Raw genomic sequence first — 57,671 nt, 5'->3', positions numbered from 1 at the left:
CCGCCGTTTACAGAAAGAGCTGCCGATCAGCGTGCGCAGCACCTGCCTCGCGGCCCACGCGTTGCCGCCGGAATACAAGGATCGCGCCGACGATTACATCGATCTGATCTGCACGGAGATGCTTCCGGCGCTGGCTGCCGAAGGGCTGGTCGACGCCGTGGACGCTTTCTGCGAATACCTGGCGTTCTCGCCAGAGCAGGTCGAGCGTGTGTTCATCGCCGCACAAAAACTCGGTTTGCCGGTGAAGCTCCACGCTGAACAACTGTCGTCGCTGCACGGCTCCAGCCTCGCCGCGCGCTATAAGGCGTTGTCCGCTGATCACCTGGAGTTCATGGACGAAGCCGACGCCATCGCCATGGCCGAGTCCGACACCGTCGCAGTGCTGCTGCCGGGCGCGTTCTACTTCCTGCGCGAGACCCAGTTGCCGCCGATGGACGCTCTGCGCAAGCACAAGGTGAAGATCGCCATCGCCAGCGATCTCAACCCCGGCACCTCGCCGGCGCTGTCGTTGCGGCTGATGTTGAACATGGCTTGCACCTGTTTTCGCATGACCCCGGAAGAAGCCCTGGCCGGCGCGACGATTCATGCCGCGCAAGCGCTGGGCATGGCCGCCACCCACGGTTCGCTGGAAGTCGGCAAGGTCGCGGATTTCGTTGCCTGGCACATTGATCGTCCGGCGGATCTGGCTTATTGGCTGGGTGGCGATCTGGACAAACGCGTCGTCCGTCACGGCGTCGAATCAAGTCTGTAGGAGAGCGGTTGTGGATAAGGTTCTGAATTTCAAACAAGGTCGCGTGCCGTTGCTGATCAGCATGCCGCATGCCGGGGTGCGCTTGACGCCTGCGGTGGAAGCCGGGTTGATCGCGGCCGCGAAAAGCCTGCCGGACACCGACTGGCATATTCCGCAGCTTTACGATTTTGCCGAAGAACTGGGCGCGAGTACGTTGGCGGCTGAGTACTCGCGTTTCGTCATCGATCTGAATCGTCCGTCCGACGACAAGCCGCTGTACGTCGGGGCGACCACCGGGCTGTACCCGGCGACGTTGTTCGATGGCATTGCGTTGTTCCGCGAAGGGCAGGAGCCATCGAAAGAAGAGCGCGCAAACTATCTGGAGCAGATCTGGACGCCGTATCACCGCACGCTGCAGGAAGAGCTGGCGCGGTTGAAAGCCGAATTCGGATACGCGCTGCTGTTCGATGCGCACTCGATCCGCTCGATCATCCCGCACCTGTTCGACGGCAAACTGCCGGACTTCAACCTCGGCACCTTCAACGGCGCCAGTTGCGATCCACAACTGGCCACGCAGCTGGAAGCGATCTGCGCACGCCACGGCGATTACAGCCATGTGCTGAATGGTCGTTTCAAGGGCGGCCATATCACCCGTCATTACGGCAACCCGGCGCAGAACATCCACGCGGTGCAACTGGAACTGGGCCAGTGCACCTACATGGAAGAGTTCGAACCGTTCCGCTATCGCGCCGGTCTGGCCGAGCCGACGCGGGTAGTGCTCAAGGAGTTGCTGCAAGGCTATCTGGCGTGGGGCCAAAAACACTACAGCGAGTAATCACGCGGTTCCACAGGTTTGTTGCTAGGCCAGACAGCTTTGGTTTATTGATCGTTCCCACGCTCCGCGTGGGAAAGCAGCCCGTGACGCTCCGCGTCACTGGACGCGGAGCGTCCCAAGAGGCATTCCCACGCAGAGCGTGGGAACGATCAGGCTCTGGAGCATGCTCATTGACGTAAATCGGGTTTATGATGCCCAACGGCAGAATAATAGAAGTCCCCCCAGGGATGACCTCGACCCCTTACGGAGCGCGCAATGCAGACTTTGTTTCCGCAGATCAAACCTCACGCCCGGCACGATCTGGCTGTCGATGACACCCATACGCTGTATGTCGACGAAAGCGGTTCACCGGAGGGTTTGCCGGTTGTGTTCATTCACGGTGGCCCCGGCGCCGGTTGCGACGCGCAGAGCCGTCGCTATTTCGATCCGAACCTCTATCGCATTGTCACCTTCGACCAGCGCGGTTGCGGACGCTCCACGCCGCACGCCAGCCTGGAAAACAACACCACCTGGGATCTGGTCGCCGACCTTGAGCGCATTCGCAAACACCTGGGCATCGACAAATGGGTGCTGTTCGGCGGCTCGTGGGGCTCGACTCTGGCGTTGGCTTACGCGCAAACCCATCCTGAGCGTGTTCACGGTCTGATTCTGCGCGGGATCTTTCTCTGCCGTCCGCAGGAAATCGAGTGGTTCTATCAGGCCGGTGCCAGTCGTCTGTTCCCCGATTACTGGCAGGACTACATTGCGCCGATCCCGTTGGACGAACGCGGTGACCTGCTCAGCGCATTCCATAAACGCCTGACCGGCAACGACCAGATCGCGCAGATGCATGCGGCCAAAGCCTGGTCGACCTGGGAAGGGCGCACCGCAACCCTGCGGCCGAACCCGCTGGTGGTCGATCGCTTTTCCGAGCCGCAGCGCGCACTGTCGATCGCGCGGATCGAATGCCACTACTTCACTAACAACGCTTTCCTTGAGCCGAACCAGTTGATTCGCGACATGGGCAAGATCGCCCATCTGCCGGGCGTGATCATTCACGGTCGCTACGACGTGATTTGCCCGCTCGACAATGCCTGGGAATTGCACCAGGCCTGGCCGAACAGCGAACTGCAGGTGATTCGCGATGCTGGCCATGCGGCTTCCGAGCCCGGCATCACCGATGCACTGGTGCGCGCAGCGAGCAACATGGCCCAGCGCCTGCTCGATCTGCCGCCCGAAGAAGCATGAAAGGGCTTTTACAGCGCGTACGCGGTGCGCGGGTTGAAGTGGCAGGCGAAGTCGTCGGCGCGGTAGATCACGGTTTGTTGGTGCTGGTGGCGGTCGAACCCGACGACACGCGTGTCAGCGCCGACAAACTTCTGCATAAGCTGCTTAACTATCGGGTATTCAGCGATGCGGAGGGCAAGATGAACTTGTCCCTCGCCGACGTTGGCGGTGGGTTGCTGCTGGTCTCTCAGTTCACCCTGGCTGCCGACACCAAAAGCGGGTTGCGCCCGAGCTTTTCGACGGCAGCGCCTCCAGCCTTGGGCGAGGAATTGTTCGACTATCTATTAAGCAGTGCGAAACAGGTGCATGGCACTGTGGCATCAGGTAGATTCGGCGCCGATATGCAGGTGCATTTGGTCAACGATGGCCCGGTTACCTTTTTGTTACAGACCTGAAAGCGCTTGAAACACCTTTTTGGGAAATTTCGACTGTTTTTAGGGTGTTTTCGCGATAAATACTTTGTTACCCCTGATGCGTTGTCATGCGGGCTACTAGATAATCGCGCGCACTGGGATCAGCGTTCGCTGATTCATTTTTCACTTAGGTAGAGACTTGTCCGGATCCGATTGGGGAATCATTTTGCCCCAGCGGAGTCGGAACAATGCTCGCCAACCTGGTATGAGCGGTCTGTACGGCCATTTTTGCCAGCATTATTTCGAGGGCCAGGGAGTCAGAGACAAGGCGCTGCGACGACTCATAGCTTGCTATGGGGAGGAGCAGCAACGCAGTATCTGATTTCCTGGAACCGAAATAAGCTGACAAAAATGGCCACACAGACGGCTTGCTGGCCGTTGGTTTATTGATCTGTTTTCGGCGAGGGTTGCTCGTGATTGTTAGTCCCTGTAATGCAGCAAAAATGTCTGCCAAACGCATGCGAAGTGCCCTGGTAGCGGGTTCGGCGCTCCTGTGCCTGCTCAGCGCCGGTCAGCTTTGGGCGTTCAATCTTGACGATGTATCGGCCAAGGCCAAAGAGCTGGCCGGGCAGAAATTCGAAGCCCCGCGCAGCAACCTGCCGAACGAATTCCGCGACATGAAGTTCGCGGACTATCAGAAAATCCGCTTCCTCACCGAAAAGGCTGAGTGGGCTGATCAGAAGACCCCGTTCAAACTGTCCTTCTATCACCAGGGTATGCACTTCGATACGCCGGTGAAAATTAACGAAATCACAGCGAACACCGTCGAAGAGATCAAATACGATCCGACTCGCTTCGATTTCGGCGACCTGAAATTCGATCCGAAAGCCACCGAACAACTGGGTTATGCCGGTTTCCGTGTGCTGTACCCGATCAACAAGGCCGACAAGCAAGACGAAATCATGACCATGCTCGGCGCGAGTTACTTCCGCGTTGTCGGCAAGGGCCACACCTACGGCCTCTCGGCACGTGGTCTGGCGATTGATACCGCGCTGCCGTCGGGCGAAGAATTCCCGCGTTTCCGCGAGTTCTGGATTCAACAGCCGAAGCCGGGCGACAAGCACCTGGTGATCTTCGCGCTGCTGGATTCGCCGCGCGCCACCGGTGCCTACCGTTTGATCCTGCGTCCGGGCAGCGACACCATCGTCGACGTCAAAGCGCAGATGTTCCTGCGTGACAAGGTCGGCAAACTGGGCATCGCGCCGCTGACCAGCATGTTCCTGTTCGGCGCCAACCAGCCGTCGAAAGTCCTCAACTACCGTCGTGAACTGCACGACTCCAGCGGTCTGTCGATCCATGCCGGCAACGGCGAGTGGATCTGGCGCCCGTTGAACAACCCGAAACACCTGGCAGTGAGCAACTTCAGCGTCGAAAACCCGCGTGGTTTCGGTCTGCTGCAACGTGGCCGCGACTTCAGCCACTACGAAGACCTCGACGATCGCTACGACAAGCGCCCAAGCGCCTGGATCGAGCCGAAGGGCGAGTGGGGCAAAGGCACTGTTGATCTGGTAGAGATTCCGACTGCCGACGAAACCAACGACAACATCGTTGCGTTCTGGAGCCCGGAAAAAATGCCGGAGCCGGGCCAGCCACTGGACTTCGCTTACCGCATGCACTGGACCATGGACGAAGCGGCGATTCACGCGCCGGACAGCGCCTGGGTATCGCAGACTCTGCGTTCGACCGGTGACGTCAAGCAATCGAACCTGATCCGTCAGCCGGATGGCAGCGTTGCCTATCTGGTCGACTTCGAAGGTCCATCGCTGGCGGCACTGACTCCGGATGCCGACGTTCGCAGTCAAGTCAGTGTCGGCGACAACGCCGAACTGGTTGAGAACAGCGTGCGCTACAACCCGGAAACCAAGGGCTGGCGTTTGACCTTGCGCATGAAGATCAAGGACGCAAGCAAGTCGACCGAAATGCGTGCCGCTCTGGTGCAGCCAGTCGTGACCGCTGATCTGGCGAAATCGGTGCCGGCGTCCAACTCGTCTGTTGCCAAGGCCGACAAGGTTGCCGCCAAGCAACAAGAGAAACTCGACAAGGAAGCCAAGGCAGCCGAAGCCAAACAGGCCGACGCCAAGCCAGCCGCAGATGCCAAGGACAAGGCTAATAAAGACGCCAAGCAGCCAGTGGCTGCGGACGCGGCCCCAGCCACACCGGAATCGGCACCGACTGAAGAAGTCCTGACCGAGACCTGGAGCTATCAGTTGCCTGCCGATGAGTAACTCTCAAGTACAGCCAGAGACTCTGTCCGAGTATCTGGCGCATCTGCCGATGACCGACGAGCAGCGCGCGGAACTCGCGGGCTGCCAGTCGTTCAGCGAGCTGCATCAACGCCTGTCGTCTTCAACCTTCGACGCACCTGCCGAGGCCGCCCAGGCTTCGGTGGGCAAGCGCCTGATTCTGAGCACTGCCGAACAGCTGGAAGATGCGGAAATGCTGGTGCTCGACGCCAGCGGCCGCGTCAGCCTGAAGGCGACACCGCCGATCCGTCGGACCAAAGTCGTTCCGGAGCCATGGCGCACCAATATTCTGGTGCGTGGCTGGCGCCGTATGACCGGTCGCACCAACCCGCCGCAGCCGCCGAAGGACGAGAATGTCCTGCCGGCCGCGCGCTGGCGCACCGTCGGTTCGATCCGGCGCTACATTCTGTTGCTGCTGATGCTCGGCCAGACCATCGTCGCCGGCTGGTACATGAAAGGCATCATGCCGTACCAGGGCTGGTCGTTCGTCGATCTCGAAGAAGTCCTGCACCAGCCGCTGATGCAAACCGCCACGCAAGTGCTGCCGTATGCGCTGCAAACCAGCATCCTGATTCTGTTCGGGATTCTGTTCTGCTGGGTCTCGGCCGGTTTCTGGACCGCGCTGATGGGCTTCCTCGAGTTGCTCACCGGTCACGATAAATACCGTATCTCCGGCAAAAGCGCCGGCAACGAGCCGATTGCCAAAGATGCGCGTACCGCGCTGGTGATGCCGATCTGCAACGAAGACGTGCCGCGCGTATTCGCCGGTTTGCGGGCAACGTTCGAATCGGTAGCCGCCACCGGTGATCTGGATCGCTTCGACTTCTTCGTCCTCAGCGACAGTAACGACACCGACATCTGCGTCGCCGAGCAACAGGCCTGGCTGGACGTCTGCCGTGAAGCCAAAGGTTTCGGCAAGATCTTCTATCGCCGCCGTCGCCGTCGTGTGAAACGCAAGAGCGGCAACCTCGACGACTTCTGCCGTCGTTGGGGTGGTGACTATAAGTACATGGTCGTGCTCGACGCCGACTCGGTCATGAGCGGTGAGTGCCTGACCAGTCTGGTGCGCTTGATGGAAGCCACGCCGGACGCCGGGATCATCCAGACCGCGCCGCGTGCGTCGGGCATGGACACCCTGTATGCGCGCATGCAGCAGTTTGCGACCCGCGTTTATGGCCCGCTGTTTACCGCCGGTCTGCACTTCTGGCAGTTGGGTGAATCCCACTACTGGGGGCACAACGCGATCATCCGCATGAAGCCGTTTATCGACCACTGCGCCTTGGCGCCGTTGCCGGGTAAGGGTGCGTTCTCCGGTGCGATCCTGTCTCATGACTTCGTTGAAGCCGCGCTGATGCGTCGTGCCGGTTGGGGCGTGTGGATTGCCTACGACTTGCCGGGCAGCTACGAAGAACTGCCGCCGAACCTGCTCGACGAACTCAAGCGTGACCGTCGCTGGTGCCACGGTAACCTGATGAACTTCCGTCTGTTCCTGGTCAAAGGCATGCACCCGGTGCATCGCGCGGTGTTCCTCACCGGCGTGATGTCGTACCTGTCGGCGCCGTTGTGGTTCTTCTTTCTGGTGCTGTCGACCGCGCTGCTGGCGGTGAATACGCTGATGGAGCCGCAGTACTTCCTTGAGCCGCGTCAGCTCTATCCGCTGTGGCCACAATGGCACCCGGACAAGGCGATCGCGCTGTTCTCGACGACCATCGTGCTGCTGTTCCTGCCGAAACTGTTGAGCATCATCCTGATCTGGGCCAAGGGCGCGAAAGAGTTCGGCGGCAAGTTCAAGGTGACCCTGTCGATGCTGCTGGAGATGCTGTTCTCCATGCTGCTGGCGCCGGTGCGGATGATTTTCCACACCCGTTTCGTCCTGGCTGCGTTCCTTGGCTGGGCCGCGACCTGGAATTCGCCGCAACGTGACGACGACTCGACGCCATGGAGCGAGGCGGTCAAACGCCACGGTCCGCAGACCCTGCTGGGCTTTTGCTGGGCGCTGCTGGTGATCTGGCTCAACCCGAGCTTCCTCTGGTGGCTGGTGCCGATCGTCGGTTCGCTGATGCTGTCGATCCCGGTGTCGGTGATTTCCAGCCGTGTTGGCCTGGGCCTGAAGTCCCGTGACGAGAGCCTGTTCCTCATCCCTGAGGAATACAATCCGCCGCAGGCGCTGCTGGCGACTGATCAGTACACCCACGAAAACCGTTACCACGCCCTGAACGACGGTTTCGTCCGCGCAGTGGTTGATCCGCAGCAGAACGCTTTGGCGTGCTCGCTGGCGACCTCGCGTCACGGTCAGGCCGAGCCGATTGAATGGCTGCGTCAGGAACGTGTGCGTCACGCGCTCAAGGTTGGCCCGGCCGGGCTGAACAACCATGATCGTCTGCAATTGCTGAGCGACCCGGTTGCATTGGCGCGTCTGCATGAGCAGGTTTGGGCAGAAGGTCATGCCGAGTGGCTGGATGCGTGGCGCGCTTCGGTGAAGGCCGATCCGCATGCGCCGTTGCTGCCGTTGCAGCCGGTGAGTAGGCAGGCGCAACCGGCCTGATAGAGAAACCCCGCGATATTGCGGGGTTTTTTTTGCCTGCTGAAAAGCCCCTCACCCTAGCCCTCTCCCAGAGGGCGAGGGGACTGATTGGGGGATGCTTCAAAGGTACGCCGACCTGATCCTGCTGTATTGAATCCATAATCGACTGGATCTTTCAGGTCGATGTAGAGCGCAAGACAACCCGGTCGGCCCCCTCTCCCTCCGGGAGAGGGCTGGGGTGAGGGTCAGCCCTTGATTGTTAAACAAATCCCCGATTAAACCTTGTGCAAAAAAACGAGTGCGTTAGCATCCGTCCCCGAATTGGCGCGCCCGGGCTTTTTGGCCCATTTCTGTTGGTTTTCGCGCCGCATACGCAATGGTTTTGGGGACTTGAAGATGAAGAAGTATCTGTCGATGCTGCTGGTCGGCGTCACGGCACTGGTTGCAGTCAATGCGGCGCAGGCCGGCGCGATCGATGACGCGGTCAAGCGTGGCACCTTGAAAGTCGGTATGGATCCGACCTACATGCCGTTCGAAATGACCAACAAGCGCGGCGAAATCATCGGCTTTGAAGTCGACATCCTCAAAGCCATGTCCAAGGCCATGGGCGTCAAGCTGGAACTGGTTTCGACCGGTTACGACGGCATCATCCCGGCGCTGATGACTGACAAGTTCGACATGATCGGCAGCGGCATGACCCTGACCCAGGAACGCAACCTGCGCCTGAACTTCAGCGAACCGTTCATCGTGGTCGGCCAGACCCTGCTGATCCGCAAGGAACTGGAAGGCACCATCAAGTCCTACAAAGACCTGAACACCGCCGACTACCGCATCACCTCCAAGCTCGGCACCACCGGCGAAATGGTCGCCAAGAAGCTCATCTCCAAAGCCAAGTACCACGGCTACGACAACGAGCAGGAAGCCGTGCTCGACGTGGTCAACGGCAAGGCTGACGCCTTCATCTACGACGCCCCGTACAACGTCGTTGCGGTGACCAAGGTCGGCGCCGGCAAACTGGTGTTCCTCGACAAGCCGTTCACCTACGAGCCGTTGGCATTCGGTTTGAAGAAGGGTGATTACGACAGCCTCAACTTCATCAACAACTTCCTGCACCAGATCCACGAAGACGGCACCTACGATCGCATCCATGACAAGTGGTTCAAGAGCACCGAGTGGCTCAAGGACATGGAATAACGCGCATCCGCTGATCGTTCCCATGCTCCGCGTGGGAACGCATCCTGTGACGCTCCGCGTCACGAACAGGCAGGGACGCAGAGCGTCCCGAGCGGCATTCCCACGCAGAGCGTGGGAACGATCATCCGAGAACCTGCAATGAACCAGAAAAAAGCCCAATGGCCCTGGCACGTCCTCACCGTGCTGGTGCTGGTCGGCCTGGCGGGCGCGTTGTATTACGCGACGTCGCTGATGTCCTACGAATGGCGCTGGAACCGCGTGCCGCAGTACTTCGCCTATCAGGCGGAAGAATCCCAGCGCGCCACGGACATTTCCACCGTCACCGAGTTGGTGCGCAAGGGCGGCAGCGCTGTTGTCACCCTGCGCAACGACGCCGGTGACGAGCAGCACCTGACTGTTGACGAGAACAGCCTGCAATTCGCTCAGGGCGACGATGTCGCCGAAGGTGACGTCGTGGGTGTGACTCGGCATTGGGCGGCAGGGCCGCTGTTGTGGGGGCTGTGGACAACGCTTTGGCTGTCGGTGGTGTCCGGGATTCTCGGTTTGCTCATTGGTCTGGTCACCGGCCTCTGCCGGCTGTCGAGCAACCCGACCCTGCGCGATCTGTCGACCATTTACGTCGAACTGGTGCGCGGCACGCCATTGCTGGTACAGATCTTCATTTTCTACTTCTTCATCGGCACGGTGATGAACCTGTCGCGCGAGTTCGCCGGGATCGCTGCGCTGTCGCTGTTCACCGGCGCTTACGTAGCCGAGATCATCCGTTCCGGCGTGCAATCGATTGCCCGTGGCCAGAACGAAGCGGCGCGCTCGCTTGGTCTGAGTGCCGGCCAGTCGATGCGCCATGTGGTGCTGCCGCAAGCGCTGAAACGCGTGCTGCCGCCGCTGGCCGGGCAGTTCATCAGTCTGGTCAAGGACACCTCGCTGGTGTCGGTGATCGCCATCACCGAACTGCTGAAAAGCGGCCGTGAAGTCATCACTACCTCGTTCTCGCCGTTCGAGATTCTGTTCTGCGTTGCCGGCCTGTACCTGTTGATCAACCTGCCGCTGTCGAAAATCGCCAGCCGGCTAGAGCGGAGGCTCGCGCAAAGTGATTGAAGTCCGCGATCTGGTAAAAGTCTTCGACACCCGTGGGCAAGTGGTGCGCGCGGTGGATAACGTCAGCACCACGGTAGCCAAGGGCGAAGTGCTGGTGGTGATCGGCCCGTCGGGCTCCGGTAAGTCGACCTTCCTGCGTTGCCTCAATGGCCTGGAGGAGTTCGATTCCGGCTCGGTGAGCATCGACGGTCTGCAACTGGCCGACCCGAAAACCGACGTCAACGCCTACCGCCGCGAAGTCGGCATGGTCTTCCAGCATTTCAACCTGTTCCCGCACATGACCGTGCTGGAAAACCTCTGTCTGGCGCAGAAAGTCGTGCGCAAGCGCGGCAAGAAAGAGCGCGAGGCCAAGGCGATGGAATTGCTGCACAAGGTTGGTATCGCGCAAAAGGCCAACGAGTTTCCGTCACGCCTGTCCGGCGGTCAGCAACAGCGCGTGGCGATTGCGCGGGCGCTGGCGATGGAACCGAAGGTGATGTTGTTTGACGAGCCGACCTCGGCGCTCGACCCGGAAATGGTCGGCGAAGTGCTGGACGTGATGAAGAACCTGGCCGTGGAAGGCATGACCATGGTCTGCGTGACCCACGAAATGGGCTTTGCCCGGGAAGTGGCGGATCGGGTGTTGTTTTTCGATCACGGCAAGCTGCTGGAGGATGCGGCACCGGCGGAGTTCTTTGATACGCCGAAGGATCCGCGCGCTCAGGCTTTTTTGCGTCAGGTTCTGTAACTGCGGCGTCCTCTCGGACGCCATCGCTGGCAAGCCAGCTCCCACAGGGTTTGCAGTCGATCACAAAATTTGTGTTCAACATCTTCACTGTGGGAGCTGGCTTGCCAGCGATAGCATCACCTCGGTCCACAGCGAACCGAGGCAAATCAATCACCTCAAACCTTGAAGCGCCCCACCAGCATCTGCAAGTGAGTACCCAACCGCGCCAGCTCAACGCTGGACGCCGCCGTCTCTTCACTCGCCGCCGATGTCTGATCGGACACATCCCGCACATTCAGCACGCTACGGTTGATCTCTTCAGCCACCGCGCTCTGCTGCTCGGCTGCTGCCGCAATCTGCTGGTTCATCGCTTGAATGGCCGACACGGTGCGGGTGATGCTCTCCAGCGAGCCACCGGCGCGACGCGTCAGTTCAACACTGCTGTCGGTGAGGGTGCGGCTGTTGTCCATGATCGTCGCGACTTGCTGGGTGCCGCTTTGCAGGCCGACGATCAGTTGTTCGATCTCTTCGGTGGACTTCTGTGTGCGCTGGGCGAGGCTGCGCACCTCGTCGGCAACTACTGCGAAACCACGCCCGGCTTCACCGGCACGCGCGGCTTCGATGGCGGCGTTGAGGGCCAGCAGGTTGGTTTGTTGGGCCACGGATTTGATCACGTCGAGGACGCTGCCGATCTTGTCGCTTTCGCGCTTGAGCTCGCCCATGGCTTCGGTGGAGTGCCCCACCTCAACGGCCAGACGCTCGATCTGCGCGATCGCTTCGCCAACGACTTTGTCGCCTTCGCGCGCTTGTTGGTCGGCAGCCACGGCGGCTTCGGAAGCTTCCTCGGCGTTACGCGCGACTTCCTGCACGGTGGCGGCCATTTCGTTCATGGCGGTGGCGACCTGGTCGGTCTCGATTTTCTGATTGTTGACCCCGGCGCTGGTCTGCTCGGTGACGGCCGACAATTCCTCAGCCGCGCTGGCGATCTGGGTGACGCCGTCGCTGATACCGCCGATCAACTCGCGCAGGCCCTGGGTCATGCTCTGCATCGAGCGCTGCAACTGACCGAGTTCGTCGCGACGCTGCGAAACCAGATTGTGGGTCAGGTCGCCGGCGGCGACGCGTTCGGCGACTTTCAGGGTCTGGTTCAGCGGGATGATGATCTGACGAGTAATCGCCCAAGCGGCCAGCAGACCGAACGCGACGGCGAGCAGGGTGGCGATGATCAACATGTTTTTGGCGTGGGCTGCATCGGTGTCACGCACCACGGTTTGCGACTCGGTGAGCTTCTTGCTGACGTCGATGAGGATGTCACCCTGAGTCGACATGCGCGCGGCGGCCTTGGCGTTGTTGACCTGCGAGTCGCGGAACTGCGCCACTGCGGCGCGATAGGCTTTGATCGAATCGGTGGCTTGTTGCAGGTTGGCGATGTGCTGCTCCGGCAGTTTGGCCGGCAGGCTGTCGAGGTTTTTCAGGGCGTTGTCGATGGCGTCCAGCGCCGGTTGCTCGGCATCGGCCTTGCCGCTGTAGGTGTAGCCGCGCACCTGATAACGCGCCTGTTGCAGCAGTTTGCTCAGCTCGATGACGCTGTTGAATTGCGCGACGCTGTCACCGGCCAGCATGGATTTTTCCACTTCGGCGACTTTCGCCACGGCATTGTCGGCACTGGCGCCAAGTTTGCTGCGGGCGTCTTCGCGCTGCACGGTGGCTTGGGTCATGTCGGCAAAAGCGCGTTTGTATTCGGCAACGGCGGCCAGTTGTTGATCGACCATCGCCGCGTCGGACGGCTGTTCAATCAGGCTGCGTGCGGTTTGCAGGCCGCTGTCGAGTTTGTTCAGCAGATCGGTGACCGCGCCCGGGCCTTGTTCGCCACGGCGCGCTTCGTAGTCCAGACGCGCCAGGCGCAGGTCCTTGGTCAGCTCGTTAAGGCTGGAGATAAAACCGAGTTTGTCACCGCGGCTGATGATGCCGCTCATGCCGGTCCAGCCGGTGAAGGTGATCAACAGTGTCAGCAACAGCACCAGGCCGAAACCGATTCCCAGCTTGCGTTTGACGCTGACGTTTCCAAGATTCTCGGCTAACCAACGGTACATGCGACGACTCCCCGACCACTAATTGGACTTATGGGGAGGGTATCGGCCGAATGATGGCAATCTGTAACACCATTTATCTGGTGCGGAGAATCAGAACAGGCGGGCGAGCAGGGCGGTGACGGCGGTTTCGACGCGCAGGATGCGTTCGCCGAGTTGCACCGGTTGCAGGCCTGATTTGGCCAGCAGGTCGATTTCGTAAGGAATCCAGCCACCTTCGGGACCGATGGCCAGCGTTACCGGTTCGCTCAAGGCGCGCGGGCACGGCGGGTAGTTGCCGGGATGACCGACCAGGCCCAGGGTGCCCTCGGTAATCGCCGGCAGGCGATCTTCAACGAACGGCTTGAAGCGCTTCTCGATGATGATCTCTGGCAGCACCGTGTCGCGGGCCTGTTCGAGGCCGAGGATCAGTTGCTCACGAATGGCTGCTGGCTCAAGAAACGGCGTCTGCCAGAAACTCTTCTCGACCCGATAGCTGTTGACCAGAATCACTTTGGACACGCCCATGGTCGCCACGGTCTGGAACACCCGGCGGAGCATCTTCGGGCGCGGTAGGGCCAGCACCAGCGTCAGTGGCAGCTTGGCCGGTGGCTGCTGATCGAGGCTGACGCGCAGCTCCGCTTCATCCGCTTCGAGGCGTAGCAATTCAGCCGAACCCATCAGTCCGTTGATGCGCCCGACGCGCAGGCTGTCACCGACTTCCGAGCGGTGGACTTCCTGCATGTGGGTCAGGCGGCGATCACGCAGCACTACGCGGTCGGCCGCAATGAAATCGGCCTCTTCGAGCAACAGCAGGTTCATGCCTGGGTCGCTGGCGGCTGGTCGTTGTGGTCGTCGGCCGGGCTCTCGTCCGGACGTTCGCGCTTGCTGATCAAGCCACCGAACAGAATGCCGATTTCAAACAGCATCCACATCGGTACGGCCAGCAGGGTCTGCGAGAAAATGTCCGGCGGTGTGAGGATCATGCCGACCACAAAGCAGCCGATGATCACGTACGGGCGGATCTTCTTCAGGTATTTGACGTCGACCACGCCGATCCACACCAGCAGCACCACAGCCACCGGGATTTCGAACGCCACGCCGAAGGCGAAGAACAGCGTCATCACGAAATCGAGGTAACTGGCGATGTCGGTCATCATTTCCACGCCGGCCGGGGTGGCTGCGGCGAAGAACTTGAAGATCAGCGGGAACACGAAGTAATAGGCGAACGCCATGCCGGTGTAGAACAGCAGAATGCTCGACACCAGCAACGGCACGGCGATGCGTTTCTCATGTTTGTACAGACCTGGCGCGATGAAGCCCCAGATCTGATGCAGGATCACCGGGATCGCGAGGAACAGCGAAACCATCATCGTCAACTTCAGTGGCGTCAGGAACGGCGACGACACGTCGGTGGCGATCATTGTCGCGCCGACCGGCAGGTACTGGCGCAGCGGCGTCGAGACGAAGGTGTAGATCTGCTGGGTGAACGCAAACAGCCCGGCGAAGATGATGAAGATCGCCGCCACACAACGCAGCAGGCGGGTGCGCAACTCGGTGAGGTGCGAAACCAGCGGCATGTGCTGGTCGTTTTCGGGGAGATCGCTCATGGGGCTCGCGGCGGCAGAGTAGGGTCGTGAGGCGCTGGTGTGATCGGCGCGGCGGTTGGCGCAACGTGTTCAACAGATTGTTCCACAGCGGCTGGCGCCGGCTCTGTCGGTGCTACAACGGCAGCGGGTGCGGCTACAGCGGGCGCAGTTGGCGCATGAATCGTCTGCTGCCCTACATGTTCAACTTCAACCGGCGTCGGCTCTTGCTGGACCGGATTGAAAATCTTCCGCGCCTCTTGTTCCAGCGACAGAATGTGCTCGTTGTGCAGTTGCCGACGAATCTCGTCGGCACCGATTTCACGTTCAACTTCCTGTTTGATCGCGTTGAAGCTGCGCTTCAGCCGTCCGACCCACAGGCCAGCGGTGCGCGCAGCGCCCGGCAGACGCTCGGGACCCAGCACCAGCAGGGCGACGAGGCCGACGAGCAGCAGTTCAGAGAAGCTGATACCAAACATTAGTCAGTGCTCACACGTCTTTGCGGATCGGCTCTTCGACTTTTTGCGCCTGCACGTCGATGGTGTGCGGCGGGTTGGCCTGAGCGGTGGCTTGCGGCTGTACCGGTGGCACTGGCTGCGCAGGCGTCACGGTTGGATCAGCGGCCGGTTTTTCCTCGTCGTTCATGGCTTTACGAAAGCCCTTGATCGATTCGCCAACGTCGGTGCCGAGGTTTTTCAGTTTTTTGGTGCCGAACACCAGCACCACGACAACCAGAATGACGATCCAGTGTTTCCAGTCAAAAATGCCCATGTTGCTGTTCCTCTCTCAAAATTGTTCAGGCGGACGGACGCGAGGCTTTCTCGACGTGTCCGGACAGGCCGAAGCGGCGATCCAGCTCATCCAGCACGGCCTGCGGATGCTGCCCCAGTTGGGCGAGCATGACCATGCTGTGGAACCACAGGTCGGCGGTCTCGTAGATCACGTCGCTGCAGTCACCGCTGATGGCGGCGTCCTTGGCGGCAATAATGGTTTCGACCGACTCTTCGCCGACTTTCTCCAGAATCTTGTTCAAACCCTTGTGATACAGACTAGCTACATAGGAGCTGTCGGCGGCTGCGCCTTTGCGCTCTTCGAGCACTTCGGCCAGGCGGGTCAGGGTGTCACTCATGTTTGTGTCCTGCGGAATAGATGGCGTGCGGGTCTTTCAGGACCGGGTCGACTGTCTTCCAGTCGCCGTTTTCGAAGACCCGGTAAAAGCAGCTTTGACGGCCGGTATGGCAAGCGATGTCGCCGATCTGTTCCACCATCAGGATGATCACGTCGGCGTCACAGTCCAGACGCATCTCATGCAAGGTCTGCACATGGCCGGACTCTTCGCCCTTGCGCCACAGCTTGCCACGGGAACGTGACCAGTAGATGGCACGGTTTTCCGCAGCGGTCAGTTCCAGCGCTTCGCGGTTCATCCAGGCCATCATCAGCACGCGTCCGGTCTTGTGATCCTGGGCAATCGCCGGCACCAGGCCATCAGCGTCCCACTTGATCTCGTCCAGCCAGTTTTTCATCTTCGACTCCGACAGCGAACCCCACACTTCAATAGTCGGGTTCAGGCATTGAAACAGTGTGCCAGCCGATCACGAAACTGGCTATCGGCGAACGACCAGATACAAGCCGACTGCCACCATGATTCCCGCCGGCCAATGCCCCAATTCGTGCAGCGGGCCACCGAGGGCGAGGATCACCCCGCCGGCCAGATGCGCGCAACCGAGCAGGCGCAGGAACCAGTCGTCCTTGCGTTTATGCCACGGTGGCGGCGGGTCGTAGGCGTGCGGCTGGGACATGCGTTCGAGCAGATCGCGGGCCATATTCGCCAGATGCGGCAACTGTTCAAACTGGCTCTGCACGTTGCCGAGCAAGGCTTTCGGGCTGACGCGCTCGCGCATCCAGCGTTCGAGGAACGGCTGCGCGGTGTTCCACAGATCCAGATCCGGGTACAGCTGACGGCCGAGGCCTTCGATGTTCAGCAGGGTCTTTTGCAGCAGCACCAGTTGCGGCTGTACTTCCATGTTGAAGCGCCGCGCAGTCTGGAACAGGCGCATCAGCACCTGGCCAAATGAAATATCTTTTAACGGTTTTTCGAAGATCGGTTCGCACACGGTACGGATCGCCGCTTCGAATTCGTTGAGCTTGGTTTCCGCCGGCACCCAGCCCGAATCGATGTGCAATTGCGCCACGCGGCGGTAATCACGCTTGAAGAAGGCGAACAGGTTGCGCGCCAGATAGTCCTGATCTTCCGGAGTCAGGCTGCCGACGATGCCGCAGTCGATCGCGATGTACTGCGGGCTCCACGGATTGACGGTACTGACGAAGATGTTGCCCGGGTGCATGTCGGCGTGGAAAAAGCTGTCGCGGAACACTTGGGTGAAGAAAATCTCCACGCCGCGTTCGGCGAGCATTTTCATGTCGGTGCGTTGATCGGCGAGGGTCGCCAGATCGGTGACCTGAATGCCGTAGATACGCTCCATCACCAGCACTTTCGGCCGGCACCAGTCCCAATAGACTTGCGGCACGTAGAGCAGCGGCGAACCTTCGAAGTTGCGCTTCAATTGGCTGGCGTTGGCCGCTTCGCGTAGCAGATCGAGTTCGTCGTAGATGGTTTTTTCGTAGTCCTGGACCACGTCGACCGGGTGCAGCAGACGCGCGTCGGCCGAGAGCTTTTCAGCGGCGCGGGCGAGGATGAACAGCCACGCCAGATCCTGCGCAATGATCGGCTTCAGGCCCGGCCGGATCACTTTGACCACCACTTCCTCGCCGGTTTTCAGTTGCGCGGCATGCACTTGCGCCACCGAGGCCGAGGCCAGCGGTTCGACGTCGAAACGGCTGAACACGTCGCTGATCTTCTTGCCGAGCTGTTCTTCGATCAGCTTGATCGACAGCTGCGAATCGAACGGCGGCACGCGGTCCTGCAGGTGCATCAGCTCATCGGCGATGTCTTCCGGCAACAGGTCGCGGCGGGTCGAGAGAATCTGCCCGAACTTGATGAAAATCGGCCCGAGATCCTGCAACGCCAGACGCAAACGCGCACCGCGGCTCAGGTCCAGCGGCTTGCGCGGGAACCAGCGCCACGGCAGCACATAGCGCAGCGCCAGAAGGAACCACGGCAACGGCAGATCGAACAGCAGGTCATCGAGGCGGTAGCGGATCACGACGCGCTGGATGCGCAACAGACGGCGGACGGCAAGCAGCTTCATGCGTTATCGCTTGGGTCGAGGGATCGGGAAAGGCGCTCGAAACGCGCCTCGAGACGTTCCAGATCAATTTTGATCCGGTCCAGTTCGCTGAACCGCGCTTCGGCTTCGCGCTGCCCGACGAGGGTGCGCGATTCTTCGGCGAGGTATTCGGCGAGATTCTGGTTGAGGCTGGCAAATCCTTGTTGATACCAGCGTGCGCGGCTGCGCAGGTGACCGCCAATCAATTGCGTGGCGACCGGGCCGAGCCAGCGCGAGAGTTCGTACTCCCAGTCCAGCTCAAGGTCTTGTAGCACACCGGCCAGTTCCAGCAGCACGCCGCTGTCGCCATCGAGTTCGACTTCCGGGGCGTGCAGCACCGCGGTCTTGTCTTTGCTCACGGCCAGTTTGATCAGGCTCGAGGCCGGCGCACGTAAAGTGCAGTCGACAGCGGTGTCCCAATGCGAGGCCAGCATCAAACCTTCGTCGCTCGGCAAAATGAACAGTTGCAGCGCCGGGCTGCGGCAATCGACGGCAATCACCTTGCCGGTCAAATGCGCCAGCCGTGGCAGCGCCGTGCTGTCGAGACGCAGCACCCGGTTGAGGCCGAGTTCAACGCTGGCGAGCAGCCCGGTGAGCAACATCAGGGCTTGATGCCACGGTGCAGGGCAACGATGCCGGCGGTCATGTTGTGATAGGTCACGCGGTCAAAACCGGCGTCGACCATCATCGACTTCAGGGTTTCCTGATTCGGGTGCATGCGGATCGATTCGGCCAGGTAGCGATAGCTTTCCGAGTCGTTGGTGATCAGCTTGCCCATCAGCGGCATGAAGGCGAACGAGTAGGCGTCGTAGGCTTTCGACATCAGCGCGTTGGTTGGCTTGGAGAATTCCAGCACCAACAGACGACCGCCAGGCTTGAGTACGCGCAGCATTGAGCGCAGGGCTTCTTCTTTATGCGTGACGTTGCGCAGGCCGAAGGCGATGGTCACGCAGTCGAAATGATTGTCCGGGAACGGCAGTTTTTCGGCGTCCGCCTGCACGAATTCGACGTTGCCGGCGACACCCAGATCCAGCAGGCGGTCACGACCGACCTTGAGCATCGATTCGTTGATGTCGGCCAACACCACCTGACCGGTCGGGCCGACCAGGTGCGAGAATTTTTTGGTCAGGTCACCGGTACCGCCGGCGATGTCCAGCACGCGGTTACCGCTGCGCACGCCCGACAATTCGATCGCGAAACGCTTCCACAGACGGTGCATGCCGCCCGACAGAAGGTCGTTCATCAGGTCGTACTTGGCGGCTACCGAGTGGAAAACCTCAGCGACTTTTTCCGCTTTCTGGCTTTCCGGAACGTTTTTGAAGCCGAAGTGAGTGGTGGGTTCGGCATCGCTGCCTTTGCGCTGATCAGTCATATCGCTGTCACCAAAAGAGAATGCGCGACATTCTAATCCCCAAGCCAGGCTTTGTCTTGGAATGGCTAAAGGTAAGATGGGCAACCTTCGGGACGATTTGCCGCAGCGGCGGTCAAGATTTACCGACACATCTTTTTAAATCAGGAGTCATGCAATGGCCAAAATCACTGTTGAGCGTGCTCACAACCTGGGCAAGGAAGCGGCCCGCGAGAAGGCCGACAAACTGGCGCAGAAACTCTCCGAGCAATATGGCCTGGAGCCGCAATGGTCCGGCGACACGCTGAACCTCAAGCGCTCGGGCGTGAAAGGCGCGGTGCATGTGGCGGACGATTCGATCAAGGTCGATGTGGAACTGGGCATCATGATGTCGGCCATGAGCGGCATGATCAAAGCCGAGATCGAGAAAGCTCTCGATAAAGCGTTGGTCTGATGCCTTTTTTCTGAATCCCGAATCCCTGTGGGAGCGGGCTTGCCCGCGATGGCGGTGGGTCAGATAACGAAAATTCTGGATGTGCCGGCCTCATCGCGGGCAAGCCCGCTCCCACAGGGTTGGTGTTTTCCTGTCGACTGTTCATGTCAGTTGTTAGGGTGCCGTTTCTAATTTTTCTGCCTACTTTGTGCCTGAGCCCGACACTTTCGCGGGCAGTTCCTCAAACCTTCTGCGCGTGAGGTGCACCATGGCCAAAGTAATTTTGAAGAAAAAAATCGACGCTTCGACTTCTGCTCTGAGCGACGTTAAATCCTATGCCCGCAAGATCTGGCTGGCAGGCCTGGGTGCCTACGCCAAGGTCGGCCAAGAGGGCGGCGAGTACTTTCAAGAGTTGATCAAGGCTGGTCAAACTGTTGAAAAGAAAGGCAAAAAAGCCGTCACCGAAAAACTCGAAGCGGCCAACGCCGAGATCGATGAAGCCAAGGGTGAAGTGAGTTCATTCAAAGGTCGTGTCGAAGTTCAGCTCGACAAGGTCGAGAAGGCGTTCGACTCCCGTGTAGCAAGCGCCTTGAATCGTATCGGCATTCCGTCTAAACATGACGTTGAGACACTCTCTGCTAAGCTCGATGAGCTGACGGCATTGCTCGAACGCGTCGCGCGTAAATCTTAAGGAGAACGGGATGGCTGGCAAAAAGACTACTGATAAAAAAGATAGCAGCTCGTGGGTCGGGAAGGTCGAATCCTACTCCCGCAAAATCTGGCTGGCTGGTTTAGGCGTGTACTCGAAGATCGACACTGACGGCAGCAAGCTCTTCGACACATTGGTCAAAGACGGCGAGAAAGCCGAGAAGCTCACCAAGTCGGCAGTCGGCAAAACAGTCGATGCCGCCAAGGACTCCGCTTCCTCGGCCAAGTCGCGCATCAGCGGCGTGAAAGACCGCGCACTGGGCAAATGGGACGAGCTGGAAGGGGCTTTTGACAAGCGCCTGAACAGCGCGATTTCGCGCCTCGGTGTACCGAGCCGCAATGAGGTCAAGGCACTCAACAGCAAGGTCGACACACTGACCAGACAGATCGAAAAACTCACCGGTCTGAAGGCTCAGCCTGTTGCGGCGAAAACCGCAGCAGCAAAACCGGCGGCGAAAACCGCAGCGGCCAAACCAGCGGCGAAATCCGCTGCCAAGCCACTGGCCAAAGCGGCGGCTAAACCCGCAGCAAAAGCGGCGGCCAAGCCGGCAGCGAAAACCGCTGCCGCCAAACCAGCCGCAAAAGCAGCAGCCAAACCGGTTGCCGCCAAAGCCGCTGCCAAACCGGCCGCTAAACCTGCGGCCAAAACTGCAGCGAAACCTGCCGCCAAGTCAGCCGCGAAAACCGCTGCCGCGAAACCGGCTGCCAAGCCTGCAGCGAAACCCGCTGCGGCGAAGAAGCCAGCAGTGAAAAAACCGGCCGCACCGAAAGCCGCTGCGCCGAAGCCGGCCGCCCCGGCTGCAGCCAAACCTGCCACGTCGGCAGCACCGGTGAGCGCGTCGAACTCCGCCGCGGCACCGACTCCGGTGGCTACCCCGACTGTTGCATCGACACCGTCGACGCCAACCAGTCAGTCCTGATTTATCAGGGCAAAACAAAACGCCCGGCCTGTGAAGGTCGGGCGTTTTTGTTTGTGCGTTTTTAAAGCTTGCCCTCACCCCAGCCCTCTCCCGGAGGGAGAGGGGCCGACCGAGGTGTCTTTCGCTATACATCGACCTGAAAGACCTTATCGATTATGGATTCGGAAACGCACTATCAGGTCGGCGTAAATCTCAAGCATTCCCCGATCAGTCCCCTCTCCCTCCGGGCGGTCCGACGTTTCGGGAGGGCTAGGGTGAGGGGCTCTTGATTTCAGTCATGGTCTTCAAGGTATTGCAGGGCCATCCTTTCGGTCGCAACCTTCACCGGCGGCAACAAATGCGGCGCCACCAGCATCATGATCTGGTACACGACCAACCTGACCTCACCCTCACGATCCAGAATCCGCTGATAATCCAGCGAAAACAGCAACGTCATGGTGATCTGCTCAACCAACTGCCCCAACGCCTGGGTATCGCTGACCAACTGACCCCCCGCCTTCAACCGCGCCAGCAACGACGCCAGCGTGCGCTTCAACGCATTGAGCAGATTGCGAATGCCCTTGGCCAGTTTCGGCAACCGTCCGGCAAGGTTCGACAGGTCCTGAAACAGGAACCGATATTGCGCCAACCGCTCGACGATCAAATGCAAAAACAGCCAATAATCTTCCGGCGCCAGTTCCACATCCGCCGGCGGATCGAGCAGTGGTGCCAGTTCATTCTGAAAGTGTTCGAACAAACCAAGAATCAGCGGCTCCTTGCCGTGAAAGTGGTAGTAAAGGTTGCCCGGGCTGATCCCCATTTCGTTCGCCACCTCCATGGTGGAGACGTTCGGCTCGCCCTTTTCGTTGAACAGTTGCAAAGCACATTCGAGAATCCGGTCGCGGGTTTTCATCCAGTCTTCTTAGAAAAGTTCGGTTAAGCGTCAGCGCACACGCACGTAAGTCCCGGGCGCGGCCTCCATCGGTGGATAGTTCGGGTTGCCGAGGGTGAACGAGGTTTCGTGCTGCGCGCCGGAGCGCTGTTGAATCCATTCCAGCCACTGCGGCCACCAGCTGCCGTCGACGTGTTTGGCGTCGTAGTACCAGGCGCGCGGGTCACTGCTCATCTTGCCGTTGTCGACGTACGCGGCTTTCGGGTTGCTCGGCGGGTTGAGAATGCTCTGCACGTGGCCGCTGTTGGACAGCACGAAACGTCGTTCGCCACCCAGCAGCAAGGTCGAGCGATACACCGCGTCCCACGGCGTAATGTGGTCGTTCATGCCGGCGACACTGAAACTGTCGACGGTGACTTTCTGCAGGTCGATCGGCGTGCCGCACACTTCCAGCCCACCCGGATGGGTCAGCGGGTTGTGCTTGAAGAAGTCCAGCAGGTCGCCGTGAAAGGCCGCCGGCAGACGGGTGTTGTCGTTGTTCCAGTAGAGGATGTCGAAGGCTGGCGGCTCTTTGCCCAACAGGTAATTGTTGACGAAGTAGCTCCAGATCAAATCGTTGGGGCGCATCCACGCGAAGACCTTGGCCATGTCGCGACCATCGAGCACGCCCTTTTGATACGAACGGCGCTTGGCCGCTTCGAGAGTTTGCTCATCGGCAAACAGCGTGGCCGAGGTTTCGATTTCACTGTCGAGCAGGCTGACCAGATACGTTGCGCTGGAGACGCGGCGCAGTTGTCGCTTGGCCTGTAAATGCCCTTGCAGGGCAGCAATGGTCAGCCCGCCAGCGCAAGCGCCCATCAGATTGACCTCGCGGGCGCCGGTGATCGCCCGGCAGATGTTCATCGCTTCTTCCACCGCTTCTACGTAGGTCGACAGGCCCCATTCGCGATGGCGCACATCCGGGTTGCGCCAACTGATCATGAAGGTCTGCAAACCATTTTTCAGCGCGTACTGGACGAAGCTGTTGTGTGGGCTCAGGTCGAAAATGTAGTACTTGTTGATTTGCGGCGGCACCACCAGCAATGGCTTGGCGTACTGCTTTTCGCTCATCGGTTTGTACTGGATCAGCTCAAGCAAATCGTTGCGAAACACCACCGAGCCGGTGGTGGTGGCCACGGTCTTGCCGACCTCGAAAGCCTGTTTGGTCACCTGACGGGGCAAACCGTCGTTGTGCAGCAGATCATCGAACAAATGACTGAGGCCGCGCACCAGGCTGTGCCCGCCGGAGTTGAACAGCTCCTTCACCGCCAGCGGGTTGAGCAGAGTATTGGACGGCGCCACGGCGTCGTTGAGCAGGGTGAAGGCGAAGTGCGCGCGGGCACGATCGTCATCGTTCATGTTGCTTTCATCGATCCAGCTTTTGACCTGTTTCTGCCAGGCCAGATAGGCCTGCAGGCTGCGCCGGTAAAACGGGTTGAGGCTCCACGCCGGATCGGCAAAGCGGCTGTCGTTCGGATTGGTCGGGTGCAGGGTTTCACCCAGCAACACGCGGCCCAGTTGGCCGCCGAGTTTCAAGGCGTGCTTCGCACTGTGGATCGGGTTGCGCAAACCGTGAGCCGCCACGCTGCGCAAGGTCGAGATCAAATCCCGCCCACGCAGGCCGGTGATCGCACTTTGTGCGTTGATAAACACGGCGGGGCTGGGCACCACGCCCGTCGCTGGTTTGTCGCGCATGACTCAACACTCCTTCGTCTTCAGGCCAAAAACACACTCACCGAACCAGAACACCATAGACGCTGTTGCGGGTTGCTGCCTGCGCGGCGTCCTGCCGCGCACTCTTTGCCAAAGGCCTGCATAAAGCCTGCCGCCGGGGTTAACCGCCGAGCGGTGTCGGATGCGGGTGCATCACCGCGCGCTGACGTTCCTCCTGGAGAAACTTCATGATGATCGGCGCCACCGCTTCGGCGCGGGTAATCAGGAACAGATGACCGTCGTCGATGATGTGCAGTTGGGCGTTGGGAATGCGCCAGGCGAGCATGCGCATGTTGATCAGCGGGATCAGCGGATCGTCGTCACCGGCCAGTACCAGGGTTGGCTGATGGATCTTGTGCAGCCAGTGAATGCTGGTCCAGCCGAGACCGGCGAACAGTTGCCAGTAATAACCGAGCTTGCCGGCCGAACGTACTTTCGCCGCGTGGCTGGCGGCCAGGGTCGGGTCGCGACGGAACGAGCCGCCATAGATCAGCGGCGCGATGCGAATCACATGGGACGGCTGAATGTAGCGCCGTGGACTGGCCATCATCCACAGCACTTTCGGCTTGCCCGGCACCATCACCGCACCGGCAGCGGTCGCCGCCAGCACCAGTTTCTTGCAGCGCTCCGGATAGTCGTAGGCGAACTGCTGCGCCAGTGCGCCGCCCCACGACACGCCGATGACGTTGACCTGCCCGTAGTCGAGGTAATCGAGCATGCGTGAGGTCAGCTTGGCTAGCCCGGGAAAGCGATACGGCCGGTTCGGCGTCGACGAGCCGCCGACACCGGGCACGTCGAAAGCAATCACTTCCAGATCCGGGTCCAGCGCCGCGACAAACGGAAACACCAGCTCCAGGTTGGCGCCGATGCCGTTGAAAATCAGCAAGGGCGTCAAGTGAGGCTTGCCGGGGCGTACCGCGGTGCGGATGGTTTGACCATCCAGATCGACGGTACGGAATATGAACGGTTGCGGCATGCGTCAGGCCCTGTGGATGGAGTCTGTTTCTCAAATTTATAACTGTGGGAGCGAGCTTGCTCGCGAATGCGGTCAATCATTCAACATTTATGGTGACTGACACGACGCTTTCGCGAGCAAGCTCGCTCCCACAGGTTTTACCGCTCGTGAACGTAAGTGCCCGGCGAAGCTTCACCCGCCGGATACGCCTTGTTGCCCAGTTTCAGCGGGGCCTTTTTCAGGTTGCCCGAACGCTCGGCCTGCCACGCCTGCCAGTACAGCCACCAGGAATCAGTGTGCTTGGTCGAGTTTTCCTGCCACTCATCGGCATTGGCGGCCATCTCTTCGCCGGTCATGTAACGCGATTTCGGGTTGCCCGGCGGGTTCAGGATGCTCTGGATATGCCCGCTGCTCGACAACACGAACTCGACCTTGCCACCGAACAATTGCGCCGACTTGTAGCAGGACTTCCACGGCGTGATGTGGTCGTTGGTGCCGGCCAGCGAGAAGATATCGGCCGTGACCTGCTTGAGGTCGATCGGCGTGCCGCACACTTCCAGTGCATTCGGGCGGATCAGTGGGTTGTTTTTGAACATCTCGATCAGGTCGCCGTGGAACGCCGCCGGCAAGCGTGTGGTGTCGTTGTTCCAGAACAGGATGTCGAACACCGGCGGCTCGTTGCCGAGCAGGTAGTTGTTGACCCAGTAGTTCCAGATCAGGTCGTTGGGGCGCATCCAGGCGAAGACCTTGGCCATGTCTTTGCCTTCGAGCACGCCAGCCTGGTACGAGTGGCGCTTGGCGGTCTCCAGGGTCTGCTCGTCGACGAACAGTGCGACGTCGCTGTCCAGCGTCGTGTCGAGCACGCTGACCAGCAACGTCAGGGCATTCACCTTCTTCTCGCCGATCGCCGCGTAGTGGCCGAGCAGGGCGGTGCAGGTGATGCCGCCGGAGCAGGCGCCGAGCATGTTCACGTCTTTGCTGCCGGTGATCGCGGTGACCACGTCGACGGCTTCTTTCAGCGCGTCGATGTAGGTCGACAGACCCCACTCACGCTGCGCCTTGGTCGGGTTGCGCCAACTGATGATGAACGTCTGCACGTTATTGCGCAGGCAGAAGCGCGCCAGACTCTTGTCCGGGCTCAAATCGAATACATAGAACTTGTTGATCTGCGGCGGCACCACCAGCAAGGGGCGCTCGTGGACTTGCTCGGTGATCGGTTTGTACTGGATCAGCTCCAGCACGTCGTTGCGAAACACCACCGCGCCTTCGGTGACGCCGAGGCTCTTGCCGACTTCGAACGCGCCCATGTTGACCTGGCTCGGCATGCCGCCGTTGTGGACCAGATCCTTGGCCAGATGCGAGAGGCCATCGAGCAGGCTTTTGCCGCCGGTTTCGAAAAAGCGTTTGACCGCAGCCGGGTTGGCGGCGGTGTTGGTCGGGGCCATGGCTTCGGTCATCAGGTTGATGACGAAGTGGCCGCGGGCGATATCTTTGGGTGACAGACTACTGTCATCAATCCAGGAATGGAGTTCCTTGCGCCATGCCAGGTAAGTTTGCAGATAACGTTTGTAGAGCGGGTTCTGGCTCCACGCAGGATCGGCGAAGCGACGGTCATCGCCAGCCGGTTGCAGTTCGGATTTGCCGAACAACACGTTCTTCAGTTCGAGGCCGAAATGGGTGACGTGTTTGACACTATGGATCGGTTGTTTGATGGCCTGTTTCAGCACCATACGAGCAGAGGCCAGCAGATCCTTTCCGCGTAGCCCAACGACGGGATTAAGCCCCAGGGTGTTTTCCGAGGCTTGGTACTTCAGGTCATCGTTATTCTTGTTACTCATCTACGACGCTCCATTGTCCTGAGACGAGTACCCGGTTTTCTGCTGTGCAGTTCCACAGCCAATGCCAGGTACTACTGCTCGGGTGACCGTTAATTCTGCATAGCTGCTTTACAGTCGTAGAGCACTGCAGGGAACTTGCCAGCTCCATTGGTTACCCGAGTTTAATTTTTTTCGCAAGCAGGCCGATCCTCGGCCACACAGCAGAGCATTCAAACAGATGAATTTAGAAAATGCCCTCTAATGAGCGCAAGGCTCGGGCTAGAGCATCAGCTTGACGATGGACTCGTTCGGGTCGCGGGTTTTTCCGGCTGCTTTGAGCTCGGCCAGATAATCGGCCCAGAGTGCGTCATAACGTCGCCCCAGCTCATAAAGATAATCCCAGGTGAACAGGCCGCTGTCGTGACCGTCGTCGAAGGTCAGTTTCAGTGCGTAGTGACCGGCCGGTTCCAGCTTGCTCAGACCGACGTTGATCTTGCCGAATTGCAAAATCGGTTTGCCATGGCCCTGGACCTCGGCGGAGGGGGAATGCACGCGCAGGAATTCGGCGGGCAGGGTGTATTCCTCGCCGGACGCGTAAGTGAGCGTCAGGGTTTTCGAGGCTTTGTGCAGTTTGATGTCGGTGGGAATTTGAGTCATGGGCTGGCGTCCGAAGTGTGGGCGACCCTTGAGCAAATGTGGGAGCGAGCTTGCTCGCGAAAGCGGTGTGTCAGACAACATTGATGTCGACTGACACGGCCTCTTCGCGAGCAAGCTCGCTCCCACAGGGTCCGCTACCGCTGTAAGTATGGCTTACAGGATATAACGGGACAGGTCTTCGTTCTGCGCCAATTCGCCGAGGTGGCTGTTGACGTATTCGGCGTCGATCAGAATCGGCTTCTCATCGTGGGTGCTGGCCAGATCACCGGCGCTGAACGACACCTCTTCGAGCAGACGCTCAAGCAGTGTGTGCAAGCGACGGGCACCGATGTTCTCGGTTTTCTCGTTGACCTGCCAGGCGATCTCCGCCAGACGCTTGATGCCTTCCGGCTGGAACTGAATGTTCAGGCCTTCGGTTTTCAGCAGCGCGCAATATTGCTCGGTGAGCGAGGCATGCGGTTCGCTGAGGATGCGTTCGAAGTCCGACGGGCTCAGGGCCTTGAGTTCAACGCGGATCGGAAGACGACCTTGCAACTCAGGCACCAGATCGCTCGGCTTGCTCAGGTGGAACGCGCCGGAGGCGATGAACAGGATGTGGTCAGTCTTGACCATGCCCAGTTTGGTGTTGACGGTGCAGCCTTCGATCAGCGGCAGCAGGTCGCGTTGTACGCCTTCACGGGAAACATCAGCGCCACCGACATTGCCACGCTTGGCGACCTTGTCGATTTCGTCGATGAACACGATGCCGTGCTGCTCAACCGCTTCCAGCGCTTTGGCCTTCAGCTCTTCTTCATTGACCAGACGCCCGGCTTCTTCGTCGCGCACCAGTTTCAGTGCTTCCTTGACCTTGAGCTTGCGCGCCTTCTTCTTGCCCTTGCCCATGTTGGCGAACAAGGACTGCAACTGGTTGGTCATCTCTTCCATGCCAGGCGGCGTGGCGATCTCGATGCCGGCCACTTCGGCGACTTCGATTTCGATTTCCTTGTCATCCAGCTGACCTTCGCGCAGACGCTTGCGGAACAGCTGACGGGTGTTGGAATCGGAGCTCGGCGCTTCTTCATTGCTGAAGCCCATGCGTGCCGGCGGCAGCAGTGCGTCGAGGATACGATCCTCGGCAGCGTCTTCGGCGCGATGGCGCACGCGGGTCATTTCCTGCTCGCGGAGCATCTTGATCGCAGCGTCAGCCAGATCACGGATGATCGATTCGACGTCACGGCCGACGTAGCCGACTTCGGTGAACTTGGTCGCTTCGACCTTGATGAACGGCGCGTTGGCCAGTTTCGCCAGACGACGGGCGATCTCGGTTTTACCGACACCGGTCGGGCCGATCATCAGGATGTTTTTCGGGGTCACTTCAACGCGCAGCTCTTCAGGCAGCTGCATGCGGCGCCAGCGGTTGCGCAGGGCAATCGCGACGGCGCGCTTGGCATCGTCCTGGCCGATGATGTGGCGGTTGAGTTCGTGGACGATTTCGCGGGGAGTCATGGACATAATAATTGACGGTCCTCAAGCAGAAACAAGCCGTGGCACAGGGCCGCGTCAGGCTTATTCAGCGAGATCCTGCTCCTCAATGGTCTGAGTGTGGTTGGTGAATACACAGATGTCGCCGGCGATGCCGAGGGCGGTTTCGACGATTTCACGGGCCGACAGATCGGTCTTTTTCAGCAGGGCGCTGGCGGCGGCCTGCGCATAGGCGCCGCCGGAACCCATGGCGATCAGGCCGTCTTCGGGTTCGACCACGTCACCGTTGCCGGTGATGATCAGCGAGGCGTCTTTGTTGGCGACCGCGAGCATCGCTTCGAGGCGGCTCAGGGAGCGGTCGGTGCGCCATTCTTTGGCGAGTTCGACAGCGGCGCGCACCAGGTGGCCCTGATGTTTCTCAAGCTGGCCTTCGAAACGTTCGAAGAGGGTAAAGGCGTCGGCGGTGGCACCGGCAAAACCGGCGATGACCTGACCGTGGTACAGGCGACGAACTTTTTTCGCGTTGCCTTTCATCACGGTATTGCCGAGAGAAACCTGGCCGTCGCCGCCCATGACGACTTTGCCGTGACGGCGGACTGAAACGATGGTGGTCAAGGGAAGAGTCTCCACACAGCGGGGCGAAAGTGCCTTATGCCCATTCATATGGGGGTGCTGGAGAGGATTTCAACCGTAGCGCGGGAGAGGAGACGAGCGGCGTGTTGCACCTGATCGTTCCCACGCTCTGCGTGGGAATGCAGCCCGGGACGCTCCGCGTCCCTTAACCGCTGGGACGCAGAGCGTCCCTTGAGGCGTTCCCACGCAGAGCGTGGGAACGATCGTCGGTGGATCAGCGGCTCTGGCGTTGTTGTAACAACAGGTTGCTGAAACCGGCGCCGGCCAGTTGTTTTTGCGCAGTTGTCAGCTGTTCACGGTTACTGAACGGCCCAACCAAGACGCGATACCAGGTTTCATCCTTCACCGTGCCGGACTCAACCGCCACCGCCTGACCGAGCAGAATGATCTGCGCGCGGACCTTGTCGGCATCGGTTTCCTTGCGGAACGAACCGGCCTGCAGGAAGAACTTGGTCACCGGCGCCGCTTTGCTCACTGGTGGCGCTGGCGGCGGGGTAATCCCGGCCAAGGCTGCCTGCGCGCGTGCGGTGTCGATCTTCGCCGCTTCTGCCGGTGTCACTGGCGTGGTCGGAATGGCCGGCACTTGTGGCGTCGGCAGGGTCTTCTCCGGCACGGCGTCCGGCGGCACGATCACTTCCGATTCCGGCAGCAGGGTGTAGAAGTCGTACTTCGGCTTCACCGGCTGGGTCGGGCTCGGCGGGGTCTTGTTGGCCTCGGCGATTTTCGACGCTTTCTGCTGTTGCGCCTGTTCGACCTTCTCACGCTTGACCGTGTCGCTGCCCTTGCCCGGCTCCAGCTTCATCAGGAACACGATGAACGCGCCGACCGTCAGGCCGATGGCCATCCACAGCCAACCCGGAATCGGTTGCTTCGCAGGAGCTTGGTAACGGCTGGCGCCACGCTTGGGTGCAGGTTTTTTCTTGGCAGCCAACTTACATACGCTCCAGAGTTTCCAGACCCAACAGCTCCAGGCCTTGCTTGAGGGTGCGACCGGTCAGCGCGGCCAGACGCAGACGGCTCTGCATCCGGGCCGGGGTGTCGGCGGCGAGGATCGGGCAGTTCTCGTAGAAGCTGGAGAACAGGCCGGCAACGTCGTACAGATAAGTGCAGAGGATGTGCGGCGTGCCTTTGTCGGACACGTTGTTCAGCACTTCGCCGAACTGCGCCAGTTTCGCCGCCAGCTCGAGTTCGTGCTCGGCTTCGAGAACGATCTGACCGTCGACTTCGCTGAAATCCTTGCCCAGCTTGCGGAACACACCGGCCACGCGGGTGTAGGCGTAAAGCAGGTACGGCGCGGTGTTGCCTTCGAAATTCAGCATCAGGTCGAAGTTGAAGCTGTAGTCGCTGGTGCGGTGCTTCGACAGGTCGGCGTATTTCACCGCGCCGATGCCGACGACTTTGGCGATGTTGCGCAACTCGTCTTCGGCCAGCGTCGGGTTCTTCTCTTTGACCAGGTTGTAGGCACGTTCCTGCGCTTCGGTCAGCAGGTCGATCAGCTTCACGGTGCCGCCGTCACGGGTCTTGAACGGACGGCCGTCAGCGCCGTTCATGGTGCCGAAGCCCATGTGTTCCATTTCCATCGGATGGGTCACGAAACCGGCCTTGCGTGCCACGGCGAACACTTGCTGGAAGTGCAGGGCCTGACGCTGGTCGACGAAGTACAGCGCGCGATCGGCTTTCAGCTTGCCGCTGCGGTAGCGCACGGCCGCCAGGTCAGTGGTGGCGTACAGGTAGCCGCCGTCAGCCTTGACGATGATCACCGGCAACGGGTCGCCGTCGGCGTTCTTGAACTCGTCGAGGAACACGCACTGCGCGCCGTTGCTCTCGACCAGCATGCCAGCGGCTTTCAGGTCGTTGACCACATTGATCAGGTCATCGTTATAGGCGCTCTCGCCCATCACGTCGGCCATGGTCAGTTTGACGTTGAGCAGTTCGTAGATCTTCTGGCAGTGCGACAGCGAGATGTCCTTGAACTTGGTCCACAGTGCCAGGCACTCGGCGTCGCCGGCCTGCAACTTGACCACCAGGCCACGGGCGCGGTCGGCAAATTCTGCGGACTCGTCGAAACGTTGTTTGGCGGCGCGGTAGAAGTTTTCCAGATCCGACAGCTCGTCGCTGGTGATCGGGTTTTCCTGCAGATAGGCCATCAGCATGCCGAACTGGGTGCCCCAGTCGCCGACGTGGTTCTGACGGATCACTTCGTCGCCGAGCAATTCCAGTACGCGGGCCACGCCGTCGCCGATGATGGTCGAGCGCAAGTGGCCGACGTGCATCTCTTTGGCCAGGTTCGGTGCCGACAGATCGACCACGGTGCGTTGTGCAGGACCTGCCTTGCGTACGCCAACATGGGCATCAGCCAGTGCAGCGTCGAGGCGCGAAGCCAGTGCCTGGGTGTTCTGGAAGAAATTGATGAAGCCCGGGCCGGCGATTTCGGCCTTGGTGACGTTCTCGTCGGCCGGCAGTGCGGCGATGATTTTTTCCGCCAGATCACGCGGCTTCATGCCCGCAGGCTTGGCCAGCATCATGGCGATGTTGCTGGCGAAGTCGCCGTGGGTCTTGTCACGGGCGTTCTCCACCTGGATCGCCGGCGTCAGGCCTTCAGGCAACACACCTTCGTTGACGAGTTGGGTGATGGCTTGTTGGATCAGCTGGCGAATGGTGTCTTTCATGGTCTTCTCTTTCGACCGCAAGCGCGGCGGGCGCATCGATGCGCGGGTGGAAAAACTGGGCATTATCCGTTGCGAAGGCGGGCTTGCCAACCTTAGCAGGCAGGATGTGGATGTGTGGTGACAAATAGATCACTTTCGCGAACGAGGGCGGCGCAATCCCTGTTGGAGCAAGCCTGCTCGCGAAGGCGATCGCTCTATCAATACAAATCTACAGGGTCGACATCCAGGGACCAGCGCACCGCGCGCCCACTCGGCATCTGCTCCAGCACCAGCAACCAACTGGTCAGCAACCGATGCAGCGGCGCCCGCGCGGTCGCCTGCAACAGAAGCTGCGCGCGGTAGCGCCCGGCGCGGCGTTCCATCGGCGCCGGCACCGGCCCAAGCAGTTCGATACCGGTCAAATTTTGCTCAGCCAACAACCGTTCAGCCTCACTGCACGCCTCATCGAGAAAACTTTCCGCCTGCCCCGGCTTGTGCGCTTCGGCACGCAACAACGCCAGATGCGCAAACGGCGGCAATCCGGCGGCCCGGCGCTCGCTCAAGGCCTGCTCGGCAAAGGCGAAATAACCCTGCTCGGTCAGTTGCACCAATAAAGGATGGTCAGCCAGGTGCGTCTGAATGATCACCTTGCCCGGCTCTTCCGCTCGTCCGGCGCGACCTGCGACCTGCACGATCAACTGCGCCATGCGCTCGCTGGCGCGGAAGTCGCCGGAGAACAATCCGCCGTCGGCATCCAGGATCGACACCAGCGTCACCCGTGGGAAGTGGTGCCCTTTGGCCAACATTTGCGTGCCGACAAGAATGCACGGCTGACCTTTCTGAATCGTCGCGAACAGCTGATTCATCGCGTCCTTGCGCGACGTGCTGTCGCGGTCGACGCGCAGCACCGGGTAATCAGGGAACAAAATCGCCAGACGTTCTTCTGCGCGCTCGGTGCCAGCACCGACAGGCCGCAAATCAACCTTGTTGCACTTCGGGCATTGGCGCGGCGTGCGCTCGACGTAACCACAGTGATGGCAGCGCAATTCGCCATAGCGTTGGTGCACGGTCATCCGCGCGTCGCAGCGCGAACACTCGGACATCCAGCCGCAATCGTGGCAGAGCAACGTCGGGGCAAACCCGCGTCGGTTGAGGAACACCAGCACCTGTTGGCCATTGGCGAGGGTCTGGCCGATGGCTTGCTGCATCGGCCCGGAAATCCCGCTGTCCAGCGGACGGCTTTTCACATCCAGCCGCAGGAAACGTGGCTGCTTGGCGCCGCCAGCGCGCTCGTTCAGGCGCAGCAGGCCATAACGACCGGTGTAGGCGTTGTGCAGGCTTTCCAGCGAAGGCGTGGCGGAGCCGAGGACGATCGGGATATTTTCCTGGCGCGCGCGCACCAGCGCCAGATCGCGGGCGTGGTAACGCAGGCCTTCCTGCTGTTTATAAGAGCCGTCGTGCTCTTCATCGATAATGATCAGCCCCGGGTTTTTCATCGGCGTGAACAGCGCCGAGCGGGTGCCGATAATAATGTCGGCCTCGCCATCGCGGGCGGCGAGCCAGGCGTCGAGGCGCTCGCGGTCATTGACCGCCGAGTGCAGCAGGGCAATGCGCGCATTGAAGCGCTGTTCGAAGCGCGCCAGCGTTTGCGGGCCCAGATTGATCTCCGGGATCAGCACCAGCGCCTGCTTGCCGGCCTCAAGGGTTTCGCGGATCAGTTGAAGATAAACTTCGGTCTTGCCACTGCCGGTGACCCCGGCCAGCAGGAACGCGTGATAACTGTCGAAGCCGGCGCGGATGGCCTCATAGGCGGCGCGCTGTTCGGTGTTCAGCGGCAGTTCCGGTTGCGCAAGCCAATGTTCGTGGCGCGCGCCGGGAGCATGCCGGCGGATTTCCACTTGCACGAGGTTCTTTGCCAGCAGCAGATCGAGGCTGTCCTTGCTCAGCATCAGTTTGCTCAGCAACTGATGGGCGACGCCGTGCGGGTGCTGGGCCAGTGTCGCCAAGGCCTCACGCTGGCGCGGGGCGCGGGTGATACGCGGATCATCAAGGCTGGCGCCGGGAGTGATCGACCAGAAGCGTTCCTGTCGCGCCTCGGCCAGTTCACCCTGGCGCAGCAGCACCGGCAACGCCCAGCTCAAGGTGTCGCCGAGGCTGTGCTGATAATACTGCGACGTCCACAGGCACAGCTTGAACAGGGCTGGCGGCAGCGGCGGCGTGGCATCGAGCAGGGCCAGCGCCGGTTTCAGCTTCTCCACCGGCACTTCGCTGGTATCGGTGACTTCGACCAGAATCCCGATCATCTCGCGGCGGCCGAACGGCACCCGCAGGCGCATGCCCGGCTGCAGTTGCTCGCGCAGCACGCCGGCCGGCGCCCGATAGTCGAACAGGCGGCGCAAGGGCGAAGGCAGGGCGAGGCGCAGAATGGCGTCGGGCACGCGGGGGGATCTCTATAAACGCAAAAGAAGGGCTGAGCGCAGATCAATTGTGGCAGCGAGCTTGCACGCGAAGGCGGTGTATCAGGCGCTTGAACATTGACTGACACAACGCATTCGCGAGCAAGCTCGCTCCCACAGGGGAATGCATTCAAGGCCGGGAGCCTAGCAGACGGTCGGTCTCGGTGACAGCTTGCGTGATTGAAAAGGTCTGGTAGAATCCGCGGCCTAATTACGTGCGGTATTCAACAATAGTGTTGGATGGCGGCACGCTAGCTGAGGAAGACACCATGAAAGCTGATATCCACCCGAATTACCCAGTCATCGCTGTTACCTGCAGCTGTGGCAACAAGTTCGAAACCCGTTCGACTTTCGGCAAAGCTCTGCCAATCGACGTGTGCAACGAATGCCACCCGTTCTACACCGGTAAGCAGAAGACTCTGGACACCGGTGGTCGCGTTCAGAAGTTCGCAGACCGTTTCGGTGCTTTCGGCAAGAAACCTGCTGCTGCAGAGTAAGGTTGAAGGGCCCGGTGGGCTTTTCCTCGTTGCTGAAAAAGGCGTCCCTCGCGGGCGCCTTTTTTGTGTCTGCGATTTGGCTGTCCGGCGCGCACGCGTTCTGTCCGACGCCTGCGCAGCTGACCAGCGTCACGGTGCAGCGCGTGGTCGATGGCGACACGCTGCGCCTGAACGACGGTCGTAGCGTACGGATGATCGGCCTCAACACGCCTGAACTGGGCAAGCAGGGCCGCAGCGATGAACCCTTCGCGGTGGCGGCACGCAAACGCCTGCAAGCGCTGGTCGATGCCAGCGGCGGACGTGTCGGTTTGCGCCCCGGCAAGCAAGCCAAAGACCATTACGAACGTACGCTCGCGCATATTTACAGTGCCAATGGCGTCAATCTCGAAGCGCAAATGCTCGCCGATGGTCTTGGTTTTCAAGTCGCTGTGGCGCCGAATGTCGATCTCGTCGCCTGCCAGCAGGCGGCTGAAAACGCCGCACGGCTGGCCGGGCGAGGCATCTGGCGGCAGTCTCCTGTATTGAAAGCGGAGCAGATCCAGCGCTCCGGTTTCGCCGTGATCAGTGGGCGTGTGAGCAAGGTTCAGCGCAATCGCGGCGGAATCTGGATCGAGTTGCAGGACTCGCTTGTATTGCGCGTTGCACCCAATCTGGTCGGACAATTCGACAATGCCCGATTGCAGGCGCTGAAGGGCAGGCAGATCGAGGCGCGCGGCTGGATCGTTGATCGATCCCGGCGCGGCGGATTGCAATCCGGACAGTCGCGTTGGCTACTTCCGTTGACCGATCCATCGATGTTGCAAACACCGCGCTGAAGAAAAATTGTAGACATTTTTTCTGTCGATTGTGAACAGTCAAGCCCTTGTGCGCCGTGGCTCTTGGCCCAAAGTCGTAGGACAGGGCGCTTGACAGGGGTGACCGCTCAGTCTTGTGGGGACTTTGCGAGGCGCGTATCCTCGCTGACCAGTCTGTCCAACAGTAAAAAGCGGAATGCCAAAATGTCTGATCTGAAAACTGCCGCTCTCGAATATCATGCCAATCCTCGTCCAGGGAAGCTGAGTGTCGAGCTCACCAAGGCCACTGCTACCGCTCGCGACTTGTCGCTGGCCTACAGCCCCGGCGTAGCTGAACCAGTGCGTGAGATCGCTCGCGATCCTGAACTGGCCTACAAATACACCGGCAAGGGCAACCTGGTGGCAGTCATTTCCGATGGCACCGCGATTCTCGGCCTGGGTAACCTCGGCCCATTGGCGTCCAAGCCAGTGATGGAAGGTAAGGGCGTACTGTTCAAGCGCTTCGCCGGTATCGACGTGTTCGACATCGAAGTCGACTCGGAAAGCCCGCAAGCCTTCATCGACACGGTAAAACGCATCTCCATCACTTTCGGTGGTATCAACCTGGAAGACATCAAGGCGCCAGAGTGCTTTGAGATCGAACGTGCTCTGATCGAGCAGTGCGACATTCCGGTGTTCCACGATGACCAGCACGGCACCGCGATCGTGACCGCTGCCGGCATGATCAACGCCCTGGAAATCGCTGGCAAAACCCTGCCAGAAGCCAAGATTGTTTGCCTGGGCGCCGGCGCTGCGGCCATTTCCTGCATGAAACTGCTCGTGAGCATGGGCGCACGCATCGAAAACATCTTCATGGTTGACCGTACCGGCGTGATCCACTCCGGCCGTGACGACCTGAACCAGTACAAAGCCGTGTTCGCTCACGCTACCGACAAGCGCAGCCTGGCTGACGCACTGGCAGGCGCTGACGTGTTCGTCGGTCTGTCCGGCCCGAACCTGCTGAGCGCTGAAGGTCTGCTGTCGATGGCAGCCAACCCGATCGTGTTCGCCTGCTCGAACCCGGATCCGGAAATCTCCCCGGAACTGGCGCACGCCACCCGTAGCGACGTGATCATGGCCACCGGCCGTTCGGACTACCCGAACCAGGTCAACAACGTGCTGGGCTTCCCGTTCATCTTCCGTGGTGCCCTGGACGTTCGCGCCAAGCGCATCAACGAAGAAATGAAAGTGGCTGCGGCCAACGCCCTGCGTGAACTGGCCAAGCTGCCAGTGCCTCAGGACGTGTGCGATGCCTACGGCGGCGCGCCGCTGGAATTCGGCCGTGAGTACATCATTCCGAAGCCAATGGACAAGCGTCTGATCACCCTGATCTCCGATGCTGTAGCCAAAGCGGCGATCGAGACCGGTGTGGCTACCCTGCCGTATCCGAAGAACTACCCGCTGAAAAGCGTGGATGACGTGTTCAACGGCTAATTCGTTGTAGCGCTTCAAGCAAAAGCCCCGGCTCGTGAGAGTCGGGGCTTTTTTATTGTCTGGAGATCAAGGGCTCCCTCACCCTAGCCCTCTCCCGGAGGGAGAGGGGACCGATTGGGGGATGCTGGGGAGTGACGCCGACATGAAAGTGTTGTGTTGAATCCATAGGCGCTGATGCACTTTAAGGTCGGTGTATCTCGTGAATTTTCCACGGTCAGTCCCCTCTCCCTCTGGGAGAGGGCTAGGGTGAGGGGCTCTTGATCTTCAGGCAATAAAAAGCCCCGCACTTCAACCGAAGGCGGGGCTTTCCAATGCCGCTGGATCAGAACAGGTCGATCGGCGCCTGCTCATCCGCCGGCAGCGGGCTGCCCGGCGCTGTGCCATTACCCAGCTCATTCACCGACGGCGGGGTGTCTTCAGACTTGAATAGTTCGAAGTACGCGCCCGGCGTGCTTGGCGTCGCCGCGCGGCCACTCACCGGGTCCACGCGCAGGCTCAGCAAACCTTCCGGCTCAGGCTGCACATGCGGCGGCTTGTCCTTCAACGCTGCCGACATGTAGTTCATCCAGATCGGCAGTGCCACGGTGCCGCCGAACTCGCGACGGCCAAGGCTTTCCGGCTGGTCGAAACCGGTCCAGACCGTGGTCACGTAATCGGCGTTGTAACCGGAGAACCAGGCATCTTTCGATTCGTTGGTGGTACCGGTTTTACCCGCGATATCGCTGCGGCCCATGGCCAGCGCACGACGACCGGTGCCGAGCTTGATCACGTCCTGCAACATGCTGTTGAGGATGTAGGTGGTGCGGCCATCGACGATCCGCTCAGCCACGGCGGGTGCTTGTGGCACTGCCGCGTTACCCGATGCTTCACCCGGTACAGGCGCAGCGTTCACGGTGAACGAGTCGCTGTGTGGCGCCGCGATACCGTCCGTCGCCGAACCACCCTGAGGCACGGTTGGCGGGTTGGCGACGAACAACGTGTCGCCGTTGCGGCTTTCAATCTTGTCGATGATGTACGGGGTGATCTTGTAGCCGCCGTTGGCGAACGTGCTCCAGCCGGTGGCGATCTCCATTGGCGTCAGCGTCGCGGTACCCAGGGCCAGCGACAGGTTCGGCGGCAGGTCCTGCTTGTTGAAGCCGAAACGGGTGATGTAGTCGATGGTCTTGCCTACGCCCATTGCTTGCAACAAGCGGATCGATACGAGGTTACGCGACTTGTACAGCGCCTCACGCAAGCGGATCGGGCCGAGGAAGGTGTTGGTGTCGTTCTTCGGACGCCAGACCTTGTCCAGGTACTCGTCGACGAACACGATCGGGGCGTCGTTGACCAGGGTCGCAGCGGTGTAGCCGTTATCCAGCGCGGCGCTGTAGACGAACGGCTTGAAGCTCGAGCCCGGCTGACGCTTGGCCTGCATGGCACGGTTGTAGTTGCTCTGCTCGAAGGCGAAACCGCCGACCAGCGAGCGAATCGCCCCGTTCTGCGGATCCAGCGACACCAGCGCACCTTGCGCCTGCGGGATCTGGCTGAATTTCAGCGAATTGTCTTTCTGACGCTGCACGCGAACCAGATCGCCGACCTGGGCGACATCCGACGGCTGGCGCGGGTTGGCGCCCATGCTGTTGGTGTTGAGGAACGGTCGCGCCCATTTCATGGTGTCCCAGGCAACGTGTTCTTCGCCGGTGCGGGTCAGCACTTGCAGGCCGTTCTTGTCGACCTGGGTGACGATGGCCGGCTCGAGGCTGCTGATGGTGCGTTGTTTGGTCAGCTCGCTGGCCCATGCTTCGCGAGTCTTGCCCGGCAGGCGCGACTCGGGGCCACGGTAGCCGTGACGCTGGTCGTAGGTCATCAAGCCTTCGTGCAGCGCGGTGTTGGCCATTTCCTGCAGGTTGCTTGGCACCGTGGTGGTGACGCGGAAACCTTCGGTGTAAGCATCGCTGCCATAACGGCCGACCATTTCGGCGCGGGCCATTTCGGCGATATACGGAGCGTTCACTTCCGGGGTCGGCACGTGATAGCTGGCGTTCAGTGGCTCGTTGATCGCGGCGGTGTAGTCCGTTTCGCTGATTTTGCCGAGCTTGTACATGCGCCCGAGGATCCAGTCGCGACGCTCTTTGCTGCGCGCCGGGTTGGCCAGCGGGTTGAAGCGCGACGGGGCTTTCGGCAGGCCGGCGATCATCGCCATCTGCGCCAGGCTGATGTCACGGATCGACTTGCCGTAATACACCTGCGCTGCCGCCTCGATGCCGTAGGCGCGGTTGCCCAGATAGATCTTGTTCACGTACAGCTCAAGGATTTCGTCCTTGGTCAGCTGTCGTTCGATCTGCAGGGCCAGGAGGATTTCGGTGGTTTTGCGCGAGAAGCTGCGTTCGCTGGTCAGGAAGAAGTTCTTCGCCACCTGCATGGTGATGGTGCTGCCGCCGGACTGAATGTGTCCGCTTTTGACCAGTTGGGTCGCGGCGCGCATCAGGCTGCTCGGATCGACGCCATAGTGGTTGGCGAAATTGTCGTCTTCAGCACTTAGTAACGCATTAATGAAATTGGGGGGAATGTCGGCGAAACGGATCGGCGTACGGCGCATTTCGCCAAATTCTGCGATCAACTTGTTGTCGCTGGAGTACACCCGCAGCGGAATCTGCAACTGAATGCTTCGCAGAGCCTCCACAGACGGCAAACCCGGACTAAGGTAAAGAAACGCGCCGCTGAGACCTAAAAGCAGTCCGCAGAAAACGGCGACGATGGACCAACCGAAAAATTTCAGCAGACGAATCAAGGCGTTTGGACATCCAGGGCAAAGAATGAATTTGGCGACGGCGTTCCGGCAACACACAGAACAGCCGCGCAGGCAGTAAAAAGCAGAAAAAAACGCTGGGCATTATAAGCACTTTTCTGCTGGGGGCGTCATTTGCGCTTCTGTCAAGACGGGGTGAAGGAACGCAATGCGTATTACAGAGTCCGTAACTCACGGAAAGTCATAGGGAATTGGTAGTGCTGGGACTCTTCAATAAAAAGACCAATACGTTACTGGGGATCGACATCAGCTCCACGTCAGTGAAGCTGCTGGAGCTGAGCCGTCAGGGTGATCGCTACCGGGTCGAAGCGTACGCGGTGGAGCCGTTGCCGGCGAATGCCGTGGTCGAGAAAAACATCGCCGAGCTCGAAGGCGTGGGCCAGGCCCTGAGCCGCTTGCTGGTCAAGGCGCGCACCGGGCTCCGGAGCGTGGCGGTGGCAGTGGCCGGTTCCGCGGTGATCACCAAGATCATCGAAATGGACGCCGGACTTTCCGACGACGAACTGGAAAACCAGCTCAAGATCGAAGCTGACCAATACATTCCCTATCCGCTGGACGAAGTCGCCATCGACTTCGAAGTCCAGGGCGTGTCTGCGCGTAACCCCGAGCGGGTCAACGTACTGCTGGCCGCCTGTCGCAAGGAGAACGTCGAAGTGCGTGAGGCGGCACTCGCGCTCGCCGGTCTGACGGCCCGGGTGGTCGATGTCGAGGCCTATGCCCTGGAGCGCTCGTTCGGTCTGCTCGCCACGCAACTGGCCGCATCTCAGGAGCGGCTGACAGTGGCGGTGGTCGACATCGGCGCGACCATGACCACCCTCAGCGTCCTGCACAACGGCAAGATTATTTATACCCGTGAACAACTGTTCGGCGGCCGGCAACTGACCGAAGAAATCCAGCGTCGTTACGGCTTGACCATCGAGCAGGCCGGGTTGGCCAAAAAGCAGGGCGGTCTGCCCGACGACTACGTCAGTGAAGTCTTGCAGCCGTTTCGCGAGGCGCTGGTGCAGCAAGTCTCGCGCTCGCTGCAGTTCTTCTTTGCCTCGGGGCAGTACAACGCCGTCGACCACATTCTGCTGGCGGGCGGCACGGCGTCGGTGCCGGGGCTGGATCGGCTCATCGAGCAGCGTCTCAACACCCCTACCCAGGTCGCCAACCCGTTTGCCCATATGGCCCTGAGCAGCAAGGTCAATGCCGGGGCGCTGGCCAGCGACGCGCCGGCCCTGATGATTGCCTGCGGGCTCGCGCTCAGGAGTTTCGACTGATGGCGCGGATCAACCTCTTACCCTGGCGCGAGGAGCGTCGCGAAGAGCGGCGCAAACGCTTTCTGCTGACGCTGACCGCCGTGCTGGTCGGTTCGGTGGGGGCGGTGTTCATTGCTGATCAGATCATCAGCGCTGCGATTGAGCGGCAAGTGGCGCGCAACGACTACATCGGCAAGCAGATCGCCGTGGTCGACGAGCGGATCAAGCAGATCAGCGAGCTCAAGGCACGCCGCCAGCAACTGGTCGAACGCATGCGCATCATCCAGGACTTGCAGGGCAACCGGCAGATCAGCGGGCGGATCTTCGATCAACTGGCGCGCACATTGCCGGATGGCGTCTATTTCACCGACGTGAAAATGGCCGGCAAAACCCTGTCGATCAGCGGTGCCGCCGAGTCGAACAATCGGGTTTCCGAGCTGATGCGCAATCTGGATGCCTCTGACTGGTTCGACGCGCCGAGCCTCAACGAGGTGAAGGCGACGACCGCCGGTCAAGTCGATCAGGCCAATACGTTTGAATTGACCGTGCGCCAGACCCAGCCCCGCACCGTGGAGGACGAGCAATGAAGCCGTCCGAATGGCTGGACAGTCTGCGCGCCATCGATTTCAACGACCTCGACACCAGCAACATCGGCTCTTGGCCGGCCGCCGTGAAAGCCATCGCCGGTGCGCTGTTGATGGTGCTGGTCCTGGCGCTTGGCTATAACTTTTTCATCAGCGACATGGAAAACCAGCTCGAAGCCAAGCGCGAAGAGGAGGCCACGCTCAAGGAGCAATTCGCCAGCAAAGCGCATCTGGCGGCCAATCTGGAGCCCTATACCCAGCAGATGAAGGAGATGGAAAACTCTTTTGGCGTGCTGCTGCGGCAACTGCCCAGCGATACCGAAGTCCCCGGTTTGCTCGAAGACATCACCCGTACCGGGCTTGGCAGCGGTCTGGAGTTTGAAGAGATCAAACTGCTGCCGGAGGTCACTCAGCAGTTTTACATCGAGCTGCCGATTCAGATCACCGTCACCGGCGCCTATCACGACCTCGCAACGTTCGTCAGTGGCGTGGCGGGGCTGCCACGCATCGTCACCTTGCATGATTTCGAGCTCGCTCCCGCCGATAAAGAGGGTGGGCCGAAGCTGCGCATGAGCATCCTTGCCAAGACCTATCGGTATAACGACAAGGGGCTGCAAAAATGACCCCGATCCGTTATCTGATCTTGCCGATGACGTTTCTGGCATTGAGTGGCTGTGGTGGCGGGAATGACTTTGGCGACCTCGACGCCTACATGAACGAAGTACGCCTGCGCCCGGCGGGCAAAATCGAACCCACTCCGACTTTCCGCTCTTACCCCACCTTCACCTACAGCGCCGCCAACTTGCGCAGCCCGTTCACGCGCCAGGTGCGTGTCGATCTGGCCGGGCAAAGACACGGCTCGCGCAACGTCAAACCGGACCCCAATCGGGTCAAGCAATACCTCGAAGGTTTCAACATCGAGCAGTTCGAGATGGTCGGCACGATTGCCAATGCCTCCGGCTCTTTCGCGCTGTTGCGCGGGGCAGGCGGGGTTCATCGGTTGAAGGTCGGCGATTACCTGGGGCGCAACGACGGCCGCATCGTGGCCATCAGTGCGACGCAGGTCGATGTGGTCGAAATCGTTCCCGACGGCGAAGGCGCCTGGCTGGAGCGCCCGCGCACCATTCCTTTGAAAGAGCACTCATAGTGGAAGTCGAACAATGAACAGGATTTTCTCCCGCCTCGGTATTTCGCTATGGATAGCGCTGATGTCGCCGATGGTACTCGCGGCCAATCTGAAGACGCTCGATGTCGCCGCGTTGCCGGGTGACCGCGTCGAATTGAAGCTGGCGTTCGACGGCCCACCGCCGCAGCCAAAGGGTTACACCACCGAATCACCGGCACGGATCGCGCTGGATCTGCCCGGTGTCGCCAGCCAGTTGGCGAGCAAGAACTTCGATCTGGGCAGTGGTAATGCACGCACGGCCACGGTGGTCGAAGCCCAGGACCGCACGCGACTGATCGTCAGTCTTACGCAGCTGGCGCCCTACAACACGCGGGTCGAGGGCAGTAACCTGTTCGTGGTGGTGGGGCAAGGGACGCCGGCAGCCGCGCCCCGACCCGCCGCCGCAGTAGCGCGTCCGGCCACGGCGGCCGCGCTACCGGCCAAGGCGTTCGTGCCGAAAAACCGCAGCATTCGCGGCGTCGATTTTCAGCGCGGCACGGCAGGCGAGGGCAATGTGGTCATCGACCTGTCCGACCCGACCATCGCCCCGGACATTCAGGAGCATGACGGCAAGATCATCCTCAGCTTCAGCCGGACACAGTTGCCGGAAAAACTGCGAGTGCGCCTCGACGTCAAGGATTTCGCCACCCCGGTGCAGTTCGTCAACGCCGGTGTGAGCGCTGATCGCGCGGTCATCAGCGTCGAGCCCAGCGGCACCTACGAATACTCCACGTTCCAGACCGACAACAAGCTCACCGTCAGCATTCGCCCGATGACCGTCGATGACCTGCAAAAACGCAATGCCGACCGTCAGGCATACGTTGGTGAAAAGCTCTCGCTCAATTTCCAGGACATCGATGTGCGCTCGGTGCTGCAACTGATCGCCGACTTCACCAACCTCAATCTGGTGGCCAGCGACACGGTGCAGGGCGGCATCACGTTGCGCCTGCAAAATGTGCCATGGGATCAGGCTCTGGATCTGGTGCTGAAAACCAAAGGGCTGGATAAACGCAAGATCGGCAATGTGCTGCTGGTGGCGCCGGCCGATGAAATCGCCGCCCGCGAGCGCCAGGAGCTGGAGTCGCAGAAACAGATCGCTGAACTGGCGCCGTTGCGTCGCGAACTGCTGCAAGTGAACTACGCCAAGGCAGCGGACATCGCCAAACTGTTCCAGTCGGTGACCAGCGCCGAGGCGAAAATCGATGAGCGCGGCTCGATCACCGTCGATGAGCGGACCAACAACATCATTGCCTACCAGACTCAGGATCGTCTCGACGAACTGCGGCGGATCGTGGCGCAACTGGATATCCCGGTGCGGCAAGTGATGATCGAGGCGCGGATCGTCGAGGCCAACGTCGATTACGACAAGAGCCTGGGCGTGCGCTGGGGCGGCTCGATCCAGAACAAGGGCAACTGGAACACCTCCGGGGTCAGTAACGGTTCATCGACAACGATCGGAACACCGGGCAGCACCAGTACCAACTCGCCGTTCGTCGACATGGGCACCGTGGGCAACACGTCGGGGATCGGCATTGCTTTCATTACCGACAACGTGTTGCTCGATCTTGAGCTGACCGCCATGGAGAAGACCGGCAACGGTGAAATCGTCTCGCAGCCGAAAGTCGTCACCTCCGACAAGGAAACCGCAAAGATCCTCAAAGGCACCGAGATTCCATACCAGGAGGCCAGCTCCAGTGGTGCGACTTCGGTGTCGTTCAAGGAAGCGTCGCTGTCGCTGGAAGTGACGCCGCAGATCACCCCCGACAACCGCATCATCATGGAAGTCAAAGTCACCAAGGACGAACCGGACTACCTGAACAAAGTGCAGGATGTGCCGCCAATCAAGAAAAACGAGGTCAACGCCAAAGTGCTGGTCAACGACGGCGAAACCATCGTGATTGGGGGAGTTTTCTCAAATACTCAAAGCAAGGTCGTAGATAAGGTGCCATTTCTTGGCGATGTGCCGTATCTTGGCCGCCTTTTCCGGCGTGATGTGGTTTCGGAGAAAAAATCCGAGCTGCTGGTATTTCTCACACCACGTATCATGAATAACCAGGCGATTGCTGTGAGTCGTTGATTCTGTGCGAAATTTGATACTTGTAGGACCGATGGGTGCTGGCAAAAGCACCATCGGCCGGTTACTGGCCAAAGAGCTGCGCCTGCCGTTCAAAGATTCCGACAAGGAAATTGAACTGCGCACGGGCGCCAATATCCCGTGGATCTTCGACAAGGAAGGCGAGCCCGGCTTTCGTGACCGTGAGCAGGCGATGATCGCCGAGCTGTGCGCGTTCGATGGCGTGGTATTGGCGACCGGTGGTGGCGCGGTGATGCGCGATGCCAATCGCAAGGCACTCCATGACGGCGGGCGCGTGGTGTATCTGCACGCCTCCGTCGAGCAGCAAGTCGGCCGCACCGCGCGCGATCGCAATCGACCGTTGCTGCGTACCGCCGATCCGGCGAAAACCCTGCGTGACCTGCTGGCGATCCGCGATCCGCTTTATCGGGAAATCGCCGATCTGGTGGTGGAAACCGACGAACGGCCGCCACGCATGGTCGTGCTCGACATTCTTGATCGCCTCGCGCAGCTTCCACCCCGTTAAAGCATCGCCCGAAATGCGCTATCCTCGGCGTCCTGTCGCAGCCGTCGAGGTTGTGGCGGATGGCGTGCGAGCGGCGTCATACCCGCTATAGGCCGCAGACAACCAATAATTCAGGGCAGGACGCCTGCTTCCATCTTCACTGTGGGGACACATGCAGACACTCAAGGTCGATCTAGGCGAGCGCAGCTACCCGATTCATATTGGCGAAGGTTTGTTGGATCAGCCTGAGTTGCTGGCGCCGCATATCCATGGGCGGCAGGTGGCAATCATCTCCAACGAGACCGTTGCGCCGCTCTATCTCGAACGTCTGACCCGCAGCCTCGCGCAGTTCTCGGTGATCTCGGTGGTGTTGCCAGACGGCGAAGCCTTCAAGAACTGGGAAACCCTGCAACTGATCTTCGACGGTCTGCTGACCGCCCGTCATGACCGCCGCACCACCGTGATCGCTCTTGGTGGCGGTGTGATCGGCGACATGGCCGGGTTCGCAGCGGCGTGTTACCAGCGCGGCGTCGACTTCATCCAGATACCGACTACGTTGCTGTCCCAGGTCGATTCGTCGGTGGGCGGCAAGACCGGTATCAACCATCCGCTGGGCAAGAACATGGTCGGCGCGTTCTATCAGCCGAACGTGGTGCTGATCGATACCGCGTCCCTGAAAACCCTGCCAGAGCGCGAGCTGTCCGCCGGCCTGGCCGAAGTCATCAAGTACGGTCTGATCTGCGACGAGCCGTTCCTGACCTGGCTCGAAGACAACGTCGACGCCCTGCGCGCGCTGGATCAGAAGGCCCTGACTTATGCGATCGAGCGCTCCTGCGCAGCCAAGGCTGCGGTGGTTGGCGCCGATGAGAAGGAAACCGGCGTGCGTGCCACGCTCAATCTCGGTCACACCTTCGGCCACGCCATCGAGACCCACATGGGCTATGGTGTCTGGTTGCATGGTGAGGCGGTTGCGGCTGGCACCGTGATGGCGCTGGAGATGTCCGCGCGCCTTGGCTGGATCAGCGATGCGGAGCGTGATCGTGGCATCCGTCTGTTCCAGCGCGCCGGTCTGCCGGTGGTGCCGCCGACTGAAATGAGCGAGGCCGATTTTCTTCAACACATGGCAATCGACAAAAAAGTGATCGACGGTCGTCTGCGCCTGGTGCTGCTGCGCCGGATGGGCGAAGCGGTAGTGACCGACGATTATCCGAAAGAGGTTCTACAGGCCACGCTGGGAGCGGATTACCGCGCCCTGGCTCAGCTTAAAGGTTAATAAGATTCCGATGACTAGTTTGCATGCCGACGAGGCGTTTCTCGGCCATTTCCAGTTAAGCCACGACCCCTTCGCGCCGCGGGTGCCGGGCTTCAAATTTTTCCCGGCCCAGCGCAAGCCGGTGCTGGGGCAACTGCATCATCTGGCGCGGTATAGCCAGTTGCTGCTGGTGGTCACTGGTCCGCAGGGCAGCGGCAAGACTTTGCTGCGTCAGGCGCTGGTGGCCAGCACCAACAAGCAGTCGGTGCAGAGCGTGGTGGTTTCCGCCCGTGGTGCCGGCGATGCCGCTGGCGTGCTGCGCCAGGTCGCGCAGGCGCTGAACGTGGCTCAGGCCGAAGTCGGCGCGATTCTGGATCAGGTGGTGCAACTCGCCCTGACCGGCCAGGAAGTCTATCTGCTGGTGGATGACGCCGAGCAGCTCGATGAATCCGCCCTCGAAGCGTTGATGGCGCTGGGTGCCGGCGCACCGGAAGGTCGCCCGCACGTGTTCCTGTTCGGCGAGTCGTCGCTGATCGCTCAGCTCGAAGCATTGCAGCTTGAGGAAGAGCGCTTCCACGTCATCGAATTGCAGCCGTACACCGAAGAAGAGACCCGCGAGTATCTCGACCAACGGCTCGAGGGTGCAGGGCGGGGTGTCGAACTTTTCACCGCGGATCAGATCTCTGATATTCACGAAAGTGCCGAGGGTTGGCCGGGCAACATCAACCAGGTCGCTCGCGATGCTCTGATCGAAGTCATGATTGCCAGCCGCTCTGCGGTCAAGCGTCCAAGTATGGGGTTCAACATGCCGAAGAAACACGTATTGGCGATTTCCGCCGTCGTTGTGGTCGCGGTCGCCGCCGCCTGGCTGATGCCGGGTCGCAACAAGGCGCCAACCACCGGCGCGCCGGCCAATGAACAGGCGCAATTGCCGTTGGGCCAGGGCGCGGCCAATGGCGGCGCGCCGAACGTCGAGTTCGCCGGTAATACGCAACCGATGCCGCTGCCACTGGTCGGCAACTCGCAACCGGTGATGCGCGGCCCGTTGGCTGAAGCGGCGGGCGGTATCACTGAAGGTGACGACGGCGTGCCGCTCGAAGGCTCCAGTGCAACGCCACCAACCGTGACCACCTCCGCACCACCGGCAGGCGTTCCGGCCGGCCCTGCGCCAACGCCGGTCCCTGTCCCTGCGGCCAAGCCGACGCCAGCGCCGACGCAAATCGCTACCGCCAAGCCTGTTCCGGCAGCACCAGCGGCGAAACCGGCTCCTGCGCCAGCCAAACCTGTTGCTGCTGCCAAACCGGCCGAGAAGCCGGTTACCGTCGCCAAAGCGGCCGGTGGCAGCTGGTACGCCGGTCAGCCGACCAGCAACTACGTGGTGCAGATCCTCGGCACCAGCTCGGAAACGGCCGCGCAAAGCTTCGTCAAGGAGCAGGGCGGCGAGTACCGGTATTTCAAGAAAGTCCTCAACGGCAAGCCTCTCTACGTGATCACCTACGGCAACTTCGCCAATCGTGATGCAGCCGTTTCTGCCATCAAGGCCTTGCCAGCGAAGGTTCAGGCTGGTAAACCTTGGCCTCGCACTGTCGCCAGCGTCCAACAGGAACTGGCAACAACTCGCTGAAGATTCGGCGGCCTTACCCAGGCCGCCTCTCCAAGCACCTCAAAATTTCTACGAGTGCGCGCCGCCCTTACGGGCCGCGTGCCTTGTGGTGTCTGCGTCACAGTAGTCTTTGAGTCGTTGCGGTCAAAATTAAAAAAGTTTTGACTAGCACAGCATATCGCTTTAAACCTTTCACAAATGCGACATGAATTTGCGACATTTCGTCGTCAAATTTGTGAGCCTCTGTGTCGCTGTGTACAATGACCACCCTTTTGCCCCTGCTAAGCTGGCGTACGTTCGGCGCGGGATGCAAGTGGTTGAATTGAAAAGAAATTTGCCTCGAAAAGAGGCAGCCTGGTGAGAAAGTGTCTATGAAAGCAGGTCTGTACCAACCAGATGAATTCAAGGATAACTGCGGTTTCGGCCTGATAGCCCATATGCAGGGCGAACCCAGTCATACCCTTTTGCAAACGGCCATTGAGGCCCTGACCTGCATGACCCACCGCGGTGGGATTAATGCCGACGGCAAGACCGGTGACGGTTGCGGTCTGCTGATTCAGAAGCCTGATGCCTTCCTGCGTGCGATTGCCCAGGAAACCTTCAGCGTCGAGTTGCCCAAGCAATATGCCGTGGGCATGGTTTTCTTCAACCAGGATCCGGCCAAGGCCGAAGCCGCTCGCGAGAACATGAACCGCGAGATCGTCGCTGAAGGCCTGCAACTGATCGGCTGGCGCAAAGTGCCTATCGACACCAGCGTCCTCGGCCGCCTGGCCCTTGAGCGCCTGCCGCAGATCGAGCAGGTATACATCGGCGGCGAAGGCCTGAGCGACCAGGACATGGCCGTAAAGCTGTTCAGTGCCCGTCGTCGTTCGTCGGTGGCCAACGCCGTCGACTCCGACCACTACATCTGCAGCTTTTCGCACAAGACCATCATCTATAAAGGCCTGATGATGCCGGCCGATCTGGCCGCGTTCTATCCAGACCTGAGCGACGAGCGCCTGCAAACCGCGATCTGCGTGTTCCACCAGCGCTTCTCCACCAACACCCTGCCGAAATGGCCGCTGGCTCAGCCATTCCGCTTCCTCGCGCACAACGGCGAGATCAACACCATCACCGGTAACCGTAACTGGGCGCAGGCCCGTCGGACCAAGTTCACCAATGATCTGATGGATCTGGAAGAACTCGGCCCGCTGGTCAACCGTGTCGGCTCCGACTCCTCGAGCATGGACAACATGCTTGAGCTGATGGTCACCGGTGGCATCGATCTGTTCCGTGGCGTGCGGATGATCATTCCGCCGGCGTGGCAGAACGTCGAAACCATGGACCCGGATCTGCGTGCGTTTTACGAGTACAACTCGATGCACATGGAGCCGTGGGACGGCCCGGCTGGCGTGGTCATGACCGACGGTCGTTACGCGGTGTGCCTGCTCGACCGTAACGGTCTGCGCCCGGCGCGCTGGGTCACCACCACCAACGGTTTCATCACCCTCGCCTCGGAAATCGGCGTGTGGGACTACAAGCCAGAAGACGTGATTGCCAAAGGCCGTGTCGGCCCTGGGCAGATCTTCGCCGTGGACACCGAAACCGGGCAGATCCTCGACACCGATGCGATCGACAACCGTCTGAAATCCCGTCATCCGTACAAGCAATGGCTGCGCAAGAATGCCCTGCGCATTCAGGCGACCATGGAAGACAACGATCACGGTTCGGCGTTTTACGACGTCGATCAGCTCAAGCAATACATGAAGATGTATCAGGTCACGTTCGAAGAGCGCGATCAGGTCCTGCGTCCGCTCGGCGAACAAGGCTACGAAGCCGTGGGCTCGATGGGCGACGACACGCCGATGGCTGTGCTGTCGCAGCGCGTGCGCACGCCGTACGACTATTTCCGTCAGCAGTTCGCGCAGGTCACCAACCCGCCGATCGACCCGCTGCGTGAAGCGATCGTGATGTCGCTGGAAATCTGCCTCGGTGCCGAGCGCAACATTTTCCAGGAGTCGCCGGAACACGCCTCGCGCGTGATCCTCAGCTCGCCAGTGATCTCGCCGGCCAAGTGGCGTTCGCTGATGAACCTTGACCGTCCGGGTTTCGAACGGGCGATCATCGACCTCAACTACGACGAAAGCCTCGGCCTCGAAGCGGCGATCCGCAATGTTGCCGATCAGGCTGAAGAATCCGTGCGCGCCGGGCGTACCCAGATCGTCCTGAGCGACCGCCATATCGCCCCGGGCAAGCTGCCGATCCACGCTTCGCTGGCGACCGGCGCGGTACACCACCGTCTGACCGAAAAAGGCCTGCGCTGCGATTCCAACATCCTTGTTGAAACCGCGACCGCCCGTGACCCGCATCACTTCGCGGTGCTGATCGGTTTCGGCGCCTCGGCGGTCTATCCGTTCCTCGCGTACGAAGTGCTGGGCGACCTGATTCGTACCGGTGAAGTGCTGGGCGACCTCTATGAGGTGTTCAAGAACTACCGCAAAGGCATCACCAAAGGTCTGCTGAAGATTCTCTCGAAGATGGGCATTTCGACCATCGCTTCGTACCGCGGTGCGCAGCTGTTCGAAGCCATTGGTCTGTCCGAAGAAGTTTGCGACCTGAGCTTCCGTGGTGTGCCGAGCCGCATCAAGGGTGCGCGTTTTGTCGACATCGAAGCCGAGCAGAAAGCACTCGCCAGCGAAGCCTGGAGTCCGCGCAAGCCGATCCAGCAGGGCGGTCTGCTGAAGTTCGTCCACGGTGGCGAATACCACGCTTACAACCCGGATGTGGTCAACACTCTGCAAGCCGCCGTGCAGCAGGGCGACTACGCCAAGTTCAAGGAATACACCTCGCTGGTGGACAACCGTCCGGTGTCGATGATCCGCGACCTGTTCAAGGTCAAGACCCTCGACAAGCCGCTGGACATCAGTGAAATCGAACCGCTGGAATCGGTGCTCAAGCGCTTCGACTCCGCCGGTATCTCGCTGGGCGCACTGTCGCCGGAAGCTCACGAAGCCCTGGCCGAAGCCATGAACCGCCTCGGAGCGCGTTCCAACTCCGGCGAAGGTGGTGAAGACCCGGCGCGTTACGGCACCATCAAGAGTTCGAAAATCAAGCAGGTCGCGACCGGCCGTTTCGGGGTAACCCCGGAATACCTGGTCAACGCCGAAGTGCTGCAGATCAAGGTCGCGCAAGGCGCCAAGCCGGGCGAGGGCGGGCAACTGCCGGGCGGTAAAGTGAACGGTTTGATCGCCAAGCTGCGTTACGCAGTGCCGGGCGTAACCCTGATTTCGCCGCCACCGCACCACGACATCTATTCGATCGAAGACTTGTCGCAACTGATTTTCGACCTGAAGCAGGTCAACCCGAAGGCACTGGTTTCGGTGAAGCTGGTGGCTGAAGCGGGCGTCGGCACCATCGCCGCCGGTGTGGCCAAGGCCTATGCGGACTTGATCACCATCTCCGGCTACGACGGTGGCACCGGTGCTTCGCCGCTGACCTCGATCAAATACGCTGGCGCACCGTGGGAACTCGGCCTCGCCGAAACCCACCAGACCCTGCGCGGCAACGACCTGCGCGGCAAAGTCCGGGTGCAGACCGACGGCGGCCTGAAAACCGGCCTCGACGTGATCAAGGCAGCAATTCTCGGCGCTGAAAGCTTCGGCTTCGGTACCGCGCCGATGATCGCGCTGGGCTGCAAATACCTGCGTATCTGCCACCTGAACAACTGCGCCACCGGCGTTGCGACGCAGAACGAGAAGCTGCGTAAAGACCACTACATTGGCACCGTCGACATGGTGGTGAACTTCTTCACCTACGTCGCCGAAGAAACCCGTGAGTGGCTGGCCAAGCTTGGCGTGCGTTCCCTCGAAGAGCTGATCGGTCGCACCGATCTGCTGGAAATTCTCGAAGGCCAGACCGCCAAGCAGAACCACCTGGACCTGACGCCGCTGTTGGGCAGCGATCACATCCCGGCGGACAAGCCACAGTTCTGCGGCGTTGAGCGCAACCCGCCGTTCGACCAGGGCCTGCTGGCCGAGAAAATGGTCGAGATGGCCTCGTCGGCGATCAACGACATGAGCGGTGCCGAGTTCGACCTGGACATCTGCAACTGCGACCGTTCGATCGGCGCGCGGATCTCCGGCGAAATCGCGCGCAAGCACGGCAACCAGGGGATGGCGAAAGCGCCGATCACCTTCCGCTTCAAGGGCACTGCCGGTCAGAGCTTCGGCGTGTGGAACGCCGGCGGTCTGAACATGTACCTGGAAGGCGACGCCAACGACTACGTCGGCAAAGGCATGACCGGTGGCAAGCTGACCATCGTGCCGCCGAAGGGCAGCGTTTACAAAACTCAGGAAAGCGCCATCATCGGCAACACCTGCCTGTACGGCGCCACGGGCGGCAAGTTGTTCGCCGCCGGCACCGCAGGCGAGCGTTTCGCCGTGCGTAACTCCGGTGCCCACACGGTGGTGGAAGGCACTGGCGATCACTGCTGTGAGTACATGACCGGTGGTTTTGTCTGCGTTCTGGGCAAGACCGGTTACAACTTCGGCTCTGGCATGACCGGTGGTTTCGCCTACGTGCTCGATCAGGACAACACCTTCGTTGACCGGGTCAACCACGAACTGGTGGAAATCCAGCGGATCAGCGGCGAGGCGATGGAAGCCTATCGCAGCCACCTGCAAAACGTGCTGAACGAGTACGTCGCGGAAACCGACAGCGAGTGGGGTCGTGAACTCGCCGAAAACCTCGATGACTACCTGCGCCGTTTCTGGCTGGTCAAGCCCAAGGCTGCCAACCTGAAATCGTTGCTTTCCAGCACTCGTGCCAACCCGCAGTGATATGCGCCTGAAGAGTTTGATGAGGTTTTAACAATGGCTGAACGTCTGAATAACGACTTCCAGTTCATCGATGTCGGGCGCAAAGATCCGAAGAAGAAACTGTTGCGTCAACGCAAGAAAGAGTTCGTCGAAATCTACGAACCGTTCAAACCCCAGCAGTCGGCCGATCAGGCCCACCGCTGCCTGGGTTGCGGCAACCCGTATTGCGAATGGAAGTGCCCGGTGCACAACTTCATTCCCAACTGGCTCAAATTGGTGGCCGAGGGCAACATCCTTCAGGCCGCCGAGCTGTCGCATCAGACCAATACCCTGCCGGAAGTCTGCGGCCGGGTCTGTCCGCAGGATCGTCTGTGCGAGGGTGCCTGCACCCTTAACGACGGCTTTGGCGCGGTGACCATTGGTTCGGTCGAGAAGTACATCACCGACACCGCGTTCGCCATGGGCTGGCGCCCGGACATGTCCAAGGTCAAACCGACCGGCAAACGTGTTGCGATCATCGGCGCAGGCCCGGCGGGTCTGGGTTGTGCCGACGTGCTGGTACGCGGCGGTGTGACTCCGGTGGTGTTCGACAAGAACCCCGAAATCGGTGGCTTGCTGACCTTCGGCATCCCCGAGTTCAAGCTGGAAAAGACCGTGCTGAGCAATCGCCGCGAAGTCTTCACCGGCATGGGCATCGAGTTCCGTCTCAATACCGAAGTCGGCAAAGACGTGACCATGGAACAACTGCTCGCCGAATACGATGCGGTGTTCATGGGCATGGGCACTTACACCTACATGAAGGGCGGTTTTGCCGGTGAGGATCTGCCGGGCGTTTATGACGCGCTGGACTTCCTGATTGCCAACGTCAACCGCAACCTGGGCTTTGAAAAGTCGCCGGAAGATTTCGTCGACATGAAAGGCAAGAAGGTTGTGGTTCTCGGCGGCGGCGACACGGCGATGGACTGCAACCGTACCTCGATACGTCAGGGCGCCAAGTCGGTGACCTGCGCCTATCGTCGTGACGAAGCGAACATGCCCGGCTCGCGCAAAGAGGTGAAGAACGCCAAGGAAGAAGGCGTGAAATTCCTCTACAACCGCCAGCCGATCGCCATCGTCGGTGAAGACAAGGTTGAAGGCGTGAAGGTGGTCGAGACCCGTCTCGGCGAACCCGACGCCCGTGGCCGTCGCAGCCCAGAGCCGATCCCGGGTTCCGAAGAGATCATCCCGGCCGACGCCGTGGTCATCGCCTTCGGTTTCCGCCCGAGCCCGGCGCCGTGGTTCGAGCAGTTCGAAATCCAGACTGACAGCCAGGGCCGCGTCGTTGCGCCTGAGCAAGGCCAGTACAAGCACCAGACCAGCAATCCGAAAATCTTTGCCGGTGGCGACATGGTGCGCGGTTCCGACCTGGTGGTGACGGCGATCTTCGAAGGGCGCAATGCTGCCGAAGGGATCCTCGACTACCTGGGCGTCTAATCCCGTCTAGCTGACTGCAATGCAATACCTGTGGGAGCTGGCTTGCCAGCGATAGCATCACCTTGGTTTACCTGATAAATCGAGTTGTCTGCATCGCTGGCAAGCCAGCTCCCACAGTGTTTTTTGGTGTTACAAAGTCGGTGTTCCAGCGCAATAAATTGACCCGATAGACAAAAGGCTGACCTGTATCCGTGCCTTTTGCGTCGCGCTCTGAGAAAATGCCCGCACTTTTTTTCCGGATGCCGACATGACTGCCCTGAAGAACGACCGTTTCCTCCGCGCCCTGCTCAAGCAACCCGTTGACGTCACCCCGGTGTGGATGATGCGTCAGGCCGGCCGCTACCTGCCGGAGTACCGCGCCAGTCGCGCCCAGGCCGGTGATTTCATGAGCCTGTGCATGAATCCGGAATTCGCCTGCGAAGTCACGATGCAACCGCTCGACCGTTATCCACAACTGGACGCGGCGATCCTGTTTTCCGACATCCTCACCATCCCCGATGCCATGGGCCAGGGCCTGTACTTCGAGACCGGTGAAGGCCCGCGCTTCAAGAAAGTCGTCAGCACCCTGGCTGACATCGAGGCCCTGCCGATCCCTGATCCGCACAAAGACCTCGGCTATGTGATGGACGCGGTCAGCACCATCCGTCGCGAGCTCAACGGTCGTGTGCCGCTGATCGGTTTCTCCGGCAGCCCGTGGACCCTCGCCACCTACATGGTCGAAGGCGGCTCGTCGAAAGACTTCCGCAAGACCAAGGCGATGCTCTACGACAACCCGCAAGCCATGCACCTGCTGCTGGACAAACTGGCGCAGTCGGTGACCTCGTACCTCAACGGCCAGATCATGGCCGGTGCGCAAGCGGTGCAGATCTTCGACACCTGGGGCGGCAACCTGTCGGCGGCGGCGTATCAGGAGTTCTCGCTGGCCTACATGAAGAAAATCGTCAGCGGCCTGATCCGCGAACACGACGGTCGCAAAGTGCCGGTGATCCTCTTCACCAAAAACGGCGGCCTGTGGCTGGAAAGCATCGCCGAGGCTGGCGCTGACGCATTGGGCCTGGACTGGACCTGCGACATCGGCAACGCCCGCGCCCGTGTCGGCGACAAGGTTGCCCTGCAAGGCAACATGGACCCGACCGTGCTCTACGCCAAACCGGAAGCGATCCGCACCGAAGTCGGGCGCATTCTGGCCAGCTACGGCAAGGGTAGCGGCCACGTGTTCAACCTTGGCCACGGCATCACCCCTGAGGTGGATCCGGAGCATGCCGGTGCGTTCCTGCGTGCGGTGCATGAGTTGTCGGCGCAGTATCACGAGTGATCGCCGCACCATAAAAAACGCCCGGCTAAATGCCGGGCGTTTTTGTTTGCACAATTCAATGTCAGACACAGATCCACTGTGGGAGCGAGCTTGCTCGAGAAAGCATTGGGTCAGTTGATGCAAATGTTGCTGATCCATCGCCTTCGCGAGCAAGCTCGCTCCCACATTGGGTTTTGTGTCAGGCTTTTACGCCACCGAGCGGCGGCAACTTCGCCAGCTTCAATGCCACCAGCAGCGCGATCAGCAACAGCGCACCAATAAACAGGCCGATGCCATTCCAGCCGCCCAGATGCCAGAACACCCCGCCCGCCGTGCCGGCAATGCTCGATCCGGCGTAATAGCTGAACAGATACAACGACGACGCTTGCCCCTTGGCTTTGGTCGCGCGGCGGCCGATCCAGCTACTCGCCACCGAGTGCGCGCCAAAGAAGCCAAAGGTGAAAATCAACATGCCGACAATCACCAGCAACAGCGGCGTGAACATGGTCAAGGCCAGGCCGGCAAACATCAGTGCAATCGTCGCCCACAGCACTTTGCGTCGGCCCAGTTTGTCCGCCAGCGAACCGATCTTCGCCGAGCTGTAGATCCCCGACAGGTACACCACCGAAAGCAGGCCGACAAACACCTGATCAAGGTTGTACGGTGCGGCCAGCAGGCGATAACCGATGTAGTTGAACAGCGTTACAAACGCGCCCATCAGCACGAACGCCTCCAGAAACAACAGCGGCAGACCGGCATCACGAAAGTGCATGGTGAAACCGTCCAGCAGGCTGCGCGGGTGCAGCGAGCGTGAACGGAAGTTGCGCGATTCCGGGAGGATCTTCCAGAACACCGCTGCGGCAATCATCGCCAGACCGCCGATTACCAGCATCGCCGTGTGCCAGCTGACGAAGTCGATCAACACGCCGGTGATCAAGCGCCCGCTCATCCCGCCAATCGCGTTGCCGCCGATGTACAAACCCATCGCCAGGCCAATGTGTTGCGGGTGAATTTCTTCACTCAAATAGGTCATCGCCACCGCTGCCAGACCGCTCAACGACAGCCCGATCAGCGCACGCATGATCAGCACGCCTTCCCAGCTCGGCATCATTGCGCTGGCCATGGTGCACAGCGCCGCTGCGAAAAGTGCGGTAACCATCACCGGTTTGCGTCCGACCCGGTCGGAAATCGGCCCGGTGATCAGCAGACCGATGGCGAGCATGCCGGTGGCCACCGAGAGGATCAGGCTGCTCTGTGCCGCGTTGATCCCGTACTCGTGGGACAACAGCGGCATCATCGGCTGCACGCAGTACAGCAAGGCAAACGTCGCGAAGCCGCCGCTGAACAGCGCCAGCACCGTGCGCATGAACATCGGCGTGCCTTTTTCGATGTAGATCTCTTGCAGCTCGGCGACGACATCGTCCGCCGCCGCGGGCGGGACTTCATGGGCAAGGGGGGCGACAGCAGTTTTCACTTCAGACCTCGGAGGGCACGGCCAGGCAGGCAATGAAAAAATCATATAGCTGGCTAATGTTTCTATCCAATATATTGTTCGACCTGTTTGATAGCTTTAACGACCTAA

The 57,671-nt window shown here is 60.4% G+C and carries 49 protein-coding genes and 1 pseudogene (1 of these 50 cut by a window edge); 27 read left to right on the top strand and 23 right to left on the bottom strand.

All coding sequences use genetic code 11. From position 1 onward, the window contains the following. From hutI to WA225_RS06095, 9 genes are all read left to right on the top strand, one after another. Positions 1-751 carry the 3' portion of an imidazolonepropionase gene (gene hutI, locus WA225_RS06135; protein ID WP_422607249.1) on the top strand. It extends 455 nt beyond the left edge of the window, so only the last 751 of its 1,206 coding nucleotides appear in the window; the start codon falls outside the window, past its left edge; it ends in the stop codon at positions 749-751. Between the two features lie 10 nt (positions 752-761). Next, on the top strand, positions 762-1,565 hold the full coding sequence (hutG, locus tag WA225_RS06130) for an N-formylglutamate deformylase (protein ID WP_422607248.1): 804 nt from the start codon (positions 762-764) through the stop codon (positions 1,563-1,565). 255 nt (positions 1,566-1,820) lie between these two features. Next, the gene (pip, locus tag WA225_RS06125; RefSeq protein ID WP_422607247.1) at positions 1,821-2,792 is read left to right on the top strand and encodes a prolyl aminopeptidase; all 972 of its coding nucleotides are present in this window, start codon (positions 1,821-1,823) and stop codon (positions 2,790-2,792) included. After that, on the top strand, positions 2,789-3,226 hold the full coding sequence (gene dtd / locus WA225_RS06120) for a D-aminoacyl-tRNA deacylase (RefSeq protein WP_034152982.1): 438 nt from the start codon (positions 2,789-2,791) through the stop codon (positions 3,224-3,226). The genes pip and dtd overlap by 4 nt, the downstream gene beginning before the upstream one ends. Positions 3,227-3,687: 461 nt before the next feature. Further along, positions 3,688-5,469, top strand: a complete 1,782-nt coding sequence (locus WA225_RS06115; protein ID WP_422607246.1) for a glucan biosynthesis protein G — start codon at positions 3,688-3,690, stop codon at positions 5,467-5,469. Continuing rightward, positions 5,462-8,032: a glucans biosynthesis glucosyltransferase MdoH gene (gene mdoH / locus WA225_RS06110; protein WP_422607245.1), complete on the top strand. Its 2,571-nt coding sequence runs from the start codon at positions 5,462-5,464 to the stop codon at positions 8,030-8,032. Before WA225_RS06115 ends, mdoH begins: the two co-directional genes overlap by 8 nt. Before the next feature lie 375 nt (positions 8,033-8,407). Beyond that, positions 8,408-9,205 carry a transporter substrate-binding domain-containing protein gene (locus WA225_RS06105; RefSeq protein WP_034152980.1) on the top strand — a complete coding sequence of 266 codons (798 nt, stop codon included), beginning with the start codon at positions 8,408-8,410 and terminating at the stop codon, positions 9,203-9,205. A gap of 138 nt (positions 9,206-9,343) precedes the next feature. Beyond that, a complete protein-coding gene (locus WA225_RS06100; RefSeq protein ID WP_422607244.1) occupies positions 9,344-10,303 on the top strand; it encodes an amino acid ABC transporter permease in 960 nt (319 codons plus the stop codon). Then, complete coding sequence (locus WA225_RS06095) at positions 10,296-11,030, top strand: amino acid ABC transporter ATP-binding protein (protein WP_422607243.1); 735 nt, start codon at positions 10,296-10,298, stop codon at positions 11,028-11,030. The genes WA225_RS06100 and WA225_RS06095 overlap by 8 nt, the downstream gene beginning before the upstream one ends. A gap of 155 nt (positions 11,031-11,185) precedes the next feature. Here WA225_RS06095 and WA225_RS06090 read toward each other — a convergent pair whose 3' ends face one another. From WA225_RS06090 to ubiE, 11 genes and pseudogenes are all read right to left on the bottom strand, one after another. Continuing rightward, the gene (locus WA225_RS06090; RefSeq protein WP_422607438.1) at positions 11,186-11,899 is read right to left on the bottom strand and encodes a methyl-accepting chemotaxis protein; all 714 of its coding nucleotides are present in this window, start codon (positions 11,897-11,899) and stop codon (positions 11,186-11,188) included. 141 nt (positions 11,900-12,040) lie between these two features. Next, positions 12,041-12,985: pseudogene (locus WA225_RS06085) on the bottom strand (methyl-accepting chemotaxis protein); the annotation flags it as partial. Positions 12,986-13,192: 207 nt separating this feature from the next. Further along, positions 13,193-13,900 (bottom strand): 16S rRNA (uracil(1498)-N(3))-methyltransferase, encoded by a 708-nt coding sequence (locus WA225_RS06080; protein WP_422607242.1) that lies wholly within the window; start codon positions 13,898-13,900, stop codon positions 13,193-13,195. Further along, on the bottom strand, positions 13,897-14,688 hold the full coding sequence (gene tatC / locus WA225_RS06075; RefSeq protein WP_422607241.1) for a twin-arginine translocase subunit TatC: 792 nt from the start codon (positions 14,686-14,688) through the stop codon (positions 13,897-13,899). The genes WA225_RS06080 and tatC overlap by 4 nt, the downstream gene beginning before the upstream one ends. Then, positions 14,685-15,143: a Sec-independent protein translocase protein TatB gene (gene tatB / locus WA225_RS06070; protein ID WP_422607240.1), complete on the bottom strand. Its 459-nt coding sequence runs from the start codon at positions 15,141-15,143 to the stop codon at positions 14,685-14,687. The genes tatC and tatB overlap by 4 nt, the downstream gene beginning before the upstream one ends. A 10-nt stretch (positions 15,144-15,153) precedes the next feature. Continuing rightward, complete coding sequence (locus WA225_RS06065; protein WP_127648614.1) at positions 15,154-15,435, bottom strand: twin-arginine translocase TatA/TatE family subunit; 282 nt, start codon at positions 15,433-15,435, stop codon at positions 15,154-15,156. Between the two features lie 25 nt (positions 15,436-15,460). Next, positions 15,461-15,793, bottom strand: coding sequence for a phosphoribosyl-ATP diphosphatase (locus WA225_RS06060; protein WP_007909355.1), 333 nt, complete (start codon positions 15,791-15,793; stop codon positions 15,461-15,463). Beyond that, positions 15,786-16,187 carry a phosphoribosyl-AMP cyclohydrolase gene (hisI, locus tag WA225_RS06055; protein ID WP_007909357.1) on the bottom strand — a complete coding sequence of 134 codons (402 nt, stop codon included), beginning with the start codon at positions 16,185-16,187 and terminating at the stop codon, positions 15,786-15,788. Before hisI ends, WA225_RS06060 begins: the two co-directional genes overlap by 8 nt. A gap of 81 nt (positions 16,188-16,268) precedes the next feature. Then, a complete protein-coding gene (ubiB, locus tag WA225_RS06050; RefSeq protein WP_422607239.1) occupies positions 16,269-17,873 on the bottom strand; it encodes a ubiquinone biosynthesis regulatory protein kinase UbiB in 1,605 nt (534 codons plus the stop codon). Continuing rightward, positions 17,870-18,493 (bottom strand): ubiquinone biosynthesis accessory factor UbiJ, encoded by a 624-nt coding sequence (locus tag WA225_RS06045; protein ID WP_422607238.1) that lies wholly within the window; start codon positions 18,491-18,493, stop codon positions 17,870-17,872. Before WA225_RS06045 ends, ubiB begins: the two co-directional genes overlap by 4 nt. Then, complete coding sequence (ubiE, locus tag WA225_RS06040; RefSeq protein WP_422607237.1) at positions 18,493-19,263, bottom strand: bifunctional demethylmenaquinone methyltransferase/2-methoxy-6-polyprenyl-1,4-benzoquinol methylase UbiE; 771 nt, start codon at positions 19,261-19,263, stop codon at positions 18,493-18,495. Before ubiE ends, WA225_RS06045 begins: the two co-directional genes overlap by 1 nt. A gap of 154 nt (positions 19,264-19,417) precedes the next feature. Between ubiE and WA225_RS06035 the strand changes: the two genes are divergently transcribed. The 3 genes from WA225_RS06035 to WA225_RS06025 all read left to right on the top strand — a co-directional run bounded on the left by WA225_RS06035 (position 19,418) and on the right by WA225_RS06025 (position 21,300). After that, positions 19,418-19,693, top strand: a complete 276-nt coding sequence (locus WA225_RS06035) for a polyhydroxyalkanoic acid system family protein (protein ID WP_077570393.1) — start codon at positions 19,418-19,420, stop codon at positions 19,691-19,693. A gap of 247 nt (positions 19,694-19,940) precedes the next feature. Beyond that, on the top strand, positions 19,941-20,363 hold the full coding sequence (locus WA225_RS06030; protein WP_064117079.1) for a phasin family protein: 423 nt from the start codon (positions 19,941-19,943) through the stop codon (positions 20,361-20,363). 10 nt (positions 20,364-20,373) lie between these two features. Beyond that, entirely contained in the window at positions 20,374-21,300 is a 927-nt protein-coding gene (locus tag WA225_RS06025; RefSeq protein WP_422607236.1) for a phasin family protein, read from the top strand. A 271-nt stretch (positions 21,301-21,571) separates the two neighbouring features. Here WA225_RS06025 and WA225_RS06020 read toward each other — a convergent pair whose 3' ends face one another. The 9 genes from WA225_RS06020 to argS form a co-directional block, all read right to left on the bottom strand. Beyond that, positions 21,572-22,192 carry a TetR/AcrR family transcriptional regulator gene (locus WA225_RS06020; RefSeq protein WP_422607235.1) on the bottom strand — a complete coding sequence of 207 codons (621 nt, stop codon included), beginning with the start codon at positions 22,190-22,192 and terminating at the stop codon, positions 21,572-21,574. A gap of 30 nt (positions 22,193-22,222) precedes the next feature. Beyond that, on the bottom strand, positions 22,223-23,905 hold the full coding sequence (gene phaC / locus WA225_RS06015; RefSeq protein ID WP_422607234.1) for a class II poly(R)-hydroxyalkanoic acid synthase: 1,683 nt from the start codon (positions 23,903-23,905) through the stop codon (positions 22,223-22,225). A 139-nt stretch (positions 23,906-24,044) separates the two neighbouring features. Beyond that, a complete protein-coding gene (gene phaZ / locus WA225_RS06010; RefSeq protein WP_016984597.1) occupies positions 24,045-24,899 on the bottom strand; it encodes a poly(3-hydroxyalkanoate) depolymerase in 855 nt (284 codons plus the stop codon). 137 nt (positions 24,900-25,036) lie between these two features. After that, positions 25,037-26,716: a class II poly(R)-hydroxyalkanoic acid synthase gene (phaC, locus tag WA225_RS06005; protein ID WP_422607233.1), complete on the bottom strand. Its 1,680-nt coding sequence runs from the start codon at positions 26,714-26,716 to the stop codon at positions 25,037-25,039. 258 nt (positions 26,717-26,974) lie between these two features. Beyond that, complete coding sequence (locus WA225_RS06000) at positions 26,975-27,352, bottom strand: gamma-butyrobetaine hydroxylase-like domain-containing protein (protein ID WP_422607232.1); 378 nt, start codon at positions 27,350-27,352, stop codon at positions 26,975-26,977. Positions 27,353-27,505: 153 nt separating this feature from the next. Continuing rightward, on the bottom strand, positions 27,506-28,843 hold the full coding sequence (gene hslU, locus WA225_RS05995; RefSeq protein WP_064388878.1) for an ATP-dependent protease ATPase subunit HslU: 1,338 nt from the start codon (positions 28,841-28,843) through the stop codon (positions 27,506-27,508). A gap of 54 nt (positions 28,844-28,897) precedes the next feature. Continuing rightward, entirely contained in the window at positions 28,898-29,428 is a 531-nt protein-coding gene (gene hslV, locus WA225_RS05990) for an ATP-dependent protease subunit HslV (protein ID WP_003186641.1), read from the bottom strand. Between the two features lie 232 nt (positions 29,429-29,660). Beyond that, positions 29,661-30,377, bottom strand: coding sequence for an SPOR domain-containing protein (locus WA225_RS05985; RefSeq protein WP_007909385.1), 717 nt, complete (start codon positions 30,375-30,377; stop codon positions 29,661-29,663). Between the two features lies 1 nt (position 30,378). Then, positions 30,379-32,115 carry an arginine--tRNA ligase gene (gene argS / locus WA225_RS05980; protein ID WP_422607231.1) on the bottom strand — a complete coding sequence of 579 codons (1,737 nt, stop codon included), beginning with the start codon at positions 32,113-32,115 and terminating at the stop codon, positions 30,379-30,381. On the opposite strand from argS, the gene WA225_RS05975 reads away from it, so the two are divergent. Further along, on the top strand, positions 32,114-32,236 hold the full coding sequence (locus WA225_RS05975; RefSeq protein WP_422607230.1) for a hypothetical protein: 123 nt from the start codon (positions 32,114-32,116) through the stop codon (positions 32,234-32,236). The two genes, argS and WA225_RS05975, sit on opposite strands and share 2 nt — an antisense overlap. A 76-nt stretch (positions 32,237-32,312) precedes the next feature. On the opposite strand, the gene WA225_RS05970 is transcribed toward WA225_RS05975, so the two are convergent. After that, the gene (locus tag WA225_RS05970) at positions 32,313-34,532 is read right to left on the bottom strand and encodes a primosomal protein N' (protein WP_422607229.1); all 2,220 of its coding nucleotides are present in this window, start codon (positions 34,530-34,532) and stop codon (positions 32,313-32,315) included. A gap of 287 nt (positions 34,533-34,819) precedes the next feature. Between WA225_RS05970 and rpmE the strand changes: the two genes are divergently transcribed. From rpmE to WA225_RS05955, 3 genes are all read left to right on the top strand, one after another. Further along, a complete protein-coding gene (gene rpmE, locus WA225_RS05965; RefSeq protein WP_007909403.1) occupies positions 34,820-35,047 on the top strand; it encodes a 50S ribosomal protein L31 in 228 nt (75 codons plus the stop codon). Between the two features lie 14 nt (positions 35,048-35,061). Then, on the top strand, positions 35,062-35,862 hold the full coding sequence (locus WA225_RS05960; protein WP_422607228.1) for a thermonuclease family protein: 801 nt from the start codon (positions 35,062-35,064) through the stop codon (positions 35,860-35,862). A gap of 183 nt (positions 35,863-36,045) precedes the next feature. Next, positions 36,046-37,314, top strand: a complete 1,269-nt coding sequence (locus WA225_RS05955; protein ID WP_064117089.1) for a malic enzyme-like NAD(P)-binding protein — start codon at positions 36,046-36,048, stop codon at positions 37,312-37,314. A 322-nt stretch (positions 37,315-37,636) separates the two neighbouring features. Here the strand turns inward: WA225_RS05955 and WA225_RS05950 are convergent, their stop codons facing one another. Next, entirely contained in the window at positions 37,637-40,081 is a 2,445-nt protein-coding gene (locus WA225_RS05950) for a penicillin-binding protein 1A (RefSeq protein WP_422607437.1), read from the bottom strand. A 218-nt stretch (positions 40,082-40,299) separates the two neighbouring features. On the opposite strand from WA225_RS05950, the gene WA225_RS05945 reads away from it, so the two are divergent. From WA225_RS05945 to hemE, 11 genes are all read left to right on the top strand, one after another. After that, on the top strand, positions 40,300-41,364 hold the full coding sequence (locus tag WA225_RS05945; RefSeq protein ID WP_422607227.1) for a pilus assembly protein PilM: 1,065 nt from the start codon (positions 40,300-40,302) through the stop codon (positions 41,362-41,364). Further along, positions 41,364-41,930, top strand: a complete 567-nt coding sequence (locus WA225_RS05940; protein ID WP_422607226.1) for a PilN domain-containing protein — start codon at positions 41,364-41,366, stop codon at positions 41,928-41,930. Before WA225_RS05945 ends, WA225_RS05940 begins: the two co-directional genes overlap by 1 nt. After that, on the top strand, positions 41,927-42,550 hold the full coding sequence (gene pilO / locus WA225_RS05935) for a type 4a pilus biogenesis protein PilO (protein ID WP_422607225.1): 624 nt from the start codon (positions 41,927-41,929) through the stop codon (positions 42,548-42,550). Before WA225_RS05940 ends, pilO begins: the two co-directional genes overlap by 4 nt. Further along, complete coding sequence (locus tag WA225_RS05930) at positions 42,547-43,074, top strand: pilus assembly protein PilP (RefSeq protein WP_422607224.1); 528 nt, start codon at positions 42,547-42,549, stop codon at positions 43,072-43,074. Before pilO ends, WA225_RS05930 begins: the two co-directional genes overlap by 4 nt. A gap of 13 nt (positions 43,075-43,087) precedes the next feature. Beyond that, the gene (gene pilQ, locus WA225_RS05925; RefSeq protein WP_422607223.1) at positions 43,088-45,169 is read left to right on the top strand and encodes a type IV pilus secretin PilQ; all 2,082 of its coding nucleotides are present in this window, start codon (positions 43,088-43,090) and stop codon (positions 45,167-45,169) included. Between the two features lie 4 nt (positions 45,170-45,173). Further along, entirely contained in the window at positions 45,174-45,692 is a 519-nt protein-coding gene (aroK, locus tag WA225_RS05920) for a shikimate kinase AroK (protein WP_422607222.1), read from the top strand. Positions 45,693-45,843: 151 nt separating this feature from the next. After that, positions 45,844-46,944, top strand: a complete 1,101-nt coding sequence (aroB, locus tag WA225_RS05915; protein WP_422607221.1) for a 3-dehydroquinate synthase — start codon at positions 45,844-45,846, stop codon at positions 46,942-46,944. Positions 46,945-46,954: 10 nt separating this feature from the next. Then, entirely contained in the window at positions 46,955-48,547 is a 1,593-nt protein-coding gene (locus tag WA225_RS05910; protein ID WP_422607220.1) for an AAA family ATPase, read from the top strand. 350 nt (positions 48,548-48,897) lie between these two features. Further along, positions 48,898-53,343, top strand: a complete 4,446-nt coding sequence (gene gltB, locus WA225_RS05905; protein ID WP_422607219.1) for a glutamate synthase large subunit — start codon at positions 48,898-48,900, stop codon at positions 53,341-53,343. Positions 53,344-53,376: 33 nt separating this feature from the next. Beyond that, on the top strand, positions 53,377-54,795 hold the full coding sequence (locus tag WA225_RS05900; RefSeq protein WP_007909438.1) for an FAD-dependent oxidoreductase: 1,419 nt from the start codon (positions 53,377-53,379) through the stop codon (positions 54,793-54,795). A gap of 247 nt (positions 54,796-55,042) precedes the next feature. Next, positions 55,043-56,110, top strand: coding sequence for a uroporphyrinogen decarboxylase (gene hemE / locus WA225_RS05895; RefSeq protein ID WP_008077242.1), 1,068 nt, complete (start codon positions 55,043-55,045; stop codon positions 56,108-56,110). A gap of 178 nt (positions 56,111-56,288) precedes the next feature. On the opposite strand, the gene WA225_RS05890 is transcribed toward hemE, so the two are convergent. Then, on the bottom strand, positions 56,289-57,563 hold the full coding sequence (locus tag WA225_RS05890; protein ID WP_422607218.1) for an MFS transporter: 1,275 nt from the start codon (positions 57,561-57,563) through the stop codon (positions 56,289-56,291). Positions 57,564-57,671 lie beyond the last annotated feature (108 nt).

Origin of the sequence: Pseudomonas sp., assembly GCF_049300855.1 — a bacterium.
Lineage (GTDB): Bacteria > Pseudomonadota > Gammaproteobacteria > Pseudomonadales > Pseudomonadaceae > Aquipseudomonas.
Note: the sequence above shows the minus strand (reverse complement) of the source record. Positions and strands in the feature narration are given on the sequence as shown.

Bases quoted from the DNA above. Each gene is read 5' to 3' on its own strand.
- pip (WP_422607247.1), top strand. From the start codon at position 1,821: ATGCAGACTTTGTTTCCGCAGATCAAACCTCACGCCCGGCACGATCTG.
- dtd (WP_034152982.1), top strand. From the start codon at position 2,789: ATGAAAGGGCTTTTACAGCGCGTACGCGGTGCGCGGGTTGAAGTGGCA.
- WA225_RS06115 (WP_422607246.1), top strand. From the start codon at position 3,688: ATGTCTGCCAAACGCATGCGAAGTGCCCTGGTAGCGGGTTCGGCGCTC.
- mdoH (WP_422607245.1), top strand. From the start codon at position 5,462: ATGAGTAACTCTCAAGTACAGCCAGAGACTCTGTCCGAGTATCTGGCG.
- WA225_RS06105 (WP_034152980.1), top strand. From the start codon at position 8,408: ATGAAGAAGTATCTGTCGATGCTGCTGGTCGGCGTCACGGCACTGGTT.
- WA225_RS06100 (WP_422607244.1), top strand. From the start codon at position 9,344: ATGAACCAGAAAAAAGCCCAATGGCCCTGGCACGTCCTCACCGTGCTG.
- WA225_RS06090 (WP_422607438.1), bottom strand. From the start codon at position 11,899: ATGAACGAAATGGCCGCCACCGTGCAGGAAGTCGCGCGTAACGCCGAG.
- WA225_RS06080 (WP_422607242.1), bottom strand. From the start codon at position 13,900: ATGAACCTGCTGTTGCTCGAAGAGGCCGATTTCATTGCGGCCGACCGC.
- tatC (WP_422607241.1), bottom strand. From the start codon at position 14,688: ATGAGCGATCTCCCCGAAAACGACCAGCACATGCCGCTGGTTTCGCAC.
- tatB (WP_422607240.1), bottom strand. From the start codon at position 15,143: ATGTTTGGTATCAGCTTCTCTGAACTGCTGCTCGTCGGCCTCGTCGCC.
- WA225_RS06065 (WP_127648614.1), bottom strand. From the start codon at position 15,435: ATGGGCATTTTTGACTGGAAACACTGGATCGTCATTCTGGTTGTCGTG.
- WA225_RS06060 (WP_007909355.1), bottom strand. From the start codon at position 15,793: ATGAGTGACACCCTGACCCGCCTGGCCGAAGTGCTCGAAGAGCGCAAA.
- hisI (WP_007909357.1), bottom strand. From the start codon at position 16,187: ATGAAAAACTGGCTGGACGAGATCAAGTGGGACGCTGATGGCCTGGTG.
- ubiB (WP_422607239.1), bottom strand. From the start codon at position 17,873: ATGAAGCTGCTTGCCGTCCGCCGTCTGTTGCGCATCCAGCGCGTCGTG.
- WA225_RS06045 (WP_422607238.1), bottom strand. From the start codon at position 18,493: ATGTTGCTCACCGGGCTGCTCGCCAGCGTTGAACTCGGCCTCAACCGG.
- ubiE (WP_422607237.1), bottom strand. From the start codon at position 19,263: ATGACTGATCAGCGCAAAGGCAGCGATGCCGAACCCACCACTCACTTC.
- WA225_RS06035 (WP_077570393.1), top strand. From the start codon at position 19,418: ATGGCCAAAATCACTGTTGAGCGTGCTCACAACCTGGGCAAGGAAGCG.
- WA225_RS06030 (WP_064117079.1), top strand. From the start codon at position 19,941: ATGGCCAAAGTAATTTTGAAGAAAAAAATCGACGCTTCGACTTCTGCT.
- WA225_RS06025 (WP_422607236.1), top strand. From the start codon at position 20,374: ATGGCTGGCAAAAAGACTACTGATAAAAAAGATAGCAGCTCGTGGGTC.
- WA225_RS06020 (WP_422607235.1), bottom strand. From the start codon at position 22,192: ATGAAAACCCGCGACCGGATTCTCGAATGTGCTTTGCAACTGTTCAAC.
- phaC (WP_422607234.1), bottom strand. From the start codon at position 23,905: ATGCGCGACAAACCAGCGACGGGCGTGGTGCCCAGCCCCGCCGTGTTT.
- phaZ (WP_016984597.1), bottom strand. From the start codon at position 24,899: ATGCCGCAACCGTTCATATTCCGTACCGTCGATCTGGATGGTCAAACC.
- phaC (WP_422607233.1), bottom strand. From the start codon at position 26,716: ATGAGTAACAAGAATAACGATGACCTGAAGTACCAAGCCTCGGAAAAC.
- WA225_RS06000 (WP_422607232.1), bottom strand. From the start codon at position 27,352: ATGACTCAAATTCCCACCGACATCAAACTGCACAAAGCCTCGAAAACC.
- hslU (WP_064388878.1), bottom strand. From the start codon at position 28,843: ATGTCCATGACTCCCCGCGAAATCGTCCACGAACTCAACCGCCACATC.
- WA225_RS05975 (WP_422607230.1), top strand. From the start codon at position 32,114: ATGGTCTTCTCTTTCGACCGCAAGCGCGGCGGGCGCATCGATGCGCGG.
- argS (WP_422607231.1), bottom strand. From the start codon at position 32,115: ATGAAAGACACCATTCGCCAGCTGATCCAACAAGCCATCACCCAACTC.
- rpmE (WP_007909403.1), top strand. From the start codon at position 34,820: ATGAAAGCTGATATCCACCCGAATTACCCAGTCATCGCTGTTACCTGC.
- WA225_RS05955 (WP_064117089.1), top strand. From the start codon at position 36,046: ATGTCTGATCTGAAAACTGCCGCTCTCGAATATCATGCCAATCCTCGT.
- WA225_RS05940 (WP_422607226.1), top strand. From the start codon at position 41,364: ATGGCGCGGATCAACCTCTTACCCTGGCGCGAGGAGCGTCGCGAAGAG.
- pilO (WP_422607225.1), top strand. From the start codon at position 41,927: ATGAAGCCGTCCGAATGGCTGGACAGTCTGCGCGCCATCGATTTCAAC.
- WA225_RS05930 (WP_422607224.1), top strand. From the start codon at position 42,547: ATGACCCCGATCCGTTATCTGATCTTGCCGATGACGTTTCTGGCATTG.
- pilQ (WP_422607223.1), top strand. From the start codon at position 43,088: ATGAACAGGATTTTCTCCCGCCTCGGTATTTCGCTATGGATAGCGCTG.
- aroB (WP_422607221.1), top strand. From the start codon at position 45,844: ATGCAGACACTCAAGGTCGATCTAGGCGAGCGCAGCTACCCGATTCAT.
- WA225_RS05910 (WP_422607220.1), top strand. From the start codon at position 46,955: ATGACTAGTTTGCATGCCGACGAGGCGTTTCTCGGCCATTTCCAGTTA.
- gltB (WP_422607219.1), top strand. From the start codon at position 48,898: ATGAAAGCAGGTCTGTACCAACCAGATGAATTCAAGGATAACTGCGGT.
- WA225_RS05900 (WP_007909438.1), top strand. From the start codon at position 53,377: ATGGCTGAACGTCTGAATAACGACTTCCAGTTCATCGATGTCGGGCGC.
- hemE (WP_008077242.1), top strand. From the start codon at position 55,043: ATGACTGCCCTGAAGAACGACCGTTTCCTCCGCGCCCTGCTCAAGCAA.